Below are 57,671 nucleotides of genomic sequence, written 5' to 3'. Positions count from 1 at the left end.
GACAGCACTTTGAGTTTGTCATTGGCGTGCAGGCTGCTGACGCTGTTGCGTGAAGCGAGCAAGCGCAGCAGTTCGGCGCCGCTGGTAGTGTCGACTGCATCGAGGCGCTGGCTGAGCTTGCCGGCGTCCGGGCTGTAACCGGCGAGCAGGCCGGCCGGGCTGATGATGCTCACGGCGGTCTGACCGTCGTAGAGTTTTTTGCTCGCGCCCTGGCTGATCGCCTGCAAGCTGTTGAGGTTGATGTCCACCGACAGCGAGGCGATGACTTTGCCGTTGACCATCAGCGGGAACACGATGCTGGTCATCAGCACTTTCTGGCCGTCGATCACATAGAAGTACGGTTCGATCACGCACGGTTTGAGCGTGGTGCGCGGGCAGGTGAACCAGGCATTGGCGGCCTGACCGCTGGGGCCGGTGCTGGTGTCGGCCATGTCGCTTTCCGGCAGCGCCATCGAGGTGACTTTGCCCGGGGTCGGTTGCGACCAGTACAGCGCAAAACGGCCCTTGTCGTTGCTGCCCAGTTCAGCCTGACCGGCAAACAGTTCGTCCTTGCCGTCCAGCGCATTGGCTTCGAATACCAGCGACAGGCCGAGCAGATCCGGGTTGGCTTGCAACGCCGATTTGACCTGACGAGTCATGTCTTCGCGCAGATCGAAGGCGTCGAGGAAGCGCTTCTCGGCCTGTTCACGCAGGAACAGCACCTGCCGCGAGAAACCATGCCCGTACTGATAGGCGTCCATGAACTGCTGGCGAATCCCCAGCGCCTGAACTTCGCCTTGGGACTCGATGCGCGCCTGCGCCGAATCGGTGAGCATCTCCATGCTCGAAGCCTTCACCAGCGCGGAGCTGTGCTCCATGCGATACAGCGAAAGACCCACCAGCAGGGTCACGATGCCGGCCAGGCACAGCCCGGCGAGCAGGGTGATTTTCCATTGGATGGAAAGTTGTCTGAGTGACATGGAGACGTCCTTATTCGATAAATATCTGAGACTTTGCACTGTAGCGGCCGCGTTTCGGCTTTCTTTATGGCTGAAACACAATATGGCGAATTGCCGCACTTGCTGACCGACACGAATCCTGTGGCGAGGGGATTCAGCGAAACGTCGCACCGCCCCGTTGGGTGGCGAAGCCGCCCCCCGCAATCTTCCAGAGAAATCGCATTCGCAGGATTTGCGACTGCTGCGCAGCCGAACGGGGATAAATCCCCTCGCCACAGGAGTACGTTTCATCCATGGGGGTTTCGTCGGTTGTTACATCGCTAAGCGGTCAGTTGCTTTGACACTGCGGCCACTCTGCGGCACAGTGCGCGCCCTTCTAATAAGACCCTCTTTGCAACCCGCTGGCAGCCCTCGGGCAGTGCCGGGCGGACTCATTCTGTCTGGCGGTGACGGCTCACCGCAGTGTTTTTTGAGGTAGTGAAATGAATGCAGTGATTGCTGCGGTCGGCGTCATGCTGATCCTCAGCCTGTCCCGGGTGCATGTGGTGATCGCTTTGATCGTCGGCGCGCTGGTCGGTGGCCTGACCGGTGGGCTGGGCATCGAAGCCACGCTCAAAGCGTTCAACAGTGGCTTGGGCGGCGGGGCGACGGTGGCGTTGTCCTACGCGTTGCTCGGCGCTTTCGCGGTGGCGATTGCCAAGTCCGGCTTGGCGCATGCCTTGGCCGACAAGGCCCTGGCGATGGTTGATCGGCAGCACGCGAACGGTGGCGGCAACGTCAAGTGGGTGTTGATCGGCCTGTTGTGGGCGGTGGCGATTGCCTCGCAGAACATCCTGCCGATCCATATCGCGTTCATTCCGTTGCTGGTGCCGCCGCTTCTATACGTCCTGACCAAGCTGCAACTCGACCGGCGCTTGATCGCCTGCGTGATGACTTTCGGCCTGATCACCCCGTACATGTTCCTGCCAGTGGGTTTCGGCAACATCTTCCTCAACGAAATCCTGCTGGCCAACGTCGCCCGTAGCGGCGTCGACATCAGCGGCATCAACGTCACGCATGCCATGGGCATTCCGGCGCTGGGCATGTTGGTGGGGCTGGGCATTGCCTTCATCAGCTATCGCAAGAAGCGCGTCTACGATCTGGCGAAGATCGAGCAGGTCGAGCAAGTCGCGGTGCGATACAACCCGATGAGCCTGATGATTGCCGGTGTGGCAATTGCAGCGGCGTTCATTATTCAGCTGTTGCTGGATTCGATGATTATCGGCGCACTGGCCGGGTTTCTGATCTTCTCGGCGTCGGGCATCGTCAAGTGGCGCGAGACTGATGATTTGTTCACCGAAGGCATGAAGATGATGGCGATGATCGGCTTCATCATGATCGCCTCCTCGGGTTTCGGCGAAGTGATCAAGGCCACCGGTGAAGTGCAGACTCTGGTGGAAACCTCGGCGGCGTGGATCGACCACAGCAAAGCCGTCGGCGCGCTGATGATGTTGCTGGTGGGCCTGCTGGTGACCATGGGGATCGGCTCGTCGTTTTCCACGGTGCCGATCCTCGCGGTGATTTTCGTGCCGTTGTGCGTGCAGCTCGGCTTCAGCCCGATTGCCATTGTGTGCATCGTCGGTACGGCGGGTGCGTTGGGCGACGCCGGTTCGCCAGCCTCGGACTCGACGCTCGGCCCGACCTCCGGTCTGAACATCGACGGCCAGCATCACCATATCTGGGACACCGTGGTACCGACGTTCCTGCACTACAATCTGCCGCTGCTGGTGTTTGGCTGGATTGCCGCGATGGTCCTCTGATCCGACACAGGGGAGATCATCAGCTCAACTTTTGGTTTTGTTTGCCGTTAAAGCCTTTAATCACGCCGACAAAACCAAAAGAGTGAGCCACCATGCGTCTGAGCCTCAAGGCTAAAGTCCTGTCCCTTGCCGTCCTGCCGGTGCTGCTCTTTGCGCTGGTGATCAGCCTGACCACGCTGTTCATCCTGCAGGAACAGGCGCGCAATGAAGTCACCCAGACCCGCGAGCGCCTGCTCGCTGATGCCAAGGCCACGCTGGCCAGCTACGTCGCCGTGGCCATGACCACCATCAAACCGCTGTACGATGCCGCCGCCCCGGGCGATACCGCGGCGCGCGCGCAGGTGGTCAAGTTGCTGTCGAGCATCAAGTACGGCAAGGACGGCTACTTCTTCGGCTACGACTCCGAAACCGTGCGTCTGTTCAAGGCCAGCGACCCCGAGGGCGTGGGCAAGAGCTTCAAGGACAACCGCGATCCAAACGGCGTGTACGTCAACCGCGATCTGGTGAAAGTGGCGAAGGACGGCACCCACTATCTGCAATACAGCTCGGCGCTGCCGGGTAATGCGCAAGTGCTGGTGCCGAAACTCGGCTACACCGAATACCTGCCGAAGTGGGACATGGCAGTCGGCACCTCGGTCAACCTCGACGGTATTGAAGCGCAAGTGGCGTTGGTTGAAGCGCAGATTCAAGAGCGCATGCAAGGCGTGATTCTGAGCATCGTCGGCGTGGCGCTGATCGTGCTGCTGGTGATCGCGGTGGCGGGGCTGCTGCTGGCCAACGCGATTCTGCGCCCACTGACCCTGATGAAAGCCAACCTCGATGACATCGCGGCGGGCGAGGGCGATCTGACGCGACGTCTGACCATCACCAGCCAGGACGAACTCGGCGAACTGGCCGGCTCGTTCAACCGTTTCGTCGACAAGATCCACGGCCTGGTGCGGCAGATCACCGAGATGACTACACAACTGACCGGGCTGGTGACGCAGGTGTCGGATCAAGCCCAGCGTTCGGATCAGGCGATGGAGCGTCAACGTCACGAAACCGACCAAGTCGCCACGGCGATCAACGAAATGTCCGCCGCCGCCATGGAAGTCGCCAAGAGCGCGCAGAACGCTGCGGTCGCCGCGCAGCAGACCGACGAAGAAGGCCAGACCGCCAAGCGCGTGGTGGCTGGCAGCATCAAGCAGATTCATGCGCTGGTGGACGACATTCGCAGCAGCGGCGTGTCCCTCGACAACTTGCAACAGGACGTATCGTCGATTGTCGGCGTGCTTGGGGTGATCCGCTCGATTGCCGAACAGACCAACCTCTTGGCGCTCAACGCAGCGATTGAAGCAGCGCGGGCCGGTGAAGCCGGGCGCGGCTTTGCGGTGGTGGCGGATGAAGTGCGCGCGCTGGCCAGTCGTACGCAGATCAGCACTCAGGAAATTCAGGGCATGATCGATCGCTTGCAGGCCGGCACGCAGTCGGCGGTCGAAGCGATGCGCCGTTCGAGCGAGGCGGGTGACGGGACATCCGCGCAGGCCAATCAGGCCGGTGCTTCGCTGGACGCGATGGCCGAGTTGATCGCCACGATCAACTCGATGAACGCGCAGATTGCTTCAGCTGCGGAAGAGCAGACGGCGGTGGCGGAGGAGATCAACCGCAGCGTGCATCAGATTGCGGTAGCGGTGGACAGTGTGGCGGATGAGACGCAGCTGGGGGCGCAGACTTCGCGCAGCCTTGCAGATTTGGGTCAGCGCCTCGGCAAACTGGTGGGCCAGTTCCGTATCTGAAGCCTGAAAAGCCCCTCACCCTAACCCTCTCCCAGAGGGAGAGGGGACTGACCGAGGTGTGCGTCGTCCTACATCGACCTGAAAGATGGAGTCGATTATGGATTCAAAGCACATCGTTCAAGTCGGCGTATTTATCCAATATCCCCCAATCGGTTCCCTCTCCCCCAGGGAGAGGGCTAGGGTGAGGGGCTCTTGATCTTCAGCCGCTCAGGGGCCTGTCCCAATAAGGCACTTCGCCGAAGCATTCGACGAAGAAATCAATCACCGTACGCACCTTCACCGACAACCGCCGACTCCCCGGCCACAGCACGGCGATCTGCTGCGGCTCCAGACTGTTCGACACCTGATACTCGCTCAACACCGGCACCAGCGTGCCCTCACGCACGGCCTCGCCAATCAGCCACGACGGAAACATCACCAGCCCCAGCCCCTGCACAGCGGCCTGAGTCAGGGTGTCCGCGTGGTTGCCGGTGATCGGGCCTCGAACCGAGTAAGGCGTCCACTCCTGCCCGTCACGACGAAAGAACCAACGCTGCTGGCCGGTTGCGCCTTTATAGGCGAGGCACTGGTGCTGCGCCAGATCATCCGGATGTTGCGGCGTACCGTGGCGTTTGAGATAGGCAGGACTCGCCGCTACCTGAAAGCGATGCGGCGCCAGAATCCGCGCCTGCATGCTTGAGTCGTGCAGCGCGCCGATGCGAAACAACAGGTCGGTGCCTTCCTGCAACGGATCGACGTAATGGTCGGTCTGCTGAATGTCCAGTTGCAGCTTTGGATAGCGCGCGCACAACTGACCCAGCCACGGCGTCAGGTGGCGCTGGCCGAACACCACGGGTGCGTTGATGCGTACCAGGCCAGTCGGCTCGCTTTGCTGCTCCTGCAACGCCTGCTCGGCTTCTTCCAGTTGCACCAGCACCAGCCGCGCATGGTGACCGAGCATGCGCCCGGCCTCGGTCGGGGTGACTGCGCGGGTGTGGCGGTAGAGTAATTGCTGGTTCAGCGCCTGCTCCATCAACTGAATCTGTCGCGAAATCGAGGAGGGCGCCACGCTCTCACGCCGCGCGACTTCGGAAAAACTGCCGTGATCCAGCACCGCCACAAACAGTCGTAGCGCCTTGAATCCGAGTTCGTTGAGCCCGTGCATGGTCATCCTGCTGTGCGAGTTGCGCAAAAGTGTTGTCCGGATGCTGCCATTTATCGCACAGCGACACCAGCCGATAATCCGCGCCATCGATTACTGGATCAGGTTGTGGTTATGCAGACGTTGGATGAGGTGAGTGTGGCGCGGCCGGTGACTAAACCAGGGTTGCGCTTGTTGTTGCTGCCGCTGGTGATTCTGGCGGGCATGGGGTTATCGGTTGAGGCGGGGTTGCTCGGGCCGTTGGGTGCGCAGGTCGGGCATCTGTGGGCGACCTTGAGCATCTTCGGGGTAGGTTCGGCAATTCTGTTTTTGCTGCTGTTGTTCAGTGGCCCGCAACAAGGACCTGCGTTGAACACGTTGCCACGCTGGCAGTTGATCGGGGGTGTGCTCGGGCCGATTTACGTGGTGGTGCTGACGATGGCGACGCCGCACATCGGGATCGCCATGACCATGATCGCGATCCTCTCCGGGCAGGTCGGCAAGAGCGTGTTGATCGACCACTTCGGCTGGTTCGGCGCGGTGCGTAAAAAGGTCAACGGTGAGCGTTGGCTGGCGCTGCTGCTGATTGTCGCGGCACTTGTTTTGATTGCGCGGGGTTGATCATGAGTCTGGTTATTTTGTTGGCGGTGGTGGTGTTGGCCGGTGCGGTGTTGAGTGTGCAGGCGGCGATCAATGGGCGGCTGGGTGAAACCGTCGGGGTTTTGCGCAGTAGTTTGCTGACATTTACCGTGGGTGCGCTGGTCACTGGTTTGTTGATTGTGTTTTTTGAGCCGGCGCATGCGGTGAGTTTGTTGGATGTCCCGAAGTGGCAGTTGAGTGGCGCGTTGTTTGGGGTGGTTTATATGATTGTCATGGTTGGCGCGGTGCCTCGGGTCGGGACGGCGGTGGCGACTGTGGCGGTGATTGTCGGGCAGTTGGGGATGGGGATGTTGATTGATAATTTTGGCTGGCTGGGGAATCCGGCGATTGAGCTTTCTGGATCGCGGATTTTGGCTATGGTTTGTTTGGGGTTGGCGTTGGTGTTTATGTATCGGAGTTCTGTGCGGTCTTTGGATTGATTGGGGTTTATCCGGTTTTTTGGTGATGGCGGATCAACACTGATAAAGGCGTCGATGGAGGTGGCAACAGATTGACGGACAGGCTCAGGGCGTGACGGGCGCTCGAGATCAAGAGCTGCTCTCGAGCTAACGCTCATTGTGTTGAGTGGTGAAGGGCGGGTGTTCGGCTTTGGTTTTGCGGTGGATTCACCCCTCACCCCAGCCCTCTCCTCGAGGAGAGGGGGCCGATTTGTGTGCTTTTCATAGCCTGAGTTCGGCTCGGTATTTCACGTCGGCGCACCTCTGCCAAACCACTCGGTCAGTTCCCTCTCCCTCTGGGAGAGGGCTAGGGTGAGGGGCTTTTGATGTGGCTTTTGATCTCCAGCCCCATCGGCAGGCCGAGCGTAGGCGCCCATCAGGGGTAGGCGCGCAGCGCCGTGCGGCGCAGCCGCATTCATCGAGAGGAGGTGCAGCGCAGCAAACCGGAGGCGATGCCCCTGATGGGCACCGGAGCGAGGGAACACTGAGCCTAAGCGAAGTGCCGTACGCCGGGGCGCATAGCCTTTTGCTTACTTTTCGGCGTCTGGAAAAGTGAGTCGCTGTAAGAGCGAAACCATAATCAGCCATCACCGCAGCAACGGATATGCTCCCACCGCTGCTCAGCACCTACACTGGTAAACACGGCTAACCGTGCAAGCCCCAGACAACCACCACCCAAGGAGTCTGTCCCATGCCCGACAAAACCTGCGACTGTCCAAAGTGCAACTGCAAGCTCGGCGAGCATCCCATCGTTCGCCACGGCAAGCATTTCTGTTGCGAGGCTTGTGCGCATCATCACGAGGACGGCAAAGAGTGTTCCACCGAAGGTTGCAAATGCGCCCATGCTAAATAAAAAAAGTGGAGCCTAATCAGGCTCCACTTCCAGTTTCAGACTGTCATCGTCCAGCAATTCGATGCGCCGGACGCTGCCCTGCAGTCGCCTGCCTTCGACAAAAACAACCACCGTGATCGCTTGATTCAGGTCTTCCGGCAACGGTGCATACACCAACAATGCAAAGCAGTAGGGATCGTTTTCGACGGCTTCCAAGTCGACTTGGCATTCGACGCTTTTGCTGATGCGGCCGGACGCGCTGTCCAGGCCGTATTCCAGGTGCGCCGCACTGGTCGTCATGTGTGTTCCCCCGAAGTCGTCCCCGCTGTTGCTCAAGCTTAGCTTGCCGGTCGCCAGAGAACGTTTTCCACGCCGAATTTTTCTGCCATCGGCTTGCTGGTCTTTTGCACCTTTTCCCGGCCGAAGCGCGGAATTCGGCCTACCCCGGCATCGCAGCTCGCCCAGTGCCAAGCCTCGGCGTTGTCCATCTTGTCCGAGCGGATAATGAAGGACTTGGGCGTGCCGTGAAGGGTGTATTCGATGACGTAGAGTTTTGCGTTGTTCATAAAGCCCATCTTCCTCCCTGTGGTAATAGAAGGATCGCGCTGCGCCGGGAAAATTCAGTCGGATTGTCCGACGGTAGCGGTTGTTGGCAGCAGCGTTGGGGGCTTGCCGGGATTGCGCTTGCAGCAACCCCAATGAATGCTGCCGTTCCCTTGGCCAAAGGTTACGGCTATTGCTCAGAACTGATAGCCGACCCCCGCGTAATACCCCCAGCCATTCGAGCGCGCGCGGAAGTTGCCTTCGCCGAAGTTCAGCTCGCTGCCGTCCTCCCAGTTGCCGCCGTTGTGGAAATACCGCCCCACCAGCATGAAGCGCAAATGGGTGAACGAGTACAGAAACACGTTGGTCGCCACCGTCGCGTTGGCGGTACGGGCCGGGTTGTCCTTGTGCATGTCCGAGCCAAAGTCGAAGTTGGTGAAGCCGATGTAGGTCAGTGACGCGCCGTTGCTGAAGCTGCTGATCGGCACGATGTATTTGAGCTGGGCGCGGTAGCCGTCCCACGAATATTCATTGCTCGCGCCATAGTTTTCCCATTGATAGCGCCCGTACAGGTTGGCCGACAGGTTGACCCGCGAGTGGGTGTCGATGTCGGTGCCGAAGCCGCTGTACAACGTGTTGGCGCGGTTCTCTTTGCGGCTGCCGTGGTCGTAGATCCAGTCGAAGGCTATGTACCATTCCTTGAACGGGCCGATGGCCAGGCTGCGGCCGGCGAGATAGTCGATGGAGATCCGCGGTTCGTGTTCCATGAACAGTGGCGAGCCGTGATCCCACACGCCTTTGTCGTGGCTGTTGCCAATGTCGAAGATCTTCGGGATGTCGACGTAGCCGTACAACTCGAACGGCCCCTTGCGCCCGAAGTATTCATATTCGAGGTAGATGTCGTCGGAAGGTTGCGGGCCGAAGCTGATGTCCTTGCTGCCGATGATCATCAGGTCCTGGTTGAACCAATCCGACAGATACTCACCTTTTTTCGGCGGACTGGCTTCCGCGCTGAGGGCTTCACCTTGGGCCGACTCATCCTTGGCGGCGGGTTGCGCCAATGCGCTGAGACTGAGAATTCCGGTAACGCCGGCCAGTAGCAAGGAAACAGCAAAAGTGCGCGCGCCCCACGGGCGGCGGCAAGAAGACAGGTGCATTCAAAGTCCTTTTTACGGATCAAGGCCCGACACTGCGGGCCTGTACGGTTTTAGTCGCGAAAGTGGCGGTATTGACGCTGCGCAAACGTTTGCACAACCCGTACCAGTTTTCTCACTGCTGACATTTCTCCCTGTGGGAGCTGGCTTGCCAGCGATGGCGGTGTGTCAGCCAGCAAATGTTTTTCTGACGGTCCGCTATCGCTGGCGAGCCAGCTCCCACAAGGTTCAGTGTGTGTCGAGATGCGTGTATTCATTGGGCGAAACCCGCGGTCCAGAGACCTCTAGCACCAAAGTATTAACACCATCTTTTCCTGCCCCATCGCGGGGCATCTACTAGCGTGTGTCTGGAATGAGACGGTTATCTGATGACCGTCATACGCTTTGTTCGCGTGTCGGATGTGCCTGCTGTCGCACGCCTTCAAGGATGAAATTGGCCACGAAAGGAGTTGCCCGTGGAAGCAAGGTTTGGTGTTGCCCTCGTCTCGCGCTTTTCCCCACTGTCCCTTGCTGTGCACCTGAGCGTCGCCGGACTGTTGTTCGGCGGGATGAGCACTCCGGCGCTGGCCACGTGCTCCACGATTGGCTCGACGGTGACCTGTACCGGCGTGCCGAGCCTGCCGCTGTTTCTGAACAACTTCAACAGCGCCACTAACGGGTTGACGGTCAACGTCAACGCCGGCGCGCAGATGAACGCCACGCTCGGCGGCCGCGTGATGAACCTCACTGGTGTCAACACCACCCTGAATAACTCCGGCACCCTTGACCCGGCGCTGCTGGGTCTGGTCTCGGTGTTGAGCGGCGGGGCGTTCATCGGCACTGGCGCGACGAGTACCGTCAGCGTGCTGAACAACGCCAGTGGCATCATTCGCGGCACCGGCATGTTGCTCGGCCTCAACCTGACCAGTCTCGACGGCCTGGGTGTTGCCGTGAACAACGCGGCGGCCGGCACCACCAGCATCATCAACAACGGCACCATCACCTCCACCGGGCTGTCGATCGGCGGGATCACCCTGGCCGATACGCCGGTGGTCGGTGTCTACGGTGGTTCGCAAGTCAACATGACCAACAGCAGCACCGGCGTGATCAATGGCCGGGTCGCCTTCGAAACATCGGCGGCGGGCAATACCTTTACCAACGCCGGCTCGATCACCGGCAGTGTGTCGATGGGCACGGCGAGCACCAACACTTTTACGGCAGTGACCGGTTCCTCGGTCAACGTTGGCGACGGCATACAGGTCAGTGTCGGCCTCGGCGGCCTGATCGGCATCAATCTGACCTTCGCCCCCACCGGAACGATCGATGGCGGTGCCGGTGGCACCAACAGCCTGATTCTGCAAAATACCCTGGGCGTCGGCGGCGGTACGACCGGTGCGGGTACGGCGTCGAGTGCCAGCTACGTCAACTTCAACAATCTCACTCTCAACAGCGGCACCTGGACCTTGCAGGGGCCGTTGGTCAGCGGCGCGACCACGCTCAATGGCGGTGTTGCGCTATTCAACAACAACGCCACGTTCGGCAGCGGCGTGCTGACATCCAATGGCGGGATTTTGCAGGCCAGTAATGCCGGTTTAACCCTGAGTAATCTGATCTCGGTCGGGGCTAGCGGTCTGACCGTGCAAGGCACCAACGCTACAACCCTCAGCGGCATCATCTCGGGCAGCGGCGGCCTGACCAAGACCGGCACCGGCCAGTTGAACCTCAGCGCGGCCAATACCTACACCGGCGATACCTCGCTCAATGGCGGTACGGTGCAATTGGGCAACAACCTCGCGCTGAGCACCGGCACGCTCAACTTCACCGGCGCCACCAGTCTGTCGGCACCGGGCACGATCAATCTGAGTAACGCGATCAGCCTTGGCGGCACGATGACCGCCACCGGCGCCGGTGCACTGACCCTTGGCGGCTTGATCACGGGCAGCAGCGGCATCACCAAGACCGGCAGCGGCAGCCTGACCCTCAGCGGCGTCAATACGGGTTATACCGGCACTACCACATTGAGCGCCGGCAGCTTGCTGGTGACCAACAACAATTCACTGGGCAGCGGCGGGCTCACCACTGCCGCCGGCACCAGTCTCGACAGCACCGCAAACGTGACGCTCGCCAATAACATCGGGATGACCGGCACCCTCAACGTGCTCGGCAGCAATGCTCTGACCCTGGGCGGCATACTGTCCGGCACTGGCGCGATTACAAAATCCGGCAGCGCCGACCTGACCCTGTCCGGCAGCAACACCAACAGCGGCACCACCGCCCTCAATGGCGGCACCTTGTTCGTCGGCAGCAACACCGCGCTCGGCACAGGCGCCTTGAACGCGGCGGCCGGCACCACGCTGGATGCGACTGCAGCAGTCACCTTGGCCAACGCCGTAGCGTTAGCGGCGGATCTGGCTATCGGCGGCACTCAGGCGCTGGGCCTGAGCGGGGTGATCAGTGGCGCGGGTAACCTGATCAAGAATGGCACCGCGAACCTGTCCCTCAGCGGCAATAACACTTTCTCCGGCGGTACGGCGCTGAATGCCGGGACGCTGATCGTCGGCTCCAACACCGCGCTGGGCACTGGCGCATTGACCACCGCCGCAGGCACAACGCTGGACGCCAGCACCGCAGTTGCGCTGACCAACGCCGTCAGTCTCGGCGGCAACCTGAACATCGGCGGCAGCGCCAACCTGACCCTTGGCGGCATTGTCAGTGGCAGTGGCGGCTTGACCAAAAATGGCGCGGCCAACCTGATCCTCAACGGCGCCAACACGTTCCTCGGGGCGGTCGCGCTGAACGCGGGTACCATCACCGCGGGCGCCAACGCTGCGCTGGGCAGTGGCAACATCACCGTTGGCGGCGCCGCGACGCTCGACAGCAGCGCGGCGGTGACGCTGAACAACGACGTCATCCTCAACAATGCGCTGAGCATTGGCGGCAGCAATGGCCTGACCCTCGGCGGTGTGCTCAGTGGCACCAGCCAATTGCTCAAAAATGGCGCAGCCAACCTGACCCTCAACGGCGCCAACACCTTCAGCGGCGGCACCACGCTGAACGCCGGCAGCCTGACGGTCGGCAACGGCGCGGCGCTCGGCACTGGCGCACTGACTGTTGCCGGGGCGAGCACCCTCAACAACAGTTCGGCGCTGACACTGAACAATGCGATCACCCTTAACGCCAACCTCACCGCCGGCGGCGCCAACGCGCTGACCCTCGGCGGCGTGATCAGTGGTGGCAACGGTCTGATCAAGACCGGCGCGTCGAGCCTGACGCTGAATGGCACCAACACTTACACCGGTACCACCACGCTGAACGCCGGCTCGCTGATCGTCGGTTCCAATACCGCGCTGGGCACGGGCGCGCTGAACGCAGCCAACGGCACAACACTGGACGCCAATACCGCTGCAACCCTGGCCAATAACCTCAACCTCGGCGGCACCCTGACCGTCGGCGGAACCAATACGCTGACCCTCGGTGGCGTGGTCGCCGGGATCGGTGGACTGACCAAAAACGGCGCCGCCGACCTGACCCTCAACGGCGCCAACACCTATTTCGGTAACACTGCACTGAACACCGGCAAACTGACCGTGGGCAGCAACACCGCACTGGGTGCCGGGACGTTGAACGCAGCAGCCAACACCACGCTGGACGCCAACACCGCGGTAAGCCTGAACAACGCAGTAGCCTTGGCCGGTGCACTGAATATCGGCGGCAGCGCCAATCTGACCCTGACCGGTCTGGTCAGCGGCGCCGGCAGCCTGGTGAAAAACGGTGCGGCCAATCTGATTCTCAACGCCGCCAACAACTACCTCGGCGGCACCACTTTGAACGCCGGCACTCTGACCGTCGGCAACAGTTCCGCGCTGGGCAGTGGCGCCTTGACCGTCGCCGGCGCGGCGACACTGGACAGCAATTCGCCGCTGGTCTCGCTGAACAACGGCGTGGCCCTGAATGCCGCGCTGACCGTCGGTGGCACGCAAAACCTGACGCTCGGCGGCGTCACCAGTGGCACCGGTCAGTTGATCAAGAACGGCGCGGCCAACCTGACCCTCAACGGCAACAACAGCTTCAGCGGCGGCACCACCCTGAATGCCGGCACGCTGACCCTGGGCAATGCCAACGGTCTGGGCAGTGGCGCATTGACTGTCGGTGGCGCGGCGACGCTGGACAACAGCGCGTCGTTCGGCATCGGTAACGCGATCACGCTCAATGCCGGTTTGACCGTTGCAGGCAACAACGACCTGAGCCTGAACGGCATCATCGACGGCGCCGGCAGCCTGACCAAAAACGGTCTTTCAGATCTGACCCTCGCCGGCACCAACACCTTCACCGGTGCGCTGAATATCGTTTCCGGCAGCGTCACCACCCTCAACACCAATGCACTGGGCAATACCTCCGGTGTGAATATCAGCGCTGGTGCCGGCCTGAATCTCGGCAGCGACGCCAGCCTCGGCGCACTGACCGGCAGCGGCAGTGTGCAACTCACCGGCAGCAACACCCTGACCGTCGGCAGTGGCAACGTCACCAGCACGTTCGACGGCGACCTCAGCGGCAGCGGCGGCCTGATCAAGGTCGGCACCGGTACCTTGAACCTGGCCGGGATCAACGGTATTACCGGCAACACCGCGATCAACGGCGGCATCGTCGATCTCAGTGGTTCGCTGGGCAGCGCGCAGGTCAACGTCAACACCGGCGGTACGCTAACGGGCACCGGCTCGGCGCTCGGGGCCATCAACGTCAACAGCGGCGGGCATCTGGCGTTGTCGTCGGGTAACCAACTGTCCGCCGGTGCACTGACGCTCGCGGCTGGCAGCAATGTCGATGTGGCGCTGGGCACACCCTCGACCGCATCGCTGATGAACATCGGCGGTAACCTCACGCTCAACGGTAATCTCAACGTCACCGATGCCGGCGGCTTCGGTGTTGGTGTGTATCGCCTGTTCAACTACACCGGTGCGCTGACTGATCTGGGTCTGGATGTCGCCAGTGTGCCGGTCGGCTATGGCCTTGGCGATTTGATCGTGCAGACCGGCGTGGCCAATCAAATCAACATTCAAGTCTCGGCGCCGAACGTCAACATTCGTTACTGGGACGGCAGCCAGACCATTGCCAACGGCGTCGTCGATGGCGGCAGCGGCACCTGGAACGCGGTTGGCACTAACTGGACGGACGCCAACGGTCTGGTCAATCAGCCATGGGCCGGCGACTTCGCGGTGTTCCAGGGCACGGCGGGCACCGTGACGGTCAACGGCACGCAGCTGTTCACCGGCCTGCAATTTCTCACCGATGGCTACAACCTGGTCAACGGTACGGCGGGGCAACTTACCGCTGTCAACGGCACTGGCGGGACGACGGCGGTGCGGGTCGATCCGGGCGTAACCGCGACCATCGGCGTCAATATCGACGGCGGCGGCATTCTCAATAAACTCGACACCGGCACCCTGGTACTCAACGGCGCCAACAGCTACAGCGGCGGCACGCAACTGGATGGCGGCAAGATTGTCGTTGGCAGCAACACCGCGCTGGGCAGCGCTACGCTGATCGCCAACGCCGGCACGCAACTCGACAGCAACGCAGCGGTGACCCTCGCTAACGCCGCAACACTCAACGGCAACCTGACCGTGGTCGGCAGCAATGCGCTGACCCTCAACGGAGTGATCGGCGGCACGGGTGGCTTGATCAAAACCGGCGCAGCCAACCTGACCCTCGGCGGCAATAACGCCTTCCTCGGGCCGGTGGCGCTGAACGCGGGCGGGTTGATTCTGGCGTCGAACTCGGCGCTCGGTTCCGGCACTCTGAACGCGGCGGGCGGTACCACGCTCGATGCGAACACCGCAGTGGCGGTGAACAACGCAGTCAATCTGGCGGGCAATCTCGGCATTGGCGGCACGGCGAATCTGACGCTTGCCGGCACGATCAATGGCGCCGGCAGCCTGACCAAGAACGGCGCAGCCAGCCTGACCCTGAGCGGCAACAACAACTTCCTCGGCGGCACCACGCTGAATGCCGGCACCCTGACCGTCGGCAGCAACTCCGCACTGGGTCTGGGCAACCTCACCGTGGCCGGCGCTTCATCGCTGGACAGCAGCAGTGGGCTGAGCCTGGGCAATAACGTGGTGCTCAACGCCAACCTGAGCAACACCGGCAGCAGCGACCTGACCCTCGCCGGTATCGTCAGTGGGGCGGGCGGGTTGATCAAGAGCGGCGCGTCGAACCTGACGCTCAACGGCGTCAACACCTTCACCGGTGGCACCACGCTCAACGCCGGTACGCTGACCCTCGGCACCGCAGCGGCGTTAGGCACTGGCGCACTGACGGTCACTGGCAGTTCGACCCTCAACAACAGCACGCCGCTGGTGCTCGCCAACAACCTCAACGTCAATGCCAATCTGAGTGTGGCCGGCAACAACAACCTGACCCTCGGTGGCGTGATTGCCGGGGCAGGGACCTTGACTAAAAACGGTCTGGCCGACCTGACGTTGAGCGGCAACAACACCTTCGGCGGCACCTTCGATGTGTTGTCCGGCAGCCTCACTACCCTGAGCGGTACAGCGCTGGGCAACAACGCCACCGTCAGCCTCGCCAGCGGTGCGGCGCTCAACCTCGGCGCATCCGGCAGCCTAGCCAGCCTGACCGGCAGCGGCACCGCGCTGATCGGTACCGGCAATACGCTGAGCCTCGGCGGCGGCAACGCCAGCAGCACCTTCGCCGGCATCCTCAGCGGTGACGGCGGTTTGAGCAAAATCGGCAGCGGTATTCTGACCCTGAGCGGCATCAGCGATATGACCGGCGACACCAACGTCAATGCCGGCACCTTGCAGGTCAACGGTTCGCTGGCCAGCGCCAACGTGCTGGTCAACAGCGGCGGCACTCTGGGCGGAAGCGGCACCTTGAGCGGCGCGGTCAACGTGGCCGATGGCGGTCATCTGGCGGGCGCCACCGGCAGCACTCTGTCGGTGAATTCGCTGGTGTTCAACGGTAACTCGAATTTCGATGTCGGCCTCGGCACACCGGTCTCGGGTGGCGGTAACGCACTGGTGAATGTCGGCGGCAACCTGACCCTCGATGGCACTCTGAACGTCAGCGATATCGGCGGTTTCGGCAGCGGCGTGTATCGCCTGCTCAACTACACCGGCGGCCTGACCGACAACGGCATGCTGATCGGCACGGTACCGGGCAGCGTCACCCCGGGCGATCTGACACTGCAAACCGCACTGGCTAATCAGATCAATCTGCTGGTGACTGCACCGGGCGTCACCGTGCAATTCTGGGACGGCAATCAACTCGTCGCCAACGGCTCGGTGGAGGGCGGCAGCGGTACATGGGGCGCTGGCACCACCAACTGGACCGACGTCAACGGCACGACCAATCAAGCCTGGACCAACAACTTCGCGGTATTCCAGGGCACGTCGGGCACGGTCACCGTCAACGGTGCGCAAACCATCACCGGCATGCAATTCGTCACCGATGGCTACAGCTTGCAGAACGGCACGGCCGGTTCGTTGAATCTGGTCAATGGTTCGATGGGCAACGCCTCGGTGCGGGTCGATCCGAACGCCACCGCGACCATTGGCGTCGCGCTCAACGGCACCGGCACTCTGGGCAAATATGACACCGGCACGTTGGTGCTGAACGCCGCCAACGGCTACACCGGCGGTACCGCGCTGAATGGCGGCAAGATCGTGGTCGGCAACAACGCGGCGCTTGGCACTGGCGTATTGACCGCCGCCGATGGCACTGCGCTGGACAGCAACGCCGCCGTCAGCCTGGCCAACGCTGTGGTTCTCAATGGTGGCTTGAGCGTCACCGGCTCCAACGCCTTGACCCTCGGCGGTGTAGTCAGCGGCACTGGCAGCCTGATCAAGACCGGCGCCGCCAATCTGACCCTCAACGGCAGCAACACTTATAGCGGCGGCACCCAGCTCAACGGTGGCACGTTGACCTTGGGTAATAACAGCGCAATCAGCAGCGGAGCACTCAGCGTGCTCGGCAACGGCACCCTCGACAGCGCCTCGGCCTTGCAACTGTCGAATGCGATCAACCTGGGGGCGCAACTGACCCTCGCCGGTAACCAGAACACCACGCTGATCGGCGCGATCACTGGCAACGGCAGTCTGCTGAAAAACGGCGCTGGCGATCTGCTGCTCAGCGGCGCCAACACTTTCAGTGGCGGCACCACGTTAAACGGCGGCAGCACGCAGGGCGATACCAGCAGCCTGCAAGGCGCAATCGTCAACAACGCGGCGCTGACCTTCGCGCAAAACAGCGACGGCAGCTACACCGGCAACCTCACCGGCGCCGGCACCTTGAACAAAACCGGCACAGGCGCGTTGCTGCTGACCGGCAATAACAGCTTCACCGGCAACACCGACGTGCAGGCCGGCACGCTCAACGTCAATGGCGTGCTCAACAGTGCCAACGTCAATGTGGCGAGCGGTGCCAAGCTCGGCGGCAGTGGTCAACTCGGTGGTGCGGTGCAACTGGCCGATGGCGCGACCCTGCTCGGTGGCGGCGCGGCCACGCCGTTGTCGGTCGGTTCGCTGGCGTTGTCTTCGGGCACCAATCTGGACTTCAGCCTCGGCTCTGCCGCAAGTTCGACCACGCTGTTCAATGTCTCCGGCAACCTGACCCTCGACGGCACGCTGAACATCAGTAACGCCGGCGGCTTTGGCACCGGGGTCTATCAACTGTTCAGCTACGGCGGCAGCCTGACTGACAACGGCCTGGTCTACGGCAGCCTGCCGGTCTCGGCGGCCAACCTGTCGTTGCAAACTGCGATTGCCAACCAGGTCAACTTGCTGGTGCAAAATGCTCCGGGTGAAGTGCAGTTCTGGAACGGTGGCAAAACCAATCCGGACGGCAGCATCGGTGGCGGCAGCGGCGTGTGGGGGCCGGGTACCAACTGGACCGATCCGACCGGCACTCAGGCGCTGGGTTCGAACGGTCAGTTCGCAGTGTTCGGCGGGCAGGGCGGCACCGTCACGGTGGTCGGCAACCAGAGCTTCACCGGCCTGCAATTCCTCGCCAATGGTTACAGCCTGGTACCGGGTGCTGGCGGTACGCTGACCCCGATCAACGGCCCGGACGGCAGTCTCGCTCCGGTGCGTGTCAACGCGGGTGCGGCGACGGAAATTTCGGTACCGCTGGTGGGCACTGGCGGTATTGAAAAACTCGACTCCGGCACCCTGGTCCTGAGCGGTGCTAACACCTACAGCGGTGGCACCACGGTCAGTGGCGGTACGCTGGTCGGTAATACCAGCAGTCTGCAAGGCAACATTCTCAACAATGCTTCGCTGTTGTTCGTGCAGAACTTCAATGGTCAATTCAACGGTTCGCTCCGCGGTCTGGGGGCGATGCTCAAACGCGGTACCGGCACCTTGCTGTTGACTGGCGATCAGCCGTTCAGCGGCACCGTCGCCGTCGATCAAGGCGTGCTGCAAGTCGGCAGCCGTTCTGCACGCGCTTCGTTGGGCGGGCAAGTCACTGTGGCCAACGGCGCCGGTTTGAGCGGTAACGGCAGCGTCGGCTCGCTGGTCAACCACGGCATGGTCACCTCGGGTGCCGAGGCCGGCACCTTGAGTGTCGCCGGTAACCTGACCAATGCCTCCGACGGTGTACTGGCGCTGACCGTCAGCTCACCAACCGCCACGCCATTGGCAGTCGGCGGCACGGCAACCCTGGGCGGCGGTCTGCAAGTCAACAGCCTCGCGCCATTCACCGGCAACACTGTCTACTCGCTGATCACTGCCGGCGGCGGTGTGGTCGGAACGTTCAGCGCGGCGGATCTGCCGCAGTACGCGTTCCTCGACTCGGCGCTGGCGTATGACGCCAATGCGGTGAACCTGGTGGTCAGTCGCAACGGCAACTCATTTGCCGACGTCGCTGCCACCGGCAACCAGAGCAATACCGCGTCGGCGTTGTCGCGTAACGGCGCGGCGGGTGCAGCGTTGCAGAATGAAATCATCAACCTGAGCGTGGCCGGTGCACGCAATGCCTTCGACAGTCTGTCCGGGGAGATTCATGCGAGTACTGCCAGTGCGATGCTTGAGGATTCGCGCTACGTGCGTGAAGCCGTGAATGACCGGATGCGCCAGCCGTCGTGCAGCGCGCCGGATGATCCACGGCGCGCCTTGGCGCCAAGCGACAATCAGCTGAGCAGCAACGGCTGCCACGGCGAAATGGTCGGCTGGGCGCGCGCACTTGGTGCATGGGGCGAGTCGGACGGCGACAGCAACAGCGCGCAACTCGATCACAACCTGAGCGGCTTCATGCTCGGCACCGACAAGCAGCTCGACGACCAATGGCGCGTGGGCATGGCCGCTGGCTACACCCGCAGCGACCTCGATGCCCACGAGCGTCGTTCGGATGCCACGGTCGAAAGCTACCACTTGGCGGCGTACCTCAACTCGCAGTTCGATGCACTGGCGGTGCGCCTCGGCGCGGCTTACAGCTGGCACGACATCGAGACCAAACGCGACGTCAGCGTCGGCGCCTACAACGATCGTCTGGAGGCCAATTACGATGCGCGTAGTGCCCAGGTGTTCGGCGAAGTCGGCTACACCGTCGAAGCCGCCGGCATCGCGCTGGAACCGTTCGCCGGTCTGGCCTACGTCAACTACGACAGCGACAAAGCCAAGGAGAAGGGCGGCGTAGGGCGCCTGAAAGCCGAAGCCGATCAGGACATCACCTTCTCCACCCTCGGTGTGCGCGCCGGCAAAGTCATCACCCTGGCCAACGGCGGGCAATTCACCCCGCGCGCGTCGCTCGGCTGGCGGCATGCGTTCGGCGACACCAAACCGGATGCCGACCTGAGCTTCATCGACGGCGGCGCCGCGTTCAGCACCCAAGGTGTGCCAATCGCCAAGGACAGCGCAGTGGTCGAGGCGGGCGTGGACTTCCAGGTCAGCCCGACCGGCAAACTCGGCATCGGCTACTCGGGCCAACTGTCGGACGAAAGCAATGACCATGCGATGACCATCAGCTTCAGTCTTGGATTCTGATAACAGGAGCGAAGGACCTTGACCGCCCGTAAGGGCGGTTTTTTTGCTAAAAAATGTCCTTTTTTGGATATATCACTAATTTCACTTTGATCTTAAAACCTGTCAGATTTGACAGTTTCTACCAAGTTATCTGGCGTGAACTAATAAAGCTCCATCAATTGTGAGTATTCGAAAATGACTCAGGATGAAATAAAAGGCGCAGTGGCTTTGATGCAGCAGGGAGCCTCAATTACCATCAAGCAACTCAACGGTCAAACTGGAACTTACGCGCTTACCGGACTTTCGAAGGACAGAGACAATAATGAGATGGTAAGGGTGAAGCATAGCGATGGGACTTTCAGTAACTTTTACCTCACCGACATCAAGTCGGTTAGTTAGCAGCAGGTTTCCATCGCTAGGTTCCTGTTGGTTACATTTGTACAATTAACGCCCGTCGCATTGCTTCGGGCGTTTTAATTCGAGCAACATACTTGTGCGAGGTGCATTGGACAGCTCTGCTAAAATCCGCCGCATTCCCCTCCAGAGACTGCCCCCCCATGAGCGAACCGATTCGTCTGACCCAGTACAGCCACGGCGCCGGTTGCGGCTGCAAGATTTCGCCGCAGGTGCTGGAGGTGATTCTGGCTGGCAGCGGGGCGCAGAATCTTGATCCGAAACTGTGGGTGGGCAATGCCTCGCGTGATGATGCGGCGGTGTATGAGATCGATGCCGAACGCGGTGTGGTGTCGACCACTGACTTTTTCATGCCGATTGTCGACGATCCGTACGATTTCGGCCGGATCGCCGCGACCAATGCGATCAGCGACATCTACGCCATGGGCGGTGATCCGTTGATGGCGATTGCCATACTCGGTTGGCCAGTGAATGTGCTGGCGCCGGAAGTGGCGCGCGAAGTGATTCGCGGCGGGCGCGCGGTGTGTGACGAAGCGGGAATTACCTTGGCCGGCGGGCACTCGATCGATGCGCCGGAGCCGATTTTCGGGCTGGCGGTGACCGGGCTGGTGGAAAAACGCCACATGAAGCGCAACGACACCGCCACCGCCGGTTGCCTGCTGTACCTGACCAAGCCGCTGGGCATCGGCATCCTCACCACCGCCGAGAAGAAGGGCAAGTTGCGTCCGTCCGACATCGGCGTAGCCCGCGACTGGATGTGTACGCTGAACAAACCCGGCAGCCGTTTCGGCAAACTTGCCGGCGTCACGGCGATGACCGACGTCACCGGTTTCGGCTTGCTCGGGCATCTGGTGGAAATGGCCGATGGCAGCAAGCTCACCGCGCGCATTACTTATGAGCGCGTGCCGCGTTTGGCCAGCATCGAGTACTACCTCGATCAGGGTTGCGTGCCCGGTGGCACCTTGCGCAACTTCGACAGCTATTCAAGCAAGGTCGGCCGCGTGCAGGAGCTGCACAAACGCGTGCTGTGCGACCCGCAAACCAGTGGTGGCCTGTTGATTGCCGTGACTCCCGAGGGCGATGCCGAATTCCTCGCGGTCGCCGCCGAACTCGGTTTGAAACTTGAGCCAATCGGCGAACTGGTTGAGCGACAGAGCAACGCGGTCGAGGTGATTTAATGTCCGTCGACTGCACGGATTACCGCGACATTTTCCTCAACGACCGGCCGTTGATGGACGCACGCGCGCCGATCGAGTTTCACAAAGGTGCGTTCCCCGGCGTGGTCAATCTGCCGCTGATGAACGACAGCGAACGCCAGCGGATCGGCACTTGCTACAAACAGCACGGCCAGCAAGCAGCCATTGAGTTGGGCCATCAACTGGTGTCCGGCGCGGTCAAGGCTGAACGCATCCAGGCCTGGGCAGATTTTGCCCGGGCGCATCCGGATGGTTTGCTGTATTGCTTTCGCGGTGGTTTACGCTCGCAGATCACCCAGCAATGGCTGCGCGACGAGGCCGGCATTGATTACCCGCGCGTCGGCGGCGGCTACAAAGCCATGCGTACTTTCCTGATCGATACCCTTCAAGACGCGGTCGCTCAGTGTGATTTCGTGTTGCTCGGCGGCATGACCGGCACCGGCAAAACCGAGGCGCTGGTGCAATTGCGTAACGCTGTGGATCTGGAAGGACATGCCAATCACCGAGGCTCCAGTTTCGGCAAACGCGCCACGGGTCAGCCGTCTAACATCGACTTCGAAAACCGTCTGGCGATCGACTTCCTGAAGAAACGTGCCAGCGGCATCGAGCAGTTTGTGCTGGAAGACGAGAGCCGGGTGGTCGGCAGTTGTGCGTTGCCGTTGCCGCTGTATCAGGGCATGCAGCAATACCCGATGGTTTGGCTGGAAGACAGTTTTGCGGATCGGGTAGAGCGGATCCTGCGCGATTACGTGGTCGATCTGGCTGCCGAGTTCAGCGCGGTGCATGGCGAAGAAGGCTTTGTGCTGTTCTCGGAACGGCTGTTGGCGAGCCTGAACAATGTGCAGAAACGCCTGGGCGGCGAGCGCCATCGGCGGTTGTTGATTCTGATGGAAGATGCGCTGGCGGAGCAGGGGCGTAGCGGGGCGGTGGATCTGCATCGCAGCTGGATCGAGGGGTTGCTGCGCGAGTATTACGATCCGATGTATGCGTTTCAGCGGGAGAAGAAAGGCGGACGGATCGAGTTTGCGGGGGACCGGGGGGCGGTTATCGAATATTTGCGGGGGCGGGTGAGTCAGAGAGATTGATGCCGGTTTTGCTGGCCCCATCGCTGGCAAGCCAGCTCCCACAGGGGTCGTGCTCACACTCAAATCTACTGTGGGAGCTGGCTTGCCAGCGATGAGGCCATAACAGGCTGTACAAAGATCAGGTCGGGCAAGTTGTCTGGCCGTTATCCAGCCCCTGCTTGTAGCTGTGACTCTGCAAACTGGCCTTGCCGTTGTGCCAGGTCAATGTCAGCACATACAGCGAATCGTAGTCGCCCGACTCCCAGTCCTCGGTGATCTTCTGCTTGCCGCCCACCGCGTTGCCCGCGACCTTGTTGATCAGTTCCGGCAGATAGCCGTGCGACCAGGCCGTGTAGATGGTTGCGTTGTGGTACTTGTCGTCGGTCAATTCACGAGCGAGGTCGCTGGTGTCGTTGGCGGAAAACTCGATGTTCACCGGCAGCCCGAGTTTGATCGCGGCGGGGCTGATGGTCATCAGGGGGCGAATATAGCTGTAAGAATTGTCCAGCTCGCCTTCCTCGACATTGCGCGTTGGATTGGCGGCGAACACATAGTCGGCCTTGCCGAATTTTTCCGGCAACAGCGTCGACAGATCGATCGCACGGTTCAGACCTTGGCAGTTGAGCTGGCCCAGACCACCTTCCGGTTTCTCCGCATGACGCAGAAACACCAGCGTTTGCGTGCCGTCAGCGGTTTGCGCGCGGCTTTCGCTGGACTCGAGCGACAAACACAGCGCACTGGCCACCAACAGGGAGGGCAGGGCCACGTAGGCGCGATGTTTGAAGCGTTTGGCGACTTTCATCAAGTTCGTCATTGAATAGAAGTTCTTCAGCAGTTTCGGTTAAGGCTGACAAACCTTGACACCACGGGCTCCCAGCACCGGGTGTGTTCCTTGTCATGAAGCGCATCCTTTGAGTGCCCTGCGGCCCATTTGGTTCGATCCGGGTCGTGCGCGGCACTCTAGCGGCATCCGGGGATGTCTTGAACGCAGGATAGCGACAGGATGTTACGGTTCGTGTAAGCGCTGCCGCAGGCTGCGATCTTTTAAGCAGCCGCGAGGCGTCAAGATCAAAAGATCGCAGCCTGCGGCAGCTCCTACATTATGATCAGCACTCAATTTGTGACTGGATGCTTCCCATGACCGATCTGTCCGCGTTCCCGATCACCCAGAAGTGGCCGGCGCAGTACCCAGACTGGATTCAGCTGTACTCATTGCCGACCCCCAACGGCGTCAAAGTCTCGATCATGCTCGAAGAAATCGGCCTGCCCTACGAGGCGCACCGCGTGGGCTTCGACACTCAGGATCAGATGTCGCCGGAGTTTCTGTCGCTGAACCCGAACAACAAAATCCCGGCGATCCTCGATCCGCACGGGCCGGATGATCAGCCGCTGCCGTTGTTCGAATCCGGCGCGATTTTGATCTACCTCGCCGACAAAAGCGGCCAGTTACTGGCTCAGGAAGGCGCGTCCCGCTACGAAACCATTCAGTGGCTGATGTTCCAGATGGGCGGCATCGGCCCGATGTTCGGTCAGTTGGGTTTCTTCAATAAGTTCGCCGGCAAGGATTACGAAGACAAACGTCCGCGTGATCGCTACGTCGAGGAAAGCAAACGCCTGCTCGGCGTACTCGAAACCCGTCTTCAAGGTCGCGACTGGATCATGGGCGAGCGCTACACCATTGCCGACATCGCGACCTTTCCGTGGGTGCGTAATCTGATCGGTTTTTATGAAGCGGGTGACCTGGTCGGCATCAGCAATTTCCCGAACGTGACCCGGGTGCTCGAGCGCTTTGTCGCGCGCCCGGCGGTGATGCGTGGATTGACGATACCGTCATAACCCGCGCAATAAACGTGGGCGCGGAGGATTATTGCGTTGGCAGTAATGCACTATTGATTGATCCAGGTTTGTACCTGCGCGCCCGCAAGGCATAAGCTGCGCCCCCTACGACTTTCGTCTCATCCGCCGTTTTTCAGGAAGATCCATGTCCAGTCAGTTCCCCGAAGCACGTCCACGCCGTCTGCGCCGCAATGCGAGCCTGCGCAGCCTGTTCCAGGAAACCGAGTTTTCGCTCAACGATCTGGTGCTGCCGATTTTCGTCGAGGAAGAAATCGACGATTTCGTGCCGATCAACAGCATGCCCGGCGTGGTGCGCATTCCCGAGCGCAAACTGGCGGGCGAGATCGAGCGTTATGCCCGCGCCGGGATCAAGTCGGTGATGACCTTCGGCGTGTCGCATCATCTGGACGCCACTGGCAGCGATACCTGGCGCGAAAACGGTCTGGTGTCGCGCATGTCGCGCACCATCAAAGACGCAGTGCCGGAAATGATCGTGATGTCCGACACTTGCTTCTGCGAATACACCGATCACGGCCATTGCGGCGTGATGCACAACCATGAAGTCGACAACGACCAGACCCTGATCAACCTCGGCAAACAAGCGGTGGCAGCAGCGCGTGCCGGTGCCGATGTGATCGCGCCGTCGGCCGCGATGGATGGCCAGGTGCGGGCGATTCGCCGTGCGCTGGACGAGGCTGGTTTCACCCAGATTCCGATCATGGCCTATTCGACCAAATTCGCTTCGGCGTTGTACGGCCCGTTCCGTGAGGCCGGTGGCAGTGCGCTGAAAGGCGATCGCAAAAGCTATCAGATGAACCCGATGAACCGCCGCGAAGCGCTGCGTGAATCCTTGCTCGACGAGCAGGAAGGCGCGGATGCGCTGATGGTCAAACCGGCCGGCGCCTACCTCGACATCATCCGCGACATCCGCGAAGCGTCGAACCTGCCGCTGGCGGCGTATCAGGTCAGCGGCGAGTACGCGATGATCAAGTTCGGCGCGCAGGCCGGAGCGATTGATGAAGATCGCGTGGTGCGGGAAAGCCTTGGCGCGATCAAACGTGCGGGTGCGGATTTGATCTTCACCTACTTTGCGATGGATCTGGCGCTGGCCGGGATCTGATCAACACCGTGAAACCCTGTGGGAGCTGCGGTGCGACGATTCGACTTGCCAGCGATGGGGTCGGGACAGTCGATATCACCGTTGACTGAACCACCGCTATCGCTGGCAAGCCAGCTCCCACAGGTTTCGTGTTGTTTTTGAGTTATGGGCAAGTGAAGAAAGGTCTGATCCCGTGATCGCGAAAATAGCGCTCGATCACTTTCGGATCGGCGCTGTTATCGGCGATCGCCACATAGGTATCCGGGCGCAGCAGGTAAAAACCGTTGCGCCCCAGTCCTGCCGCTTCGAACGCCGGGCGCCAGTCGAACACATGCAGCGGTAGGTGATGTTCGTTGCACCAGGCGATCATTTCGTCGCTGGTGTCGCCGTACACATGCACCTGCCAGCACGGCTGGCGCAGCGGTTCGTAATTATCCCCCTCACCATCATGCGCCCACGGCAGACGGTCGCCACCGTGCACGTGGCCGGCCGAGCCTTCGCTCAGGGTCATCCCGCGATAGTTGACGGTGATCTGGGAAATGGTGCGGAACATAAACTCGCGGCTGCTCTCGAACGCGGCCATTTTCGGAATCAGAAACGGCGCCAATCGCGTGCGCAGCAAATCCGCCATACGCCCCTCGGCGGTGACGAAGCTGAACACTTTGTCGGTGGTCGACACCAGTCGCCGGGCGAAGGCGATGCGTTCCGGTTCGTAGCTGTCGAGCAGCGTCGGCGTGGCAGCGCCGCTGAGCACTGCCGCAAGTTTCCACGCCAGATTGATCGCATCGCCGATGCCGGTGTTCATGCCTTGGCCACCGGCGGGGCTGTGCACGTGCGCCGCGTCGCCGAGCAAGAACACGCGGCCGCTGCGAAAATGCTCGGCCACCCGGTGATGCACACGGTAAGTCGAGAACCAGTTGACGTCGTCGATGTGCACTTTCAAATGCTCGATGGCACGGCTGCTGACATCCGAGAACTCGAGGGTTTCGGCGCGTGCGGCGCGTTCATCGCGCACGGTGCCGATCAAGCGGGCGCGGCCTTCACCGGCCAGCGGGAACACTGCGAGAAAGTCCGCTTCGTCCAAGTCCAGATGCAGCTCGCCATTCAGCGCCGGGCCGCTGGCCTGCACATCGGCGACGTAGAAAATCTGCTGATAAGTGCCGCCGGGGAAACCGGTGTCCAGCGTTTTGCGCACGATCGAACGGGCGCCGTCGCAACCGGCGAGATAGCAGGCCTGACAGATTTCCTGCTCGCCATCGGCCAGGCGCAAATGCGCGGTGAGGCCGTCGCCGTGTTCCTCGAAACTCTCAAGCGTAGTGTTGCGCTCGACCGTCACGCCGTAGTCTTCGAGGCGCTCGATCAGCAGTTGCTCGTGCTGGTCCTGCGGGAAGATTTTCAGAAAGGCATAAGGCGTCAGACCTTCGCCGATGCGATCCAGCGGCAACCGCGCCATGGCTTTGCCTTTAACCCAGAAATTCGCCGCAGCAACGCGGTGGCCGTTGCGCACGATGGTCTCGGTCAGATCCAGTTGCCGGTACAACTCCAGTGTGCGCGCCTGCACTGCCAACGCCCGCGAAGTGGTGCCGGGCCTGGAGGTTTTATCGATGATGCGCACGCGGATCGCCAGTTTGCTCAGCCACAGGGCCAGCACCAGTCCGGTCGGGCCTGCGCCGATGATCAGTACGTCGCTGCGGTTCATGATGGCCACTTCCCGAGCGCAGGGCAGGGTGCAAAGGAGGAGCTTTAAGTGAAGTCCATCGCAGCCACTGACGCCAGTGCAGCATTGCTCAAAAGTCGGCGGACTTGATGAAGTCGATGAAGGCTTTCTGCCGCGATGTGTACTGATGCGCATGGGGCCAGAGCGCATGAATCGGTGTGGCATTGGTTGAGTGCGCCAGCAACATGGGGGTCAGCCGGCCGTCCGCCAGCGGTTTGCGGATCGAGATGTCCGGCAGGCAGGCGATGCCCAGCCCCTTGAGGGCAAAGTCGATGCGGGTATTGATGTCGTTGCAGACAATCGCGGTGGGCAAGTACAGCTCGCCACAATCATCGAGTGGCCACGGCTCGACCTTGCCGGAGTTGGGCGAGCGATAGTGCAGCAGTTTGTGCTCAAGCAATTGCTCCGGGCGGTCGGGCATGCCGTGCCGCTCGAGATAGGCAGGGGAGGCGACGATCAAGCGGCGAAAATGGCCCATCGGGTGCGCGCGCAAGTTGCTGTCAGCCACCTCGCCGACGCGGATGGCCGCGTCGAAACCCTCCTGAATGATGTCAACGTTGCGCTCGGCGTAGTCCAGTTCCAGTTCGATTTCGGGATAGCGCTCGTTGAAGCGCGCCAGATGATCGAGAAACACGTCACTGATCGGCGCCAGACTGATCTTCAGCCGGCCTCGGGGCAGGTCGGCGGCTCTGCTCAACTCGGTCTGGATTTCCTCGATTTCGTCGAGAATCCTCCGGCTGCGCTCCAGCAGTTTTTCACCTTCCGGCGTCAGCGCGATGCTCCGGGTGCTGCGCTGAAACAGCTGCACTCCGAGACTTTCTTCCAGCCGCGAAATGCGCTTACCGATGGCTGAGGCCGATACACCCATGGCTCTGCCTGCGGCGACAAAGCTGCGCAACTCGGCGACTTGTACAAACACGGAAAACGCGGCAACGGATTCGAGCATGACACTTCCTTGATTGCGGACATCGGTGGCCGCACAGACCGGAACGGTAACCTACTTTTTCCGCAATGCCTATGCCACTAACCTTCACAGCGCCTGCAATGTTGGTCGGTTACCCGACGACAAGACAGCGCATCAGGGAGGCTGTACCGCTCAGGGACGAGCCCGATTTTTTCCGGTTCAGGACGACAGGAGTCGCCATTTTGAAAGCATTTGTGACGGGCGTTACCGGCTACATCGGTGGGTCGATGGCCATGGCGTTGATCGACCGTGGATATGAGGTGACTGGCCTGGTGCGTTCGGCGCATCAGGCCAGCGCGGTGGGACGGCTGGGCATCATCCCGGTACTGGGAACGTTGTATGACACCGAAATCATCAAGAAACAGGCGCTGGCGGCGGATTTGATCGTCAACGCGGCCAATTCCGACAACGCCTACGTGGTTTCCACGCTGTTGCAGAGTCTGCGCGGCACCAGCAAGACCCTGATTCATTACAGCGGCACCAGCGTCATCGGTGACCGTGCCGAGGGCGCGGGTTCAGACCAGCAATGGACGGAGCAATCGCAACCGCGTCCACGTCTGGAAAAGGTCGGCCGGGTGGCTATCGATAACGCAATTCGCATGGCCGGTCAGCAGGGCCTGCGCACACTGGTGGTGTGCCCGACCATGGTGTTCGGTGAAGGACGCGGGCTGCACAAGGATTCGATTCAGATTCCGCTGTTGACGCGTCTGGCAATCGAACACGGGGTTGGCACCTACGTCGGCAGCGGTGAGAACCGCACAGCATTCGTGCACATCGATGACTTGGTCAGCTTGTCGCTGCTGATGCTTGATAAGGCTGAAAGCGGTGCGTATCTGTTCGCTGAAAACGGTGAAGTGTCAATGAAGGACCTGGCGCAAGCCATCAGCGAAAAGCTCGGTTTCGGCGGTCGTACGCAGTCGGTGTCGATGGAATACATCCTCAGTAAATGCTGCGCTCATGACCCGGAAGAAGCCGAATACGGTCTGGGCTCGAACATTCGCGTCTGCGGCCAGAAAGCCCGGGATTTTGGCTGGGAGCCACAACACTCGGACGTCCTTAAGTGGATCAGTGAAAGCAATAGCCTGGGGTTTTCGCAATGAGCGTCGCAATGAATGCAAATCTGCGCAATAAGGATGAACGCGTGATGAGCTGGCCGCTGTTCGCCCTGGCCATCGCTGCTTTTGCCATCGGTACCGCCGAATTCATCATCATGGGCCTGCTGCCGCAGGTGTCGGCAGATCTCGGGGTGTCGATTCCCTCCGCCGGCTATCTGGTATCGGGGTACGCCATGGGTGTCGTGGTAGGTGGCCCGCTGCTGGCGATGCTGGTCGGCAAGATGGAAGAAAAACGTGCGCTGTTGATCCTGATGGCGATCTTCACCATCGGCAACGTCGCCTGCATGATCGCGCCGGACTTCACCTCGTTGATTGTGGCGCGGGTATTTACCGCGTTCAGCCACGCCTCGTTCATCGGCATGGCAGCGGTGCTCGCATCGCGTATCGCCCCGCCGGGCAAGGAAGGTCGGGCGATGACGCTGATGTTCACTGGCATGACGCTGGCTAACGTGCTCGGTGTGCCGGTGGGCTCGCTGGTCGGTCAGGTCTACGGCTGGCGTACCACGTTTTTGGGTGTGGTCGCGCTCGGTCTGATTTCGCTGGTGATGGTCTGGTATCTGGTGCCTTCACGGGCGGGTGCCAACAAGCAACAGACGCGCGCCAATCTGCAAGGGATGAAACGCCCGATCATCTGGCTCGGCCTGATGACCAGCGTGATGGCGTCGGCCAGCATGTTCGCGTTCTTCACCTATATCGTGCCGATCCTGCAAGACGTTACCCATGTCGAACCGAAGTTTGCCAGTGTCGCGCTGCTGGTCTGCGGTGTTGGCATCACCATCGGCGGCTTGCTCGGTGGCCGTCTGGCCGACTGGAGCCTCACCCGCTCGCTGGTGCTGACCCTGCTGGCGCTGATTGTGGCGCTGGTCAGCTTCTACTGGACCAGTCACTCGGTTTATCCGGCCGTGATCAACATGGCGGTGTGGGGGTGTCTGTCGTTTTCGGTCGGTATGCTCCTGCAAGCGATGATCATCCGCGTGGCGGGCGAGTCTGCCAACTACGCGTCGACCTTGAACGTCGGTGCGTTCAACCTGGGTAATGCGATCGGTGCGTGGGTCGGTGGCCGAGTGATCGATGCCGGCATGCCGCTGAACTCGATCACCCTGGTGGCGGCGGGCATTTCCGTGGTCACGCTGGTGATGGTGCTGGGGATGTTCCTGAGCCGCGACCGCCGTTTGTTGAGCTATTCGTCAGCCACTGCCTGAGTCGCTGGAGCGCAGCGCAGGGTCATGTCTTTCTGCGAAACCTTGAATTTACGACGGCTGCGCCGCCGAGCGGGAGCAAGCTCCTTCGCCACAGGGGGGCTGTGGATGTCAGGGGAACGGGGTTGAGTCATTGCAGTCCTAGCCTGCGCCTGGCGATTGATCGTATGGTGACCCCGGCTTAACGGACTGGAAGACGCTTCATGCACACCCCTCGATTACTCATCAGCCTCGCCGCATTGCTGGTATTGGCCGGTTGCGCCGGTCAGCGCAGTGACGAACCGGCGCCGCGCCCGCCCGCCGAGGTTAAGGCGCAGATCGTCAAGCTGCTGCCGGCGAAAACCGTCGACCGTCAGGGCTGGGCCACCGACATTTACGCCGCGTTCGCCGCGCAGAACATCAGCCCGAGCACGCAGAATCTGTGCTCGGTACTCGCCGTCACCGAGCAGGAATCGACGTTTCAGGTCGATCCGCAGGTGCCCGGTCTGGGCAAGATTGCCCGTGAAGAAATCGACCGCCGCGCCGCTAAAGTGCACATCCCCAGCCTGCTGGTCAGCGGCGCGCTGCAAGTGCGCTCACCGAACGGCAAGAGCTACAGCGAACGCCTGAGCGCGGCGCGCAGCGAAAAAGAACTCAGCGCGATTTTCGATGACTTCATTGGCTCGGTACCGATGGGCCGCACGCTATTCAGCGGTTTCAACCCGGTGCACACCGGCGGGCCGATGCAGGTCAGCATCGAATTCGCCGAGCAGCACGCCAAGGATTATCCGTACCCGGTGGATGGCACGATTCGCCGCGAAGTGTTCAGCCGACGCGGTGGCATGTATTTCGGCATCGCGCATTTGCTCGGTTATCCGGTGAGCTATCGTGAGCCGCTGTATCGCTTCGCCGACTTCAACGCCGGTTGGTACGCCAGCCGCAATGCGGCGTTTCAGAATGCCGTCAGCCGCGCGTCGGGCATTCCACTGGCGCTGGATGGCGACTTGATTCGCTATGACGCGATCATGCCCGGCACCACCGAACTGGCGGTGCGCACCCTCGGCAAGTCATTGGGCATGCGCAATCCGCAGATTCGCGATCAACTGGAAAAGGGCAAGACGCTGGAATTCGAAGAAACCAGACTCTATCAACGGGTCTTTGAATTGGCGGAGAAGGCCGAAGGCAAAACCCTGCCCCGTGCAGTACTGCCGGGGATTGTGCTGCAAAGCCCGAAAATCACCCGCAAACTGACCACCGCGTGGTTCGCCAAACGCGTGGACGAGCGCTATCGGCGCTGCATGGCCAAGGGCTGACTCAAACCCAAGACATAAAAAAACCCGGCTGGGATGAGCCGGGTTCTTTCTGGGTTGCTGCGGTACAGCCATTCATTCAGACCGCGCGACGTTCGATCAGACGATCCGAACCACCTTCGGCAACGGTGTTGCCTTGCAGACGATCCGAGCCATCGGCAGCGACGGTGTTGCCTTGCAGGCGATCCGAGCCATCAGCGGCGACGGTGTTGCCTTGCAGGCGATCCGAGCCATCAGCGGCAACGGTGTTGCCTTGCAGGCGATCCGAGCCATCAGCGGCGACGGTGTTGCCTTGCAGACGATCCGAGCCATCAGCGGCGACGGTGTTGCCTTGCAGACGATCCGAGCCGTCGGCAGCAACGGTTTGGCCGTGCAGGCGATCCGAGCCATCGGCGGCGATCATGCTGTGAGTCGGGGCGGCAAAAGCGTTCAGTGCGAAAACCGAGAAAGCGATGCTGAGAAGGATTTGGCGTTTCATGATTGTTTGCTCCGGGGGTGTTTATTGGTTGGTATGGAGCAGATGTTACGCCCGGGATTTTTTATGAGAACTTCATTGACGTGATGGTGAACATCGACGCCGATGATGATTGCTCACAACACCTTAACCGCCCGCCCGATGGCCTGAATCGGCCCGGTCGGTTTGCCGATCGGCGAACCGTTGGCGCCTTCCAGCGTCAGCTCGAACAACTGGTTCGGTTGCAGCGGCGGCAACTTGTCCAGCGGCACCGACAGCGCTTGCCCCGGTTTCACCAGCCCGAGCGACACCGGCCCTTGCCAGCCATCGGCCTTGGTCCAGAATTCCAGTGCTTTATCCGCCGGCACTTCGACCACCCCCAGCGGAATCAACTGAATCTCACGCGAATTGCTCGCCTGAATCACCCAGCCCGGCGCCTTGTCCTGTGGCGCCACCAGCACCACCAGAAAACTCGGTTTCGGCGTCGTCTGCGTCAGCAGGATTGCGCCGAGCAGCAAAGTCGCCGCCAGTCCGGCAGCACTCAAACCGCGCCACAGCGGCAGCAGATTCCACCACGAAGTGTTCTCGGCCAGCGGCGCCTTGTGCGTCAGCCGTTCGACACTGCGTTCAATCCGCTGCCACAACTGCGCCGACGGCTGCTGCGCCGGGGCCAGATCAGTCAGCTCCAGCAGACGCCGCTCCCAGGCATCCACTGCCGCACGCAACTCGGGCTCATTGGGCAGGCGTTTTTGCACCTCTGCGCGTTGCTCGGCCGGCAGCGTGCCGAGCACATACTCGCTGGCCAGTTCATCACGATCCTGCGCCGATTCGATGGTCATCCCATGCACTCCCGCAACGCATTCAGGCTGCGTTTGATCCAGGCTTTGACGGTGCCCAGCGGCGTGTCGAGGCGTTGGGCGATCTGCCCGTGGCTGTAGCCGTCGACGTAGGCGTGCAGGATGCAGCGCCGGCGTTGCGGATCGAGTTGTTCCAGGCAGTGGTGGATGCGCGCCGAATGGGCTTGCGCGTCGAATGCATCGTCGATGTCCATGGCTTCATCATCGTCGAGCAGCGGCGTTTCGCGACTGTGATTGCGCAACACATTCAGCGCCAGATGCCGGGTCACGGTAAACATCCAGCCGCGTGCTGAACCTCTTGCCGGATCAAACCCCGCCGCGCCAGCCCAGATCTTGATAAATGCGTCATGCACGATGTCCTCGGCCAGCGCCGTGTCGCGCACCAGCCGCCGGGCCACGCCGAGCAGGCGCGGGCTCTCCTGCACATACAAATCGCGCAGGGCCTGACGCTCGCCACGCGCACAGGCGGCCAAACGGGCTTCGTAATCAAAAGCGGTTTCGGGTAAGGACATGTCCTGCAATCTAGCAAACATCGGCAAAACATCCAGACATCACAGTGCAACTATGGGAGCAGGTCTGCTCCCACAGCTCATTTTCGCTGCGCGGATCTCAGTTCGCCGCCCAGAAAATGTAGTCCGCCTGATACTTCACCACTTCCTGCTTACCCTTGTTTGCCGCCGTGCATTCGCTGCCCGGCGCGACGCCGCCCTTGAGCGCCACACGCTGGATGTAGCTGACGCCGCTCATCGCGCCTTTGCCTTCAGCCGGGTTGGCCTTGACCAGTTGATAGGGCAGGTTGCCCGGACTCGACGGCGCTACCGCCAATTGCGTGCCGGTGACTTTCGAACCGTCCTTGGCCTGCCAGGTGGCTGGTGGGCCGAAGTAGGTGCCGACCTGCTTGCCACTGCGATCATTGAGCACGGCTTTCGGACCAACAAACACCCACTCGGTCTGCCCGGCGGCGTTGGCCTTGTCGCGGCATTCGTAAGTGATCTCGCCGACCCCGGTGGTTTCCATCGCGACCTTGTGCCCGTCCGGCACTTTGATGCTGTCCGGCAGAGCAGTTTGCGCGAATGCAGTTGAAGTGGCGGCGAACAGACCGGCGAGGCAAATCAGTTGGGTGGTGTTCATCAGTGTTTCTCCGAATGGGGGTAAACCGCTGACAGCCGAATCGGGCTGTTACAAGGACTACCCGTGACGGACGCGTTTGGATGCACTGCCCGAAAAATAAAATCTGGCGCGAGCCTGCGCAGGAACGCGCATAGCGTGCCAAATCCGATACACCAGCTATAAATAGGGCTACTAAAGATGCCTGTCGGGATTGAGGAGGGGTTATGTATCAGCTCTACGGACATCGCAATTCAGGCGCGGCGGCTATCGAGGCCGCGCTGGAACTGTGCCAGATCGCTTACCGCTTCATCGACGTCGAGGCCAGCGGCGAGGCGGCCGAAGCTTTGGCCAGGCTCAATCCGCTCAAGCAGATCCCGACCTTGCAACTGCCCGATGGCAATGCACTGACCGAAAGCGCGGCGATCCTGATTCACCTTGGGCTGACGTTTCCAGATTCTGGTCTGTTACCGAGCGAGCCTGCCGAACGTGATCAGGCGATTCGCGGGCTGGTGTTCATCGTCAGCAATTGCTACAGCGCAATCGGCGTCATCGATTATCCCGAGCGCTGGCTGGTGATGCCGGATGAAGCCACGCTGCAGAATCTGATGACTGGCGCCCGCGAGCGTTTGCACTGGAGTTGGGAAGTGTTCGCCGACCAATTCTCCGCCGAGCTGTATCTGGACGACGAGACGCCCGGCGCGCTGGATGTGTTGGCGGCGGTGGTCACGCGCTGGGCCGGCACCCGCGAACACCTGCGCCAGAGCCGCCCGGGATTTTCTGCGTGGTTGCAGCGCATCGACCGCCACCCGGTGCTGGCGCCGGTCTTTGCGCGGCATTGGCCCGAGTGATCAATCGCCGCGAATGTACTGCTCCAGCTGTTTGATCAACTCGGCCTGTTCAGCAATGGCCTCTTTTACCAGGTCGCCAATCGACAGCAGGCCGATCAGCTTGCCGTTCTCCACCACAGGCAAGTGGCGCAGACGCTTGTCGGACATGATCCCCAGACAGGTGTCGACGGTCTGGTGCGTGTCCACGGTGATCACGTTGGCCACCATGATGTCGCGCACCGGCGTGCCAACCGATGAGCGGCCATGCAGCACCAGTTTGCGCGCGTAGTCGCGCTCGCTGATGATCCCCACGACCTGGTCGTCTTCCACCACCAGCAAGGCGCCGACATTCTTCTCGGCCATTTTCATCAAGGCTTCGAGCACCATGTGATCGGGTTTGATCTGGTGCACTTCCTGATTTTTCTGATCTTTGAGCTTGAGCAGTTGGGCGACGGTTTTCATGGTGATTACTCAGGTGTTGTCGTTGTTATCCAAGCATCGTAGACGCTGGCCCGTAGAGCAAGGGCGCAAAACGGCAGATAGCACGCAAAAAACGTCATTTGCTCATTTTTTGGCTCACCACAGGGTATGCAGTGATCCGAACTAATGCCGCGTAGAATGCGCTACTGATTCAATTCCCGAGGTCGCAGTGGTGGATTTACAGCAGGGCTTCGTCCTGACCCGGCATTGGCGCGATACGGCGGGCGGCACCGAAGTCGAGTTCTGGCTGGCGACCGACGCCGGGCCGCGCCGTGTGCGGTTGCCGCATCAACCGTCGGTGGCGTTCATTCCCGCAGTGCAGCGCGAGCAGGCTGAGCGCGTTTTGGCGGATGAAAAAAACGTCGAACTGCGCCCGCTGGCCCTGCTGGATTTCGAGCACCGCCCGGTGCTTGGCCTGTATTGCCAGCAGCACGGCCAGTTGATGCGGCTGGAGACCGCGCTCAACCGTCACAGCATTGACGTGTTCGAAGCCGACGTGCGCCCGCCCGAGCGCTATCTGATGGAGCGCTTCATCACCGCGCCCGTCTGGTTCAGCGGCACCCCGGATGCCGACGGTGTGCTGCTCGACGCCCAGCTCAAACCCGCCCCGGACTACCGGCCGAAACTGCGCCTGGTCTCGCTGGATATTGAAACCACCGAGCAGGGCGATCTGTATTCCATCGCCCTCGAAGGCTGCGGCGAACGCCAGGTGTACATGCTCGGCGCGCCGAATGGCGACGACAGCATCGTCGACTTCGACCTTGAGTACTGCGACTCACGCACGCTGATCCTGAAAAAACTCAACGACTGGTTTGCCCGTCACGACCCCGACGCGATCATCGGCTGGAACGTCATTCAGTTCGACCTGCGCATCCTCCACGAACACGCGCGGCGCCTCGGTGTGCCGCTCAAACTCGGGCGTGGTGGCGAGGAAATGCAGTGGCGCGAACACGGCAGCCGCAACCATTACTTCGCCTCGGCGGCGGGGCGTTTGATCATCGACGGCATTGAATCCCTGCGTTCGGCGACTTGGAGTTTTCCTTCGTTCAGCCTGGAAAACGTCGCGCAGACCTTGCTCGGCGAAGGCAAGGCGATCAACAACCCATACCAGCGCATGGACGAGATCAACCGCATGTTCGCCGAGGACAAACCGGCGCTGGCCAAGTACAACCTCAAGGACTGCGAGCTGGTCACGCGGATTTTCGCCAAGACCGAACTGCTGACCTTCTTGCTTGAACGCGCCAGCGTCACCGGGCTCCCGGCGGATCGCAGCGGTGGGTCGGTCGCGGCGTTCACCCATCTGTATATGCCGCTGATGCACCGTAAAGGTTTCGTCGCGCCAAACCTTGGCACCAATCCGCCGCAAGCCAGCCCCGGCGGTTTCGTCATGGACTCGCAACCGGGGTTGTACGAATCGGTATTGGTACTCGATTACAAGAGTCTGTATCCGTCGATCATCCGCACCTTTCTGATCGATCCGGTGGGGCTGATCGAAGGCTTGCAGCACCCGGACGACGCCGACTCAGTGCCGGGCTTTCGCGGCGCACGCTTCTCGCGCACCCGGCATTGTCTGCCGTCGATCGTGGCGCGGGTGGCCGAAGGTCGCGAGACCGCCAAACGCGAGCACAACGCGCCGCTGTCGCAAGCGTTGAAGATCATCATGAACGCCTTCTATGGCGTGCTTGGTTCCAGCGGCTGCCGGTTTTTCGATACGCGGCTGGCGTCGTCGATCACTTTGCGCGGCCACGAAATCATGCTGCGTACCCGGCAGTTGATCGAAGCGCAGGGGCACGCGGTGATCTACGGCGACACCGACTCGACGTTTGTTTGGCTGCGCCGTTCACACGATCAGGAAGAGGCGGCGCAGATCGGCAGGTCTTTGGTCGAGCACGTCAACGACTGGTGGCGCGCGCATGTGCGCGAACAGTACGGGCTGGAAAGTGCGCTCGAATTGCAGTTCGAAATTCACTACAAACGCTTTCTGATGCCGACCATTCGTGGCGCCGAGGAGGGCAGTAAAAAACGCTACGCCGGTCTGGTGACGCGCGCCGACGGCAGCGATGAAATGGTCTACAAAGGCCTGGAAACCGTACGTACCGACTGGTCGCTGCTGGCGCGGCAATTTCAACAGGAGTTGTACGAGCGGATTTTCCAGCGCAAGCCGTATCAAGAGTATGTGCGCGACTATGTGCGCAAGACCTTGGCCGGCGAATTCGACGAGCGTCTGATCTATCGCAAGCGCCTGCGCCGCACCCTCGATGACTACGAACGCAACGTGCCACCGCATGTGCGCGCCGCGCGCCTGGCCGATGAATACAACGCGCAGCAGGGACGGCCACGCCAGTATCAGAATGGCGGCTGGATCAGCTACGTGATCACGCTGGCCGGGCCGGAGCCGCTGGAAGTACGGCGTGCGGCGATCGATTACGACCACTACATCACCCGGCAATTACAACCGGTGGCGGATGCAATTCTGCCGTTTGTCGACGACGATTTTTCAACCCTGATCGGTGGGCAACTGGGCCTGTTTTGAGTCCAGCAGTTGCAGCGTCCAGTCGTCCGGAATGCCGTGGAAAAACCGGTCCAGCGCTTGGTTGAACGGGCTGTCCGTCGCTGTGAACTGGCCAAACAGCGTCATCGAAGAGTGAAATTTCAAGTCATCCGGATGCCCGAAAATCTCGGCAATCGAGCGCTGGCGTACGTTGAGCACCATTCGCGTGCATGTGCGCAAACGGGCGCCAAGCAGTTCGTGCGCCAGGTAGGCTTGAGTTTCCTCGGCCGATTGAATGGCGAAATGGCGCGACATTTCGCTGCCGCCCAGTCCGGCGAACTGCGGGAAGATAAACCACATCCAGTGGCTGCGTTTGTGGCCTTCTTCGAGTTCGCGTTGCACGCGTTCGAACACCGGTTCCTGAGCCTGGACGAACCGTTGCAGGTTAAAGCCGTCGTGCGGATCAGTGCTTCTCATGGGAAAAGCCCTCTACAGCGGACGGTGGCTCAGACCATGGCCAGCCGCTGCTTGCGTTGTGGCGCGGGGAACGCCTGCTCCAGCGCCGCGAGATCCCCGGCATCCAGCTGCAATTGCGCCGCTTGTGCATTGAGTTGCACGTGTTCCGGGCGCACCGCTTTGGGAATCGCAATAACCCCATCCTGACGCACAATCCACGCCAGAGACACCTGTGCCGGGGTCACGTTGTGACGAGCGGCAATCTGTTTTAGCACCGGGTCGGCGAGCAGCGCGCCGCCCTGGCCGATCGGACAGTAAGCCATCAGCGGCATGCGCTGTTGCTGGCACCACGACAGCAGGTCGAATTCGACGCCGCGCTCTTCCAGGTTGTACAGCACCTGATTGGTCGCGCAGGCCGGGTTGGAGAGCTCTTCGAGGTCGTCGACATCGAAATTCGACACGCCCCAGCGGCCGATCTTGCCGTCCTCGCGCAGCCGTTCAAAGGCCTCGACGGTTTCCTCCAGCGGATGCTGACCGCGCCAATGCAATAAATACAGGTCGATGTAGTCGGTGCCGAGCCGGCGCAAACTGCGCTCGCAGGCCTGAGGGATGGCTGTGCGACTGGCGTTGTGCGGATAGACCTTGCTCACCAGAAACACTTGATCGCGTAGCCCGGCGATGGCTTCGCCGACTACAGTTTCGGCGCCGCCCTCGGCGTACATTTCCGCCGTGTCGATCAGGCTCATGCCGAGTTCGATGCCGCTGCGCAGCGCCGCCACTTCACGCTTGTGCGCCGAGCGGTCTTCGCCCATGCGCCAAGTGCCTTGGCCAATTACCGGGACCTGCACGCCTGCCAGTTCAAGGGTACGCATCCAATCCTCCTCTGCGAAATCGTCGATACCTTTTAAGTGGGCAGCAAAATAGCCCGTGGGTTCCGTTCAGAGTGGAGATCAACGAGTGGAAGGGGCTTCTGTGGCGAGGGAGCTTGCTCCCGCTGGGTCGCGCAGCGGCCCCAAGAAAAGAGGGCCTGCTGCGCAGTCCAGCGGGAGCAAGCTCCCTCGCCACAGGGGATTTTGCGCTGTGGTTATTTCGCGGTGAATTTCAGCAGGACACTCTGGGTATAGGTCTGCCCCGGATCCAGTCGTGTGCTCGGGAAGTTTTTCTGGTTCGGTGAATCCGGGTAGTGCTGCGTCTCGAGGGTGAACGCGCCCCAGTGCGAATAAACCTTGCCGGCCTTGCCCTTGACCGTGCCGTCGAGGAAGTTGCTGGTGTAGAACTGCACACCCGGCTCGCTGGTGAACAACTGCAAATGCCGGCCCGAATGCGGATCGCTGACCTCGGCCGCCGGTTTGCTCGCATCACCCTTGGCGTCCAGCGCCCAGTTGAAATCGAAACCACCGTGTTTCTCTTCGGCAAATTTCAGTTGCGGATGATCAGCCTTGATGTGCTGGCCGATGGCGGTCGGTTTGGTGAAATCCATCGGCGTGCCGGTCACGGGGGCCAGTTCGCCGGTCGGAATCAGTTTGGCAGTGACCGGGGTGTAATGGCTGGCGTGCAGCGTCGCAACTTGCTTGAGGATGTCGCCATTGCCGGCGCCGGCCAGGTTGAAGTAGCTGTGGTTGGTCAGGTTGAGCACGGTCGGTTTGTCGGTGCTGGCCTTGTAGTCGATGCGCAGCTCGTTGTTGTCGGTGAGGCGATAGGTGACCTCTGTAGTGAGGTTGCCGGGGAAACCCATTTCACCGTCCGCCGACAGATAACTCAGGGTCACACCGACCGAGTCTGCGTCCTTGGTTTCCTGCGCTTTCCAGACTTTCTTGTCAAAACCCTGCGTGCCGCCGTGCAAGGCATTCGACTTGTCGTTCTGCGGCACTTGATAGCGTTTTCCGTCGAGTTCGAACGCGCCGTCCGCCAGACGATTGCCGAAGCGGCCGATGGTTGCGCCGAAGTACGCGGTGCCTTTCTGATAGCCCTGCACATCGTCGAAGCCGAGCACGATGTCGTCGAGCTTGCCGTTTTTGTCCGGCACCAATAGCGATTGCAGGGTGCCGCCGTAGGTGATGACCGTCGCTTGCATACCGTGGCTGTTGCGCAGGATGTATTGCTCGACGGGCGTGCCGTCGTTGGTTTTGCCGAAGGCTTTGTGTTCGCTGGTCAGGCCAGCGGCTTGAGCGGAGAGGGTGGCGATCATCAGAGACAGTCCGAGGCCGGAGAGCAGGTGTCGGGATTGAAGCATGGTTGACCTTCCTTTTTGTTATTGTTTTAAAAATCGGTTAATAGTCATGCTAATTAATGTGTGATTGAAAATTTATAGCGGATTAAGCGCTAACTGCAAATATAAAGTCGGACTAATTCGTTATTCCCGTCATGGCCGAAGGTCGGAAAACGCTGCGGTCACTGCACTTTTTCGCAATCAACGGCTCTATCCATGGCCAAGGTTGCGGTGACTCCCGTCGCACAGGAACGTGTTCGTCAAACAACTACATGCCGAGAGTTTTCCACCAGATCGCTGCATCCATTCACCGCCCGTGTTTGCTGCTGGCGTGTCTGTCGACGTTGTTGCTCAGTGGCTGCAGCCACCAGCAAGGCAATAATTTTTTCAACCAGATGCGCGAGGGCCGGCCGCAGGAATTCCTGCAGACCAGCGTCGACCGCATGGCCACCCTGGCCATGCGCGATAATCTCGACAGCCTCTATCGGCTGATGGGCAAACTGTACTTGCGCAATCCAGACGAGCTGCGCAAGTCGGGGTTCCTCAACGTCAACACAGCGGTCAAACAGGTGCGCCTGGCCATCGAGCAGCAGCAACCCTTGCCGCAATTGGGTGGCAAAAAAGATCTGGCGGCGCTGAGCTACGCCATGAGCCCGGAGTTTCTCGGCGACCGTGTTGGCGCGTTCATCTACGCGATCGGCAGCATGCTGGTGACCGCCCACGGCAATCGCACCGAGTTCTACATGACCGATGCCATCGACCCGACCTTCGTCAACAACGCCGCGCGCAACATCGAAAAAGCCACGTGGATTCTCGCGCAGCGGCAGAACAAGGAAGGCCAGCCGCTGCTGTTCTCCAATGAAATCTCGGAGAAGGGCAGCAACCTGAGTTTCGCCACCGAATTCGGCAAAGTCGTCGCGCGGCTGGATTTGTTGACGCAAATGCTCGACGAGCGCTATCGAAGAATTGGCCTGAATTACGCACAAAGTCTGCTGTTTTTGAATTTTTTACCGGTGCAGTGAGCCAGCTCAGGTAGAGTGGCCGACGGCGAGCTTTGTATACAATTCGCCGTCATATTGACTCAAAGGGAGCTGCACCCGTCATGACCGACCCCGCAAGCGCCGATTTCGCCAGCCTCGAGCGTGCCACCCGCACAGACAAATTGCCCTACGCCGCGTTGCTGGCGTTCGCCATGACCGGCTTCATCGCGATCCTTACCGAGACTCTGCCAGCCGGACTGTTGCCACAGATCAGCGCCGGGCTGAATGTCAGCGAAGTGCTGGCCGGGCAATTGGTGACGCTGTATGCGCTGGGCTCGATTGTCGCGGCGATTCCGCTGACCGTCGCCACGCGTGGCTGGGGACGCAAGCGTGTACTGCTGATGACGGTGGGCGGGTTTCTGCTGTTCAACACTGTCACCACATTCTCCACCCATTACGGGCTGACGCTGGCCTCGCGGTTCCTCGCCGGGATGGCGGCGGGGCTGTCGTGGGGGATCATGGCCGGATATGCGCGGGGCATCGTGCCGGTGCATCTGCAAGGCCGGGCGCTGGCGATTGCCATGCTCGGCACGCCGGTGGCGCTGTCGCTGGGCACGCCGGCTGGCACCTGGCTGGGTCATCTGATCGGCTGGCGCGCCTCATTCGGCATCATGTCGGCGCTGGCGCTGGTGCTCGCCGCGTGGATTGTCGTCGCCGTGCCGGATCGCCCCGGCCAGGCCAGCAGCGACCGCCTGCCGCTGCTGCATGCGTTGCGCATGCCCGGCGTGCGCCCGGTGTTGTTCGTGGTGCTGACGTGGATGCTCGGCCACAACATTCTCTACACCTATATCTCGCCGTTCCTGATGCAGGCCGGGCTGGCGGAGCGCGTCGATCTGGTGCTGCTGGTGTTCGGTCTGTGCTCGCTGGTGGGGATCTGGATCATCGGCATGCTGGTGGATCGCTGGTTGCGCTGGCTGACGCTGATCAGCCTCGCGGTGTTCGCGGTAACCGCGCTGGTGCTGGCGCTGGCCACGACTTCGCCATGGCTGATCTATCTGTGCATGGCGGTCTGGGGCTTGTCGTTCGGCGGCTCGGCCACGCTGTTACTGACCGCAGCGGCAGACTCGGCGGGTGAGCATGTCGACGTGGTGCAGGCAATGCTTACCACTTCGTGGAACGTGGCAATTGCCGGCGGCGGATTGTTCGGCGGGTTGCTGCTGGATCGGGCCGGGGCGATGTCGTTTCCGTGGGCGCTGCTGATCTTGTCGTTGATTGCGCTGGCGACGGTGTGGCTCAACAGCAATCACAGTTTCAAGCCGGGACGACGCCAGGATTGAATCGACGCCCCCTTGTAGGAGCTGCCGAAGGCTGCGATCTTTTGACGTTGCTTTTCCAAGTCCCCCAGCTCAAAAGATCGCAACCTGCGACAGCTCCTACAATGGAATAACGATAGATCGGATCGATATAGGTAGTTATAAGAAAAATCGCTATGCTGCGGGCCAGTTTTTCCTGTCGTTTTTCTGGACGTCTTAATGGAATTGGCAAATTTCGGCCTGGTGATTGCCGGGCTGGTGGTGGGTTTTATTGTCGGCATGACCGGTGTCGGCGGCGGTTCGTTGATGACGCCGATCCTGCTGTGGTTCGGCATCAATCCGGCCACGGCGGTAGGCACAGACCTTTTGTACGCCGCCATCACCAAATCCAGCGGCGTGCTGGTGCACCGTAAAAACAACAACATCGACTGGGCAATTACCGGTTGGCTGACCCTCGGCAGCGTGCCGGCGGTGGCGATGACCTTGTGGTTCCTCAGCACCCTGCACACCGCGCCGGACGCGATGAACGCCATCATCAAACAAGCGCTGGGCTTCGTGCTATTCGCCACGGCGCTGGCGATTTTCTTCAAGAAACGCCTGCTGGATTTCGCCCACAAACGTGCCGGCGGCAACTACAACCCCAGCGGTCCGCGCCTGAATGCGATGACCGTGCTCACCGGTCTGATCCTCGGCACCATAGTCGCCCTGACCTCCATCGGCGCTGGCGCCCTTGGCACTGTCGCACTGTTCATCCTCTATCCGCTGCTGCCAACCCGCCGACTGGTCGGCACCGAAATCGCCCACGCCGTACCGCTGACCCTGGTCGCCGGCCTCGGCCACGCGAGCATGGGCAACATGGATTGGGGCGTGCTGGGTTTCCTGCTGATCGGCTCGCTGCCGGGGATCTGGCTCGGCAGCCACCTGACCGGACGCATCTCCGATGAGGTGCTGCGTCCGTGCCTGGCGACGATGCTGGTGTTGATTGGTTATAAGTTGGCGTTCTGAGTGAGCGCCATTTTCATCACCGTCACCGGCAATCCTTCGTAGTCCATTTCTTCGACCACCTCCCAACCCAGCCGCGCGTACAGCGACTGCGCCGCGTCGGTGTACAGGTACAACTGCGGCACACCCAATGCGGCGGCTTCTGCGACGACGCGCTTGACCAGTTGCGAGGCGATGCCGCGACCACGCTGCTCGGCCTTCACATAAACCCCGGCCAGCCATGGCGTCAGTTCGCGGCGGGTTTCCATGTCGCTGTCGATCAGCAGCGCGCCACCTAGCAACTTGCCGTCCTCCAATGCCACCACCACGCTCGGGATCGCGCGTTTGCCGCAGGCGGCACGCATGCGCTCGGTTCGCGCCTCTAACGTGTCTTCAGGGCTGTACTCGCCCCACTCCTTGAAGTTGAGCTCGGCCAGTTCTTCGATATGTTCCGGGTGATCGCACAGGTAGTCGATGTGCATGCTGCGTGAACTCCATTTCGTGGGCTGAGTGCCCACCCTAATCCGCTCAACCCCGGTTGCGCAATGTCGGCCCTGACCTAAGCTTTGGGCAAGGCGAAGCACATTTGCGGGCAACCGCAGGAACAATCGCCGCGATGCGCAATCATTAGAGCGTGGATATCAAAAGGAGATGCGCATGCTCATCAGGTCACTGACCCTGACACTCTTGCTGGCGATTGCCGGCCCCTCGTTCGCTGGCGACAACGATTCACCGCTGGACGTCGACAAAGGCAACTACCGCCCTTTGATCGTGATCGCCAACAGTACGGTGGACCCGGTCTGGGTCGGCCTGAAAAAGTCGCTGGAGGACCCGGCCAACAAGCAAGGCATCGCCGACCGCAAGCTCAAGGTCTACACCATCCTGAGCATGTCCGGTCAGCTCGACGGCAAGGACCTGGGCCAGCAAGACACCATGGCGCTGCTGCGTTCGCTGAAACTCGGCGCCGGGGCTTATCCGAAAATCTTCCTGGTGGGCAAGGACGGCGAGACCAAACTGGCAGCTTCGGGCGATGAAGCCAAGTCGGTGGATCTGAAGAAAATCTTCGACACGATCGATGCCATGCCGATGGCTGAAAAAGAAGCTGCGGCAGCGGTTGTGACTCCGCCGGCAGCCACTGAACCGGCGCCGGCCAAAGGTGCGAAGGGCAGCAAGCCGGTGAAGCCGGCCAAACCGAGCAAGCCACCGGAAATGCCGGATGATTGATTGGCGGCTGCGGGGCTGAGTTGAAAAAAATGGCGAACGGTTTTAAGCGTTCGCCATTTTTTATTGCCCGATTACTTGGTCAGCTCAGCCAAAATCCCATGCGCAATCTTCACCCGTTCAGCATTCGGGTAATTCTTGTTCGCCAGAATCACGATGCCGACCTTCTTCGCCGGCACGAACGCAACATAAGCACCGAAGCCACCGGTCGAGCCCGTCTTGTTCAGCAACATATCCGTCGATGCAGGCTGCGGCGGATTAAGCCATTTGACCTTGTGCGCTTCCATGACCATTGCCGTGGAGTTGCCGGCCAGCAGGCGCTCGAGGCTGATCGGGTAGCTGTAGCGTTCCCAGCCCAGGCCCTGGGTCATGTCGCCGACGCTGTAGTAGCCGGTGTGGGTGAGGGCGATGGCTTTTTGCAGGGGAGCTTCGAGTGGCGCGGAGTTCAGGTTGGCGTTGACAAATTTGAGCAGATCTGCGGCGCTGGTTTTCACGCCGTAGGCTTCCGCATCCAGTGCGCCGGGGCTGACGCGCACCGCTTGGTTGTTCTTGTCATAGCCTTGGGCGTACAGCTTCTCCTCAGACGCGGGGACCGAAAGGAAGGTGTGCTTGAGTCCGAATTTCGGTAGCAGGGTTTCGGTCATGGCCTGATCGAACGGCTGGCCGAGGCTTTTTGCTGCCAGATAGCCGAACAGTCCAATACTCGGGTTGGAATATTGGCGATGGCTGCCGGCCGGATAAGTCGGTTTCCACTGTTGGAAATAGCCGAGCATCTTGTCGGAAGAATCTGCAGCATCCGGGAATTGCAGCGGCAGTCCGCCGGCACTGTAGGTGCCCAGTTGCAGCACGCTGATGTTGTCGAACGCACTGCCGCGCAGCTCCGGCCAGACCGTGCCGGCCTTGGCGGAAAAATCCAGTTTGCCGCTGGCCTGTGCGTAGCCGCCGAGGGTGGCGGTGTAGGTTTTGCTCACCGAGCCCACTTCAAACAGGGTGTTCTCGCTGACAGTCTGACCGCTGCTTTGATCGGCGACGCCGTAGTTAAAGTAATGCGGCTGGCCATCGACGGTGATCGCCACGGCGAGGCCGGGAATGTTCTGCTGCTGCATGACAGGGGTGACGGCAGCCTTGACCAGCGCTTGCAACTGAGTGTCGGATAACTGCGCGGCCATGCACGCGCTGGCGCCGAGGAATAGTCCAAATGCGCTGTAGGACGTGACTCTGGTCAGATTAATTGGAAACATAAATGAACCACTCTCCATGAGTGCTGATTGTCTTATCCCGCTAGACTGCGGGCAATTACGCCACTGGCCTGCTGAGCAGCGCCGCCAATCTAGGCAGTTCGGCGCCTGCCGGCAAACGATGAAATCTCGCACGAGCCATTAGAAAAATTTGGGACTGGGCATGATCCGACCACAATTACCCCTCAATGCGTTGCGCGCCTTCGAAGCGTCTGCCCGACATCTAAGCTTCACCCGCGCCGCCGTGGAATTGTGCGTGACGCAGGCAGCCGTCAGCCATCAGGTGAAAAGCCTAGAAGCGCAGCTCAATGTCACCCTGTTCAAACGCCTGCCCCGTGGGCTGATGCTGACCAGTGAAGGCGAAACCCTACTGCCGGTGCTCACCACTTCGTTCGATCATATCGCCCAGATGCTCGAGCGTCTGGCGGGCGGGCAATATCGCGACACGTTGACGGTCGGCGCAGTGGGGACGTTCGCGGTTGGCTGGCTGCTGCCGAGGCTGGCGGACTTTCAGGCGAAACATCCGCTCATAGATTTACGGCTGTCGACTAACAACAACCGGGTGGATGTGGCGGCTGAGGGCCTGGATTACGCGATTCGTTTTGGCGCCGGGGCGTGGCACGGCATTGAGGCGACCCGCGTGCTCGATGCGCCGTTGTCGGTGTTGTGCGTCCCGGAAATTGCCCGACAGTTGCACGCGCCGGGAGATCTCCTGCAGCAGCGCCTGCTGCGTTCATATCGCACCGATGAATGGCCGGAATGGTTTCACGCTGCAGGACTGGCGACCCATGCCGCACCGCCGCAGAGCATCGTCTTCGATTCGTCATTGGCGATGATGGAAGCGGCGTTGCAGGGCAGTGGAGTGGCGTTGGCCCCGCCGCTGATGTTTGCCCGGCAACTGGCGGCGGATTTGATTCGCCAGCCGTTTGCGATCGAGATCACCACGGGCAGTTACTGGCTGACGCGGCTGCAATCGCGGCCAGAGTCGGCCGCGATGACAGCCTTTAAACATTGGTTGCTGCAAGCCTCGGATTAACATTGAAACCTGTGTGGCCAGCCTGCTGGTGATGGCTATCTCTGAGGCGCTGATGCTGTTGCGGATGTACTCAAAACCTGTGGGAGCTGGCTTGCCAGCGATGGCGTCGGGGCAGGCGATGGTTTTTTTGTGGTGTACATATCCGTTGCTGCGGTAACGGCCGCTTAGGGTTCCGCCCTGACGGCGGGTCACCTTTTCCAAACGCCGAAAAGGTAACCCAAAAGGCTTTTCCCTGACGTTCGGCCCTCGCTTAGGCTCGGGTTCCTTCGCTCCGGGATTGTTCCGGTGGCATCGCCTCCGGTTTGCTGCGCTGCACCTCCTCTCGATGTGTTTGGCTGCGCCAAACGTCGCTTCGCTCCCACCCCGGATCAATCCCTCCACTCAGCCTGCCGACGGGCGCTTGAGATCAAGAGCTTTACTCGAGCTAACGCTCATTGTGTTGAGTGGGGCGGCTTTGCCGCGGGGGCTGGACGCAATTTCTATTGTGGGCGCCAGCCTGCTGGCGATGAGGCCGGCACAGTCATGACCGGACGTCATCGCGGGCAAGCCCGGCTCTCACAGGTTTTGTGGTGTTTTCAGTACAGGGTCAGCGCACCAGACACGGCCGCTTGTTATCGAATTTCCATCCCGGAATCAGAAACTGCATCGCCACGCTGTCATCGCGCGCGCCGAGTCCCATGCCTTTATACAGTTCGTGCGCCTTGGCCAGCTGATCCATGTCCAGCTCCACGCCCAGCCCCGGTTTCTGCGGCACTTGCACGCAACCGTCGACGATTTGCAGCGGCGCTTTGGTCAGGCGCTGGCCGTCCTGCCAGATCCAGTGGGTGTCGATGGCGGTGATGTCGCCCGGCGCAGCGGCGGCGACGTGGGTGAACATCGCCAGCGAAATGTCGAAGTGATTGTTCGAGTGCGAGCCCCAGGTCAGGCCCCATTCGTGGCACATTTGCGCCACGCGCACCGAACCCTGCATGGTCCAGAAGTGCGGGTCGGCCAGCGGGATGTCGACCGATTGCAACTGAATCGCGTGGCCCATCTCGCGCCAGTCGGTGGCAATCATGTTGGTCGCGGTTTTCAGCCCGGTGGCGCGGCGGAATTCGGCCATCACTTCACGGCCCGAATAACCGTTTTCCGCGCCGCACGGATCTTCGGCGTAAGCCAGCACTTGATGCTGATCGCGGCACAGACGGATGGCTTCCTTGAGTGACCACGCGCCGTTCGGATCGAGGGTGATGCGCGCATCGGGGAAGCGTTCGGCCAGTGCGGTCACTGCTTCGATTTCCGCATCGCCGTTGAGTACGCCGCCCTTGAGTTTGAAATCCTTGAAGCCGTAGCGCTGATGCGCCGCTTCTGCGAGGCGCACCACGGCCTCGGCGGTCATGGCTTTTTCGTGACGTACGCGGAACCAGTCGTTGTCGGCATCCGGCTCGCTGCGGTAAGCGAGGTCGGTTTCGCGCTGATCACCGACATAAAACAGATAGCCGAGCATCTTCACTTGATCACGCTGCTGACCTTCGCCAAGCAGTGCGGCCACCGGTACGTCGAGGTGCTGGCCGAGCAGGTCGAGCAGGGCGGCTTCCAGGCCGGTCACGGCGTGAATGGTGATGCGCAGGTCGAAGGTCTGCAATCCGCGACCACCCGCGTCACGGTCGGCGAAGGTCTGACGCACTTGATTGAGGATCTTCTGATAAGTGCCGATCGGGCTGCCGATCACCAGGCTGCGCGCGTCTTCCAGGGTCTGGCGGATCCGTTCGCCGCCCGGCACTTCACCGACGCCGGTGTGGCCCGCGTTGTCTTTGAGAATGACAATGTTGCGAGTGAAGAACGGCCCGTGGGCGCCGCTCAGGTTGAGCAGCATGCCGTCGTGGCCGGCCACCGGGATCACTTGCATATCGGTGATGGTCGGGGCTTTGGCGATGTCGTGTGCGGTCATTTTTGTTTTCCTTATAAATGCAGAATTCACGCGTGCTTCGGCGTGGAAATTTGTGCGCCGGCATCAGCTACGGATTTCGGTTGGGTGCGGGCGAAGAACACGATGATCGCTGCGATGATCGAAGTCGCGGCCAGGCCATACAGGCCGCCCTGGATCGAACCGGTGTGTTCTTCGAGCAGGCCGAACGTGGTCGGTGCGACGAAGCCGCCGAGATTGCCGACCGAGTTGATCAACGCGATCACCGCCGCCGCGATGCGCGCATCGAGATAAGCCTGGGGAATCGGCCAGAACAGCGACGACGCAGACTTGAAGCCGAGCGCGGCAAAGCAAATCGCGACGAATGCGAAGATCGGCCCGCCGGTGGTGGACATGAACATCCCCGCTGCGGCAATCAACAACGCCGTGGCAACCCAAGCCTGTTGGTGCTTCCACTTGGCCGAGAAAGTCGCGAAGGCGTACATGCCGATGATCGACAGCAACCACGGAATCGAGTTGAACAGACCGACCTGCAGGTCACTCATCTCGCCCATTTTCTTGATGATGCTCGGCAGCCAGAACGTCGCGGCGTAGATCGTCAACTGGATGAAGAAGTAGATCAGGCAGAACAGAATGATCTGTCGATCCTTGAGCAATTTGCCCAGCGACGGTTTGATCGGCGTTGCGGCTTCGCGGGCCAGTTGTTCGTCGTCGATGGCTTTGACCAGCGCGTCCTGTTCGGCGCGGCTCAGCCATTTGGCGTCGTGGGGTTTGGCGTCGAGCCAGAACCAGACGAACACGCACAACCCGACCGAGAACATCCCTTCAATGAAATACATCCACTGCCAGCCGTGCATGCCCAGGCCGTTGATTTGCAGCAGCAGGCCGGACAACGGGCCGGAGATCAGCGAGGCCACGGCCGAACCGCTGAGGAAAATCGCAATCGCCTTGCCGCGCTCGGCGCCCGGCAGCCAGCGGGTGAAGTAGTAAATCACCCCCGGAAAGAATCCGGCCTCGGCCACGCCGAGCAAAAATCGCAGGATATAGAAGTGGGTTTCGTTCTGAATGAACGCCATGCCAGCGGCGACCAGGCCCCAAGTGAACATGATGCGGGTCAGCCAGATTCGTGCGCCGACTTTTTGTAGAAGCATGTTCGACGGGACTTCGAACAGCGCGTAGCCGATGAAGAACAGACCGGCACCGAAGCCGTAAGCGGCGGCGCCGATGCCCAGATCGTGCTCCATGTGCGTGCGCACGAAGCCGATGTTCACCCGGTCAATGTAATTGACGATGAACATGATCACGAACAGCGGCAGGACGTGGCGTTTGACTTTGGAAATGGCTGAGGACAGCACCGAATCGGCGCCCTCATGCATCCCGGCGATGGATGTTTTCACTGGATTTTCTCCCACTCGTTATTTTTATGCGGGGTGTTGCTGGACGTTGCTTGTTGATAGACATCATACAACTAGATTTTTTTGTCCTACAAGTGCGGCAAGCAATCAAAATCATCTTTTAAAAAATTTTTTATGCCTTTTATTCAATGCGGTTTCCGTATTTATTGGGTTTATCGGCGTTTTTGGACCGGATTTTTCGATCTCATGAACCCAGTCTGGAGGCTGCTGCGTTTCCTAGGGATGAATTAATAACCAGATAGAATGAGTGTTGTCATACAAGTATGGCAGCGTTTATGGAAGATTTTGCTCAGGCCCTCATCAGCGCAGTGCTACGATCCACAAGCCCCGACACCGGAATCGACCATGCACGAAGACCTCGACGCTCCCACCCGCAAACGCTCGCACAACCTGGCCCACGATCTGGTGGAGAAACTCACGCAAAGCATCTTGCTCGGCCAGATGCTGCCCGGTGACAAGTTGCCGTCGGAGAACTCGATCGTTCAGGAATACGGGGTCAGCCGCACCGTGGTGCGCGAGGCGATTTCCAAGTTGCAGGCGTCCGGTCTGGTGGAAACGCGCCACGGCATCGGCACCTTTGTGATCGAGCGCGCGCCGGAGCAGGGCCTGCGCCTGAATGTCGACACCGCGCTGGGGGTGCGCAGCATTCTTGAATTGCGCATGGGGCTGGAAACACAGGCAGCGGCGCTGGCTGCGCAACGCCGTAGCGAGCAGCAACTGCTGCAGATGCGTCAGGCGCTCGACGACTATCAGCGCCTGCTGGCCAACAACGACAGTTGTGTCGAGGCTGACCGGCGCTTTCATCTATTGATCGCCGAGGCTACCGGTAACGTGTGCTTCACCGAAATCATGCAGCACTTGGGCAGCGCAATGATTCCTCGTACTCGGGTGAATGCTGCTGAACGCGGCGCGACCGATTTAAGCAAGCTCGGGCAACTGGCCAATCTGGAGCATGAGGCGATTCTCAATGCGATCAAGCGTCAGGACGCGGATGCGGCCCGTGCCGCGATGTGGCTGCACCTGACCAACAGCCGTGACCGGTTTTCTGCGCAGGGTTGATCACCGTTGGTCTGTTCGATAGCACGCTGTGCGCGGGGGCATTTCCAACGTGTACGACCCGGATGTTCCGGGCCTCCTTTTGTGAGGTGCATCATGGCTGACGACACGCTGTTTCAGGGTGGAACCGCTCCGACCGATCCAACCCGCGCAATGCCCCGCACGGACGAACCGAAACTGGCCGATCACGATGTGCCTCCGGGTATGAGCCCCGGCAACGACCCGTTGAACGATGATCGTCCAGAAGACTGGAAAGACCCGCCGGCTGACGACGATATGCCACCGGCGGATGCGCCTACGCCACTGTCGGATGATTAGCGCTGAGCTTGAAAGAGCATCCCCTCTCCCTTTGGGAGAGGGCCAGGGTGAGGGCCTTCTAGCAGGCGCCGATATCCCGCATCAGTAACCCGAACTCAAGATCGACCCCATCCGGCACCGGCAAATAAACCGTATGCCCATCTCCCGGCGCTACCTCGATCGCCTCACCTTCCACACTAAGCAACTGCTGCAGATCAAACTGAAAATTACCCTCCGGCGTCATAAGCTCCAAATGGTCGCCCAACGCAAAGCGATTCTTCACCTTGACCTCGGCCAAGCCATCGCGCCGCTCCCCGGTCAACTCGCCGACAAACTGCTGACGCTCCGACACCGAGCTGCCGTTCTGATAGTTCTGATATTCGTCATGCACATGCCGGCGCAGAAAACCCTCGGTGTATCCGCGTTGCGCCAACGATTCCAGATCCGTCATCAGGCTGCGATTAAATGCGCGTCCGGCCACTGCATCATCAATCGCCCGGCGATACACCTGCGTGGTGCGCGCGCAATAGAAATGCGATTTGGTGCGGCCCTCGATCTTCAATGAATGCACGCCCATCCGGGTCAGGCGCTCGACGTGCTGCACTGCGCGCAGGTCCTTGGCGTTCATGATGTAAGTGCCGTGTTCGTCTTCGAACGCTGGCATCGATTCGTCGGGGCGATTGGCTTCCTGCAACAGGAACACCTGCTCGGTCGGTGCGCCAATCCCGAGGGTCGGCTGTGGTTCGCAGGTCTGCACGATCTCGCCGAGCTGATTTTCAGTCGCCTCCTGCGCCGAATACTTCCAGCGGCAGGCATTGGTGCAACTGCCCTGATTGGCATCGCGCTTGTTCATGTAACCCGACAGCAAACAGCGTCCGGAGTAGGCCATGCACAACGCGCCATGCACGAACACTTCCAGCTCCATGCCCGGCACTTGTTCGCGAATTTCGCTGATTTCCTCGAGCGACAGTTCCCGCGACAGAATGATCCGGCTCAGGCCTTGCTGTTGCCAGAACTCGACGCTCGCCCAGTTCACCGTGTTGGCCTGCACCGAAAGGTGGATCGGCATCTGCGGGAAGTGCCGGCGCACCAGCATGATCAGGCCCGGGTCGGACATGATCAGCGCGTCCGGCGCCATCTCGATCACTGGCGCCAGATCCTTGAGGAAGGTTTTCAGCTTGGCGTTGTGCGGGGCGATGTTGACCACCACGTAGAAACGCTTGCCCTGAGTCTGGGCCTCCTGGATGCCGAGGGCGAGGTTGGCGTGATCGAATTCGTTGTTGCGCACGCGCAGGCTATAGCGCGGCTGGCCGGCGTAAACCGCATCGGCGCCGTAGGCGAAGGCGTAACGCATGTTTTTCAGGGTGCCGGCGGGGGCCAGCAGTTCCGGGGTGAAGGAGGGCGTCATGGCGGTATCAATCGCAAAAGCGCGGCAGGGTAGAGCAGTTGGGCCAAGGCTTTATTGATCTGCATCTATGCTCATTAAAGATTGATGGCACTTGGGCCGCCGCGGGCTGACTAAGTTGGGCGGGCGCGTGTGGCGCCTGACTGACATGGACTGGACATGAACCAAAAGAGTCTGCAATTCAAATCCCTCACCGTGCTGCTCGTGCTGGTGACGGTCGCCTTTATCTGGATCTTGCTGCCGTTCTACGGCGCGGTGTTCTGGGCGGTAATTCTGGGCATCGTGTTTGCGCCGATGCAGCGCAAATTGCAGTTCAAATTCGGCTGGCAGCGCAACCTGACGTCACTGTGCACCTTGAGCATATGTTTGGTGATCGCGATTTTGCCGGTGATCGTCATCAGCGTGCTGCTGGTGCAGGAAGGGGCCACGGTCTACAACAACATCGAAAGCGGCAAACTCGACATTGGCGCCTATCTGGTGCAGTTCAAGCACAGCCTGCCGCCGTACTTCCAGAACCTGCTTGATCGATTCGGCCTGGGTGAGCTGAACGGTTTGCGTGAGAAAATCGTCAAAAGCGCCATGCAGGGCAGTCAGGTGCTGGCGACTCAGGCGTTCAGTTTCGGCCAAGGCACGTTCGAGTTTGTGGTGAGTTTTTTCATCATGTTGTATCTGCTGTTTTTCTTCCTGCGCGACGGTCCCGAGCTGGCGCGCAAGATGCGCACGGCGGTGCCGCTGGAGGAAAACCACAAGCGTCGTTTACAGCTCAAGTTCAACCGCGTGGTGCGTGCCACGGTGAAAGGCAATTTGGTGGTGGCAATCACTCAGGGTGCGTTGGGCGGGGCGATATTCTGGTTTCTCGATATTCCCAGCGCATTGCTGTGGGCGGTGCTGATGGGGTTCCTGTCGCTGCTGCCAGCGGTGGGCGCGGGGATCGTCTGGGCGCCGGTGGCGGTGTATTTCCTGCTCAGCGGGATGATCTGGGAAGGCGTGGTACTGGGCTTGTTCGGGGTCTTCGTGATCGGTCTGGTGGACAACGTGCTGCGCCCGATTCTGGTGGGCAAGGACACGCGGATGCCGGATTACCTGATCCTGATCTCAACGCTGGGCGGTATGGCGGTGTTCGGTCTGAACGGCTTTGTGATCGGTCCGCTGATCGCTGCGCTGTTCATGTCGAGCTGGGCGCTGTTCGTCGAAACCAAGCCGAAAGTGCAGCTGCCTTCTTAGGCGTTGAACGGCTGATTGCCAATCTGCAGCGACAATGCCTGAGCATCGGGCAAAGAGGTGAGCGGGCCGCTGATTGGCTCGCCATCGCGCACCAGATACCAGCAGGCGAGCAATCCCAGCGCGCGGAGCGGGGCGGGAACGGCGCTGCCGATAACCGACATGATTTGAACCTGAGCCATGACAAGTACCTCCACTGAATCTGTGGGGCTACCTTAGGGATTTGCCAGCGGCGGGGACAATCAACGCTTTCGATAGTGGTCATTGATGCCGGTGAGGGCTGGGTCAATCCACCACTTGATCGAGCATGTGCACAATCTCGTGCTCATTGAGCAAACCCTTGCGCACGAGATTTTCCGCGAGCAGCGAAAGAAACTTTGCGCTGCGATGGCCTTCCAGATGCTTGAGTTCGGTCAATGTGTTGTACACCTTGCTCGAGGTGCACAAACCGACAATGCGGTGCGGGTTCTGTGTTGGCATTCCTGTCGTCCTTGTTGTTATCAATTTGTTGTATGCGGACGGACTCAGATTGCGGTTCCGTCATGACAAATGGATGACCGTTGTGTGAATGAATTCACGACTGTCGAGTCAATCATGCCGACTTTAGCCGGGGAAACTGTCCTGACAGCGACGTTCACGCGATTTTTTCAGACTCGGCCCGACGAACGGCGCACCTTGTTGGCGAAAAAAAGCCCCGCTATCAAAGCGAGGCTCAGTGTTGTTGTGATTACCAGCGCGGGCCGCCGTAGTAGTGACGTGGAGGGCCGTAGTAGCCGCGCGGTGGGCCGTAATACACCGGGGCCGGTTGGTAATAAACCGGTTGTTGCACATAAACCGGCGCCGGCTGGTAGTAGACCGGTGGTGGCGGTTGCTGCACATAGACCGGTTGCGGCTGAACGTAAACCGGCTGCTGCTGCACGTAGACCGGCCGGTCCTGATTGATCAGCGCCGAGCCGATGATGGCCGAGCCGACGATCGCACCAAACACTGCCGGGCCTTGCCAGCCATGACCTCCGGCTTCGGCCTGGCCTGTGACAGCAAATGCACCGATCAGCAGGGCGACAATGGAGAGTTTACGAATCATGATAATTCCTCGGTTCTTCGACCCGGGCGTCCGGCCTGCAACAGGCTTGCGTTCGCGCGGGGATACTTCTAAGACAGCAACATTTTGCAAAACAGCACGGCGGCTGGGTAAATTTTGTGTAAGGTCTGTAGCGGTTTCTTTACCGGTCTGCGGGTCAATATTGCGATGCCCGTTGCAGACCGTTCAATCATCTTCCAGAACCTGCTGGTCTGGCTAATCCCGTCCATCCGAAAGTGCATTCGAAGGAGTTTTTCATGCAGATGAATCCCAACAAAGACACCCAATTGTGTATGTCCCTTTCCGGGCGTCCGGGGAATTTCGGTCTGCGGTTTCACAATCATTTGTATGAGCAGTTGGGCCTGAACTTCTATTACAAAGCCTTCAGCAGTAAGGATCTGACCGGCGCAGTGAGCGGAATTCGTGCGTTGGGCATTCGTGGGTGCGGCGTGTCGATGCCGTTCAAGGAAGCCTGTATTGAACTGGTCGATGAGCTGGATGCATCCGCTGCGGCGATCCAGTCGATCAACACCATCGTCAACACCGACGGCCATCTCAAGGCCTACAACACCGATTACATCGCCATCGAGCAGTTGCTGACAAAACACGCAGTTCCGCAACAATCGACCTTCGTCTTGCGCGGCAGCGGCGGCATGGCCAAAGCGGTAGCCAGTGCGCTGCGCGATGGTGGTTACAAAAACGGTTTGATCGTTGCGCGTAATGAGCGCGCCGGCAGAGCACTCGCGGATTCGCTGGGCTATCGCTGGCAGGCTGAACTGGGCGAAGAACGCCCACAGATGCTGATCAACGTCACGCCGATCGGCATGAGTGGCGGGCCGGAGGCGGATCAACTGGCGTTTGACGCCGAAGTGATTGAGTCGGCGGAGACTGTTTTCGATGTGGTGGCGATCCCCTCGGAAACGCCGCTGATCATGCGTGGTCGCGCTGAAGGCAAACGCGTGATCACCGGGCTGGAAGTGATCGCCATTCAGGCACTGGAGCAGTTTGTGCTGTACACCGGCGTGCGTCCGACAGAAGAACAGTTTCAGGCCGCGGTGGCGTTTGCCCGTAGCTGATTATCCGTTTTTGTGTTGGTTTGGCGGGCCTCATCGCTAGCAGATCCACAGTGGGATTGGGTGCATTCAGCAGCAGGCTGGTTGGCTGTCACGCCGCCATCGCTGGCAAGCCAGCTCCCACAGGTTTTGGGGACATCCGCAATAGCATCAGCGCCTGAAAGATAGCCATCGCCAGCAGGCTGGCTCCCACAGTGGGAACCGGGTACATCCGCGAAGATTCACCCATGCGGCGAAGCCGCCCCACTCAACAGGATGAGCGTTAGCTCGGCTGCGGCTTTTGATCTCAAGCGCCTGGCAGGCTGAGTGGAGGGATTGATCCGGGGGTGGGAGCGAAGCGACCGTTTGGCGCAGCCAAACACATCGAGAGGAGGTGCAGCGCAGCAAACCGGAGGCGATGCCCCCGGATCGATCCCGGAGCGAAGGAACCCGAGCCACAGCGAGGGCCGAACGTC

Annotated in this window: 47 protein-coding genes and 1 pseudogene; 25 read left to right on the top strand and 23 right to left on the bottom strand. The window is 60.6% G+C overall.

The window, feature by feature from the left end; translation table 11 throughout:
• Positions 1–1,420 precede the first annotated feature (1,420 nt).
• The 3 genes and pseudogenes from ACP7BN_RS10450 to ACP7BN_RS10440 all read left to right on the top strand — a co-directional run bounded on the left by ACP7BN_RS10450 (position 1,421) and on the right by ACP7BN_RS10440 (position 4,512).
• On the top strand, positions 1,421–2,737 hold the full coding sequence (locus ACP7BN_RS10450) for a Na+/H+ antiporter family protein (protein ID WP_426203809.1): 1,317 nt from the start codon (positions 1,421–1,423) through the stop codon (positions 2,735–2,737).
• Between the two features lie 92 nt (positions 2,738–2,829).
• Positions 2,830–3,606: pseudogene (locus ACP7BN_RS10445) on the top strand (cache domain-containing protein); the annotation flags it as partial.
• An 84-nt stretch (positions 3,607–3,690) separates the two neighbouring features.
• A complete protein-coding gene (locus tag ACP7BN_RS10440) occupies positions 3,691–4,512 on the top strand; it encodes a methyl-accepting chemotaxis protein (protein ID WP_426204149.1) in 822 nt (273 codons plus the stop codon).
• Positions 4,513–4,711: 199 nt separating this feature from the next.
• On the opposite strand, the gene ACP7BN_RS10435 is transcribed toward ACP7BN_RS10440, so the two are convergent.
• Positions 4,712–5,656, bottom strand: a complete 945-nt coding sequence (locus ACP7BN_RS10435) for a LysR family transcriptional regulator (RefSeq protein WP_426203808.1) — start codon at positions 5,654–5,656, stop codon at positions 4,712–4,714.
• 111 nt (positions 5,657–5,767) lie between these two features.
• Between ACP7BN_RS10435 and ACP7BN_RS10430 the strand changes: the two genes are divergently transcribed.
• The 3 genes from ACP7BN_RS10430 to ACP7BN_RS10420 all read left to right on the top strand — a co-directional run bounded on the left by ACP7BN_RS10430 (position 5,768) and on the right by ACP7BN_RS10420 (position 7,582).
• On the top strand, positions 5,768–6,253 hold the full coding sequence (locus tag ACP7BN_RS10430) for a DMT family transporter (protein ID WP_426203806.1): 486 nt from the start codon (positions 5,768–5,770) through the stop codon (positions 6,251–6,253).
• A gap of 2 nt (positions 6,254–6,255) precedes the next feature.
• Positions 6,256–6,711 carry a DMT family transporter gene (locus tag ACP7BN_RS10425; protein WP_426203804.1) on the top strand — a complete coding sequence of 152 codons (456 nt, stop codon included), beginning with the start codon at positions 6,256–6,258 and terminating at the stop codon, positions 6,709–6,711.
• A 709-nt stretch (positions 6,712–7,420) separates the two neighbouring features.
• Positions 7,421–7,582, top strand: a complete 162-nt coding sequence (locus ACP7BN_RS10420; protein WP_420650195.1) for a metallothionein — start codon at positions 7,421–7,423, stop codon at positions 7,580–7,582.
• Positions 7,583–7,594: 12 nt separating this feature from the next.
• Here ACP7BN_RS10420 and ACP7BN_RS10415 read toward each other — a convergent pair whose 3' ends face one another.
• The 3 genes from ACP7BN_RS10415 to ACP7BN_RS10405 all read right to left on the bottom strand — a co-directional run bounded on the left by ACP7BN_RS10415 (position 7,595) and on the right by ACP7BN_RS10405 (position 9,261).
• Entirely contained in the window at positions 7,595–7,861 is a 267-nt protein-coding gene (locus tag ACP7BN_RS10415; RefSeq protein WP_426203802.1) for a hypothetical protein, read from the bottom strand.
• 38 nt (positions 7,862–7,899) lie between these two features.
• Positions 7,900–8,127 carry a DUF6555 family protein gene (locus ACP7BN_RS10410; protein ID WP_420651437.1) on the bottom strand — a complete coding sequence of 76 codons (228 nt, stop codon included), beginning with the start codon at positions 8,125–8,127 and terminating at the stop codon, positions 7,900–7,902.
• A 174-nt stretch (positions 8,128–8,301) separates the two neighbouring features.
• Positions 8,302–9,261 carry a nucleoside-specific channel-forming protein Tsx gene (locus ACP7BN_RS10405; RefSeq protein WP_426203801.1) on the bottom strand — a complete coding sequence of 320 codons (960 nt, stop codon included), beginning with the start codon at positions 9,259–9,261 and terminating at the stop codon, positions 8,302–8,304.
• Positions 9,262–9,713: 452 nt separating this feature from the next.
• Here ACP7BN_RS10405 and ACP7BN_RS10400 point away from each other — a divergent pair, with 452 nt between their 5' ends.
• The 3 genes from ACP7BN_RS10400 to mnmH all read left to right on the top strand — a co-directional run bounded on the left by ACP7BN_RS10400 (position 9,714) and on the right by mnmH (position 22,911).
• Entirely contained in the window at positions 9,714–20,237 is a 10,524-nt protein-coding gene (locus ACP7BN_RS10400; RefSeq protein ID WP_426203799.1) for an autotransporter-associated beta strand repeat-containing protein, read from the top strand.
• A 536-nt stretch (positions 20,238–20,773) separates the two neighbouring features.
• A complete protein-coding gene (selD, locus tag ACP7BN_RS10395; RefSeq protein WP_426203797.1) occupies positions 20,774–21,808 on the top strand; it encodes a selenide, water dikinase SelD in 1,035 nt (344 codons plus the stop codon).
• On the top strand, positions 21,808–22,911 hold the full coding sequence (gene mnmH / locus ACP7BN_RS10390) for a tRNA 2-selenouridine(34) synthase MnmH (RefSeq protein ID WP_426203796.1): 1,104 nt from the start codon (positions 21,808–21,810) through the stop codon (positions 22,909–22,911). Before selD ends, mnmH begins: the two co-directional genes overlap by 1 nt.
• A 118-nt stretch (positions 22,912–23,029) precedes the next feature.
• On the opposite strand, the gene ACP7BN_RS10385 is transcribed toward mnmH, so the two are convergent.
• Positions 23,030–23,704, bottom strand: coding sequence for a histidine phosphatase family protein (locus ACP7BN_RS10385; RefSeq protein WP_420650188.1), 675 nt, complete (start codon positions 23,702–23,704; stop codon positions 23,030–23,032).
• Between the two features lie 323 nt (positions 23,705–24,027).
• Here ACP7BN_RS10385 and ACP7BN_RS10380 point away from each other — a divergent pair, with 323 nt between their 5' ends.
• On the top strand, positions 24,028–24,726 hold the full coding sequence (locus tag ACP7BN_RS10380; protein WP_426203795.1) for a glutathione binding-like protein: 699 nt from the start codon (positions 24,028–24,030) through the stop codon (positions 24,724–24,726).
• Between the two features lie 145 nt (positions 24,727–24,871).
• Positions 24,872–25,846 (top strand): porphobilinogen synthase, encoded by a 975-nt coding sequence (hemB, locus tag ACP7BN_RS10375; RefSeq protein ID WP_426203793.1) that lies wholly within the window; start codon positions 24,872–24,874, stop codon positions 25,844–25,846.
• A gap of 142 nt (positions 25,847–25,988) precedes the next feature.
• Here hemB and ACP7BN_RS10370 read toward each other — a convergent pair whose 3' ends face one another.
• Both ACP7BN_RS10370 and ACP7BN_RS10365 read right to left on the bottom strand, forming a co-directional pair.
• Positions 25,989–27,524, bottom strand: a complete 1,536-nt coding sequence (locus tag ACP7BN_RS10370) for an FAD-dependent monooxygenase (protein WP_426203792.1) — start codon at positions 27,522–27,524, stop codon at positions 25,989–25,991.
• Between the two features lie 88 nt (positions 27,525–27,612).
• The gene (locus tag ACP7BN_RS10365) at positions 27,613–28,488 is read right to left on the bottom strand and encodes a LysR substrate-binding domain-containing protein (protein WP_426203791.1); all 876 of its coding nucleotides are present in this window, start codon (positions 28,486–28,488) and stop codon (positions 27,613–27,615) included.
• Positions 28,489–28,688: 200 nt separating this feature from the next.
• Here ACP7BN_RS10365 and ACP7BN_RS10360 point away from each other — a divergent pair, with 200 nt between their 5' ends.
• From ACP7BN_RS10360 to ACP7BN_RS10350, 3 genes are all read left to right on the top strand, one after another.
• Entirely contained in the window at positions 28,689–29,606 is a 918-nt protein-coding gene (locus tag ACP7BN_RS10360; RefSeq protein ID WP_426203790.1) for an NAD-dependent epimerase/dehydratase family protein, read from the top strand.
• An 8-nt stretch (positions 29,607–29,614) separates the two neighbouring features.
• Positions 29,615–30,823, top strand: coding sequence for an MFS transporter (locus tag ACP7BN_RS10355; protein ID WP_426203788.1), 1,209 nt, complete (start codon positions 29,615–29,617; stop codon positions 30,821–30,823).
• 200 nt (positions 30,824–31,023) lie between these two features.
• Positions 31,024–32,112: a DUF1615 domain-containing protein gene (locus ACP7BN_RS10350; RefSeq protein ID WP_426203787.1), complete on the top strand. Its 1,089-nt coding sequence runs from the start codon at positions 31,024–31,026 to the stop codon at positions 32,110–32,112.
• Positions 32,113–32,188: 76 nt separating this feature from the next.
• Here ACP7BN_RS10350 and ACP7BN_RS10345 read toward each other — a convergent pair whose 3' ends face one another.
• The 4 genes from ACP7BN_RS10345 to ACP7BN_RS10330 form a co-directional block, all read right to left on the bottom strand.
• Complete coding sequence (locus ACP7BN_RS10345; protein ID WP_426203786.1) at positions 32,189–32,587, bottom strand: hypothetical protein; 399 nt, start codon at positions 32,585–32,587, stop codon at positions 32,189–32,191.
• Between the two features lie 113 nt (positions 32,588–32,700).
• Entirely contained in the window at positions 32,701–33,402 is a 702-nt protein-coding gene (locus ACP7BN_RS10340) for an anti-sigma factor (RefSeq protein ID WP_426203785.1), read from the bottom strand.
• Complete coding sequence (locus ACP7BN_RS10335; RefSeq protein ID WP_426203784.1) at positions 33,399–33,932, bottom strand: sigma-70 family RNA polymerase sigma factor; 534 nt, start codon at positions 33,930–33,932, stop codon at positions 33,399–33,401. The genes ACP7BN_RS10340 and ACP7BN_RS10335 overlap by 4 nt, the downstream gene beginning before the upstream one ends.
• Positions 33,933–34,029: 97 nt before the next feature.
• Complete coding sequence (locus ACP7BN_RS10330; protein WP_426203783.1) at positions 34,030–34,551, bottom strand: DUF3455 domain-containing protein; 522 nt, start codon at positions 34,549–34,551, stop codon at positions 34,030–34,032.
• A gap of 203 nt (positions 34,552–34,754) precedes the next feature.
• Here ACP7BN_RS10330 and ACP7BN_RS10325 point away from each other — a divergent pair, with 203 nt between their 5' ends.
• Positions 34,755–35,378 carry a glutathione S-transferase gene (locus ACP7BN_RS10325; protein ID WP_426203782.1) on the top strand — a complete coding sequence of 208 codons (624 nt, stop codon included), beginning with the start codon at positions 34,755–34,757 and terminating at the stop codon, positions 35,376–35,378.
• On the opposite strand, the gene ACP7BN_RS10320 is transcribed toward ACP7BN_RS10325, so the two are convergent.
• A complete protein-coding gene (locus ACP7BN_RS10320; protein WP_420650178.1) occupies positions 35,379–35,819 on the bottom strand; it encodes a CBS domain-containing protein in 441 nt (146 codons plus the stop codon).
• Positions 35,820–36,009: 190 nt separating this feature from the next.
• Between ACP7BN_RS10320 and ACP7BN_RS10315 the strand changes: the two genes are divergently transcribed.
• On the top strand, positions 36,010–38,370 hold the full coding sequence (locus ACP7BN_RS10315; protein WP_426203781.1) for a DNA polymerase II: 2,361 nt from the start codon (positions 36,010–36,012) through the stop codon (positions 38,368–38,370).
• On the opposite strand, the gene ACP7BN_RS10310 is transcribed toward ACP7BN_RS10315, so the two are convergent.
• The 3 genes from ACP7BN_RS10310 to ACP7BN_RS10300 form a co-directional block, all read right to left on the bottom strand.
• Positions 38,335–38,805, bottom strand: coding sequence for a DUF1810 domain-containing protein (locus tag ACP7BN_RS10310; protein ID WP_426203780.1), 471 nt, complete (start codon positions 38,803–38,805; stop codon positions 38,335–38,337). The two genes, ACP7BN_RS10315 and ACP7BN_RS10310, sit on opposite strands and share 36 nt — an antisense overlap.
• Before the next feature lie 29 nt (positions 38,806–38,834).
• Complete coding sequence (locus ACP7BN_RS10305) at positions 38,835–39,656, bottom strand: aldo/keto reductase (protein WP_426203779.1); 822 nt, start codon at positions 39,654–39,656, stop codon at positions 38,835–38,837.
• Between the two features lie 212 nt (positions 39,657–39,868).
• On the bottom strand, positions 39,869–41,017 hold the full coding sequence (locus ACP7BN_RS10300) for an aldose epimerase family protein (protein ID WP_426203778.1): 1,149 nt from the start codon (positions 41,015–41,017) through the stop codon (positions 39,869–39,871).
• A gap of 248 nt (positions 41,018–41,265) precedes the next feature.
• Here ACP7BN_RS10300 and ACP7BN_RS10295 point away from each other — a divergent pair, with 248 nt between their 5' ends.
• From ACP7BN_RS10295 to ACP7BN_RS10285, 3 genes are all read left to right on the top strand, one after another.
• Complete coding sequence (locus ACP7BN_RS10295; protein WP_426203776.1) at positions 41,266–42,015, top strand: hypothetical protein; 750 nt, start codon at positions 41,266–41,268, stop codon at positions 42,013–42,015.
• Between the two features lie 80 nt (positions 42,016–42,095).
• Positions 42,096–43,310, top strand: coding sequence for an MFS transporter (locus ACP7BN_RS10290; protein ID WP_426203774.1), 1,215 nt, complete (start codon positions 42,096–42,098; stop codon positions 43,308–43,310).
• A 195-nt stretch (positions 43,311–43,505) separates the two neighbouring features.
• Positions 43,506–44,291, top strand: coding sequence for a sulfite exporter TauE/SafE family protein (locus ACP7BN_RS10285; RefSeq protein WP_426203771.1), 786 nt, complete (start codon positions 43,506–43,508; stop codon positions 44,289–44,291).
• Here the strand turns inward: ACP7BN_RS10285 and ACP7BN_RS10280 are convergent.
• Positions 44,273–44,749: a GNAT family N-acetyltransferase gene (locus ACP7BN_RS10280; RefSeq protein ID WP_426203770.1), complete on the bottom strand. Its 477-nt coding sequence runs from the start codon at positions 44,747–44,749 to the stop codon at positions 44,273–44,275. The genes ACP7BN_RS10285 and ACP7BN_RS10280 overlap by 19 nt on opposite strands.
• Before the next feature lie 175 nt (positions 44,750–44,924).
• On the opposite strand from ACP7BN_RS10280, the gene ACP7BN_RS10275 reads away from it, so the two are divergent.
• Positions 44,925–45,491, top strand: coding sequence for a DUF4174 domain-containing protein (locus ACP7BN_RS10275; protein WP_426203768.1), 567 nt, complete (start codon positions 44,925–44,927; stop codon positions 45,489–45,491).
• Positions 45,492–45,562: 71 nt separating this feature from the next.
• Here the strand turns inward: ACP7BN_RS10275 and ampC are convergent, their stop codons facing one another.
• The gene (gene ampC, locus ACP7BN_RS10270; protein ID WP_426204147.1) at positions 45,563–46,657 is read right to left on the bottom strand and encodes a class C beta-lactamase; all 1,095 of its coding nucleotides are present in this window, start codon (positions 46,655–46,657) and stop codon (positions 45,563–45,565) included.
• A gap of 232 nt (positions 46,658–46,889) precedes the next feature.
• Between ampC and ACP7BN_RS10265 the strand changes: the two genes are divergently transcribed.
• Positions 46,890–47,762 (top strand): LysR family transcriptional regulator, encoded by an 873-nt coding sequence (locus ACP7BN_RS10265; protein ID WP_426203766.1) that lies wholly within the window; start codon positions 46,890–46,892, stop codon positions 47,760–47,762.
• 586 nt (positions 47,763–48,348) lie between these two features.
• Here ACP7BN_RS10265 and gudD read toward each other — a convergent pair.
• Positions 48,349–49,692: a glucarate dehydratase gene (gudD, locus tag ACP7BN_RS10260; protein ID WP_426203764.1), complete on the bottom strand. Its 1,344-nt coding sequence runs from the start codon at positions 49,690–49,692 to the stop codon at positions 48,349–48,351.
• A 26-nt stretch (positions 49,693–49,718) separates the two neighbouring features.
• Positions 49,719–51,065 carry an MFS transporter gene (locus ACP7BN_RS10255; RefSeq protein WP_420650165.1) on the bottom strand — a complete coding sequence of 449 codons (1,347 nt, stop codon included), beginning with the start codon at positions 51,063–51,065 and terminating at the stop codon, positions 49,719–49,721.
• A gap of 363 nt (positions 51,066–51,428) precedes the next feature.
• Between ACP7BN_RS10255 and ACP7BN_RS10250 the strand changes: the two genes are divergently transcribed.
• Both ACP7BN_RS10250 and ACP7BN_RS10245 read left to right on the top strand, forming a co-directional pair.
• Positions 51,429–52,142: a FadR/GntR family transcriptional regulator gene (locus tag ACP7BN_RS10250; RefSeq protein WP_426203763.1), complete on the top strand. Its 714-nt coding sequence runs from the start codon at positions 51,429–51,431 to the stop codon at positions 52,140–52,142.
• Between the two features lie 93 nt (positions 52,143–52,235).
• The gene (locus ACP7BN_RS10245; protein WP_426203762.1) at positions 52,236–52,457 is read left to right on the top strand and encodes a hypothetical protein; all 222 of its coding nucleotides are present in this window, start codon (positions 52,236–52,238) and stop codon (positions 52,455–52,457) included.
• Between the two features lie 58 nt (positions 52,458–52,515).
• On the opposite strand, the gene yegQ is transcribed toward ACP7BN_RS10245, so the two are convergent.
• Complete coding sequence (gene yegQ, locus ACP7BN_RS10240) at positions 52,516–53,844, bottom strand: tRNA 5-hydroxyuridine modification protein YegQ (protein WP_426203760.1); 1,329 nt, start codon at positions 53,842–53,844, stop codon at positions 52,516–52,518.
• 156 nt (positions 53,845–54,000) lie between these two features.
• Between yegQ and ACP7BN_RS10235 the strand changes: the two genes are divergently transcribed.
• Positions 54,001–55,065 carry an AI-2E family transporter gene (locus ACP7BN_RS10235; protein ID WP_426203758.1) on the top strand — a complete coding sequence of 355 codons (1,065 nt, stop codon included), beginning with the start codon at positions 54,001–54,003 and terminating at the stop codon, positions 55,063–55,065.
• Here ACP7BN_RS10235 and ACP7BN_RS10230 read toward each other — a convergent pair.
• The 3 genes from ACP7BN_RS10230 to ACP7BN_RS10220 form a co-directional block, all read right to left on the bottom strand.
• Complete coding sequence (locus ACP7BN_RS10230) at positions 55,062–55,244, bottom strand: hypothetical protein (RefSeq protein ID WP_420650160.1); 183 nt, start codon at positions 55,242–55,244, stop codon at positions 55,062–55,064. The two genes, ACP7BN_RS10235 and ACP7BN_RS10230, sit on opposite strands and share 4 nt — an antisense overlap.
• Positions 55,245–55,347: 103 nt before the next feature.
• A complete protein-coding gene (locus ACP7BN_RS10225; RefSeq protein WP_420650159.1) occupies positions 55,348–55,542 on the bottom strand; it encodes a hypothetical protein in 195 nt (64 codons plus the stop codon).
• Positions 55,543–55,789: 247 nt separating this feature from the next.
• On the bottom strand, positions 55,790–56,146 hold the full coding sequence (locus tag ACP7BN_RS10220) for a hypothetical protein (RefSeq protein WP_426203756.1): 357 nt from the start codon (positions 56,144–56,146) through the stop codon (positions 55,790–55,792).
• A gap of 254 nt (positions 56,147–56,400) precedes the next feature.
• On the opposite strand from ACP7BN_RS10220, the gene ACP7BN_RS10215 reads away from it, so the two are divergent.
• Positions 56,401–57,219 carry a shikimate 5-dehydrogenase gene (locus ACP7BN_RS10215; protein ID WP_426203754.1) on the top strand — a complete coding sequence of 273 codons (819 nt, stop codon included), beginning with the start codon at positions 56,401–56,403 and terminating at the stop codon, positions 57,217–57,219.
• Positions 57,220–57,671 lie beyond the last annotated feature (452 nt).

Origin of the sequence: Pseudomonas sp. TWP3-1 (assembly GCF_049896625.1) — a bacterium.
Taxonomy (GTDB): domain Bacteria; phylum Pseudomonadota; class Gammaproteobacteria; order Pseudomonadales; family Pseudomonadaceae; genus Aquipseudomonas.
The sequence above is the reverse complement of the archived record's forward strand: the minus strand, read 5'-3'. Positions and strand labels throughout refer to the sequence as shown.

Bases quoted from the DNA above. Each gene is read 5' to 3' on its own strand.
- ACP7BN_RS10245 (WP_426203762.1), top strand. From the start codon at position 52,236: ATGGCTGACGACACGCTGTTTCAGGGTGGAACCGCTCCGACCGATCCA.
- ACP7BN_RS10380 (WP_426203795.1), top strand. From the start codon at position 24,028: ATGACCGATCTGTCCGCGTTCCCGATCACCCAGAAGTGGCCGGCGCAG.
- ACP7BN_RS10225 (WP_420650159.1), bottom strand. From the start codon at position 55,542: ATGCCAACACAGAACCCGCACCGCATTGTCGGTTTGTGCACCTCGAGC.
- ACP7BN_RS10365 (WP_426203791.1), bottom strand. From the start codon at position 28,488: ATGCTCGAATCCGTTGCCGCGTTTTCCGTGTTTGTACAAGTCGCCGAG.
- ACP7BN_RS10425 (WP_426203804.1), top strand. From the start codon at position 6,256: ATGAGTCTGGTTATTTTGTTGGCGGTGGTGGTGTTGGCCGGTGCGGTG.
- ampC (WP_426204147.1), bottom strand. From the start codon at position 46,657: ATGGCCGCGCAGTTATCCGACACTCAGTTGCAAGCGCTGGTCAAGGCT.
- ACP7BN_RS10415 (WP_426203802.1), bottom strand. From the start codon at position 7,861: ATGACGACCAGTGCGGCGCACCTGGAATACGGCCTGGACAGCGCGTCC.
- yegQ (WP_426203760.1), bottom strand. From the start codon at position 53,844: ATGACGCCCTCCTTCACCCCGGAACTGCTGGCCCCCGCCGGCACCCTG.
- ACP7BN_RS10325 (WP_426203782.1), top strand. From the start codon at position 34,755: ATGTATCAGCTCTACGGACATCGCAATTCAGGCGCGGCGGCTATCGAG.
- ACP7BN_RS10285 (WP_426203771.1), top strand. From the start codon at position 43,506: ATGGAATTGGCAAATTTCGGCCTGGTGATTGCCGGGCTGGTGGTGGGT.
- ACP7BN_RS10280 (WP_426203770.1), bottom strand. From the start codon at position 44,749: ATGCACATCGACTACCTGTGCGATCACCCGGAACATATCGAAGAACTG.
- ACP7BN_RS10410 (WP_420651437.1), bottom strand. From the start codon at position 8,127: ATGAACAACGCAAAACTCTACGTCATCGAATACACCCTTCACGGCACG.
- ACP7BN_RS10420 (WP_420650195.1), top strand. From the start codon at position 7,421: ATGCCCGACAAAACCTGCGACTGTCCAAAGTGCAACTGCAAGCTCGGC.
- ACP7BN_RS10220 (WP_426203756.1), bottom strand. From the start codon at position 56,146: ATGATTCGTAAACTCTCCATTGTCGCCCTGCTGATCGGTGCATTTGCT.
- ACP7BN_RS10350 (WP_426203787.1), top strand. From the start codon at position 31,024: ATGCACACCCCTCGATTACTCATCAGCCTCGCCGCATTGCTGGTATTG.
- ACP7BN_RS10300 (WP_426203778.1), bottom strand. From the start codon at position 41,017: ATGCTTCAATCCCGACACCTGCTCTCCGGCCTCGGACTGTCTCTGATG.
- ACP7BN_RS10295 (WP_426203776.1), top strand. From the start codon at position 41,266: ATGCCGAGAGTTTTCCACCAGATCGCTGCATCCATTCACCGCCCGTGT.
- ACP7BN_RS10250 (WP_426203763.1), top strand. From the start codon at position 51,429: ATGCACGAAGACCTCGACGCTCCCACCCGCAAACGCTCGCACAACCTG.
- mnmH (WP_426203796.1), top strand. From the start codon at position 21,808: ATGTCCGTCGACTGCACGGATTACCGCGACATTTTCCTCAACGACCGG.
- ACP7BN_RS10430 (WP_426203806.1), top strand. From the start codon at position 5,768: ATGCAGACGTTGGATGAGGTGAGTGTGGCGCGGCCGGTGACTAAACCA.
- ACP7BN_RS10335 (WP_426203784.1), bottom strand. From the start codon at position 33,932: ATGTCCTTACCCGAAACCGCTTTTGATTACGAAGCCCGTTTGGCCGCC.
- ACP7BN_RS10235 (WP_426203758.1), top strand. From the start codon at position 54,001: ATGAACCAAAAGAGTCTGCAATTCAAATCCCTCACCGTGCTGCTCGTG.
- ACP7BN_RS10310 (WP_426203780.1), bottom strand. From the start codon at position 38,805: ATGAGAAGCACTGATCCGCACGACGGCTTTAACCTGCAACGGTTCGTC.
- hemB (WP_426203793.1), top strand. From the start codon at position 24,872: ATGTCCAGTCAGTTCCCCGAAGCACGTCCACGCCGTCTGCGCCGCAAT.
- selD (WP_426203797.1), top strand. From the start codon at position 20,774: ATGAGCGAACCGATTCGTCTGACCCAGTACAGCCACGGCGCCGGTTGC.
- ACP7BN_RS10405 (WP_426203801.1), bottom strand. From the start codon at position 9,261: ATGCACCTGTCTTCTTGCCGCCGCCCGTGGGGCGCGCGCACTTTTGCT.
- ACP7BN_RS10345 (WP_426203786.1), bottom strand. From the start codon at position 32,587: ATGAAACGCCAAATCCTTCTCAGCATCGCTTTCTCGGTTTTCGCACTG.
- gudD (WP_426203764.1), bottom strand. From the start codon at position 49,692: ATGACCGCACACGACATCGCCAAAGCCCCGACCATCACCGATATGCAA.
- ACP7BN_RS10330 (WP_426203783.1), bottom strand. From the start codon at position 34,551: ATGAACACCACCCAACTGATTTGCCTCGCCGGTCTGTTCGCCGCCACT.
- ACP7BN_RS10320 (WP_420650178.1), bottom strand. From the start codon at position 35,819: ATGAAAACCGTCGCCCAACTGCTCAAGCTCAAAGATCAGAAAAATCAG.
- ACP7BN_RS10305 (WP_426203779.1), bottom strand. From the start codon at position 39,656: ATGCGTACCCTTGAACTGGCAGGCGTGCAGGTCCCGGTAATTGGCCAA.
- ACP7BN_RS10275 (WP_426203768.1), top strand. From the start codon at position 44,925: ATGCTCATCAGGTCACTGACCCTGACACTCTTGCTGGCGATTGCCGGC.
- ACP7BN_RS10370 (WP_426203792.1), bottom strand. From the start codon at position 27,524: ATGAACCGCAGCGACGTACTGATCATCGGCGCAGGCCCGACCGGACTG.
- ACP7BN_RS10450 (WP_426203809.1), top strand. From the start codon at position 1,421: ATGAATGCAGTGATTGCTGCGGTCGGCGTCATGCTGATCCTCAGCCTG.
- ACP7BN_RS10385 (WP_420650188.1), bottom strand. From the start codon at position 23,704: ATGACGAACTTGATGAAAGTCGCCAAACGCTTCAAACATCGCGCCTAC.
- ACP7BN_RS10340 (WP_426203785.1), bottom strand. From the start codon at position 33,402: ATGACCATCGAATCGGCGCAGGATCGTGATGAACTGGCCAGCGAGTAT.
- ACP7BN_RS10355 (WP_426203788.1), top strand. From the start codon at position 29,615: ATGAATGCAAATCTGCGCAATAAGGATGAACGCGTGATGAGCTGGCCG.
- ACP7BN_RS10440 (WP_426204149.1), top strand. From the start codon at position 3,691: ATGACTACACAACTGACCGGGCTGGTGACGCAGGTGTCGGATCAAGCC.
- ACP7BN_RS10265 (WP_426203766.1), top strand. From the start codon at position 46,890: ATGATCCGACCACAATTACCCCTCAATGCGTTGCGCGCCTTCGAAGCG.
- ACP7BN_RS10290 (WP_426203774.1), top strand. From the start codon at position 42,096: ATGACCGACCCCGCAAGCGCCGATTTCGCCAGCCTCGAGCGTGCCACC.
- ACP7BN_RS10230 (WP_420650160.1), bottom strand. From the start codon at position 55,244: ATGGCTCAGGTTCAAATCATGTCGGTTATCGGCAGCGCCGTTCCCGCC.
- ACP7BN_RS10435 (WP_426203808.1), bottom strand. From the start codon at position 5,656: ATGCACGGGCTCAACGAACTCGGATTCAAGGCGCTACGACTGTTTGTG.
- ACP7BN_RS10215 (WP_426203754.1), top strand. From the start codon at position 56,401: ATGCAGATGAATCCCAACAAAGACACCCAATTGTGTATGTCCCTTTCC.